Source organism: Sphingobacterium deserti, from assembly GCF_000757725.1.
Classification (GTDB): Bacteria; Bacteroidota; Bacteroidia; order Sphingobacteriales; family Sphingobacteriaceae; genus Sphingobacterium; species Sphingobacterium deserti.
Genome location: NZ_JJMU01000021.1, coordinates 1 through 57,671 on the forward strand (window position 1 = coordinate 1; position 57,671 = coordinate 57,671).

A 57,671-nucleotide genomic window follows, 5' to 3' on the forward strand; every position below is an offset into this window, starting at 1 on the left:
CGAATAGTGCAAAGGCAAATGTCTACAGACGCAACAAAACTGATGCGACATTTCCGTTAATAATGATCCCTGCAATCACTTATCAACCAAAACTTTTCTAAATACCAAGTACTACATACTATCATCTAAAAAAGAAGCGACATTTCGTTTAATAAGGGTAAGTGCAAATCAAAAGTAAAAAGTCAAAAGTAAAAATTCAAAAATCAAAAAAATGTAGCTAGTACCAATTCCACATGCTGAGTACTAAAATCTTATCAATACGTAACACTAAAGATCGCCGCGTCGTCGTACCTCCTCCTCCTCGCGATGACGTCCACCTCTATCACATTTGTTATCTCATTACCCACTACGCACTACTCAATACTGGAAATTGCAGCGCCATCGTTCCTCCGGCTCGCAATTGAAAGTAAAAAGTCAAAATTAAAAAGTAAAAACTCTATTTTACTTCCACAAAGAATTACTCCCTTCTACCTACTAAAATCTATATACTATTATCTATTCGCAATACGCACTACGCATTACCCACTACTACGCTCTACCTACTAAAATCTATATACTATTATCTATTCTCAATTCGCACTACGTATTACCCACTACTCCCTTCTACCTACTAAAATCTATATACTACTATCTATTCGCAATTCGCACTACGTATTACCCACTACTCCCATCTACCTACTAAAATCTATATACTATTATCTATTCGCAATTCGCACTACGCATTACCCACTACTCCCATCTACCTACTAAAATCTATATACTATTATCTATTCGCAATTCGCACTACGCATTACCCACTACTCCCTTCTACCTACTAAAATCTATATACTATTATCTATTCTCAATTCGCACTACGCATTACTCACTACTCTTTAAACGCTGTAATATTGCTCCCAGCCTTTTCGGGGCGGTGGACCTACTAATAACGCTTGTGCAAACTTATCATTCACAATTTCTTTCCTCTGCGGGTCAAACTGCAGCTTACCATTTAATCGTTGTGCTAAAACGCCTAAACAAAAGACCTGGCTCAACGGACCTGCAATAGCAAACGGCGATCGGGTTTCTTCCTGTCCTTTACATGCTTTTAAGAAATTAGCAAAGTGGTTTGAAGGAGACTCTGGCACCTCTGGAAGTTTGTTTGCTAAATCTTTTGCTTTTGCCTCTGGAATGATTTGCAACGTGCTTGCGTGTGAGCCGCCCTTGAACGTAAGATCTTTGCCGTAGATAATTTTTCCGGGATTTAGCTTTGCTGGCTCCAATTTTCCAGTGCTTGGCGGCGGAATATTAGGATCGAGCCCAGATACGCCATAGCCGTCTGGAATAGGCGGAAGATTGTCCAAGCCATCATACCAGTTGATGTCCAAGGCAGGCATCTTTTTGCGTGCTGCAAAACTAAATTTAAGCGTGGACGACATGGGAAAGAAAAAAGAATTATGTCCTTCGAGGGAAACGGCTTCCACCGAGGTAGGCAGTCCTAAATTTAGAAATTGGTGAGCAGTATCTAAAATGTGCGCACCCCAATCCCCCAAGGCACCCATCCCAAAATCAAACCAACATCGCCATTGTCCATTTACAAAATCTTTATTGTAGTTGTGTCCCAGCGTTTGCATCTGCCACAGTTCCCAGTCCATCGTTTCGGGAATTTTCTCTGCTGCAGGGAAGTTGCTGATATTGGTATCCCAGCCATGCCAGCGTCGCGGCATATTCATATGGGCATCAATACGGGTTATATCTTTGATGATGCCGGCATCTTTCCATGCTTTAAACTGGAAGTAATTTGCTTCGGAGTGACCTTGGTTTCCCATTTGTGTTACCACTTTCGGAAATTTTTTGGCTTTTTGCATCATTAGCTCCACTTCCCAAAATGTGCTGGCCATGGGTTTCTCCACATACACATGTTTACCCAGGTCAATGGCCATCATTGTGATAGCAAAGTGTGCAAAGTCTGGCGTTCCAACAGTTACAGCATCTATTTTATTGCCCATTTCGTCAAACATTTTCCGGAAATCCTGGTAACGGGGCACGTCGGGAAACATAGCGATAAGCTCTTGGGTATGCTTAGCGCCCATGTCCACATCGCATAATGCAACGATATTACATAGGCCTGTTTTATACAATTCTTTGATCACTTCGCCACCACGATAACCAATCCCTATGCCCGCGAGGTTAACGCGCTCATTAGGACTGGCCATCTTGACTTGACCAAGGATACTGTTTGACAATAATACGGCGCCCCCTGCCATTGCTGTACGGCTGATAAAGCTACGACGTGATAGATAATGATTCATAGGATTTGCTTGTTTCTGGGGTTCACTATTTTAATTTTCTCACTTTTATACTTCTAAAGGACACGTTATCTCCGTGGTCTTGCAGCAGAATATGACCGGCATTGGCTTCGCCAAAGTTCTCCCAATCTTTGTACTTGCTCATCGCAACAATATCTCTAAAGCTCTTCGACCCTCGTTCGTAGCTCAGCATTTTAACACCGTTCAAATAATGTGTCACCATATTATCCGCAGTTACCACCACGCGGCCACGGTTCCATTCGCCTATAGGCCGGCGAGCGCGGACATCTCTGTTGGAGGTAATCAGATCATACAACGAAGCCAATGTCCGGTTGCCGTCTCTGCCCAATTTAGCGTCCGGATGTTTTTCGTCATCAAGCACCTGATACTCCAATCCGATAGCAGAACCTGAGGTCTTTTCTTTCAGCGTCACGAAATACTTAACACCGCTATTTGCTCCGGGTGTCAATTTAAATTCAAACGATAAATCGAATACGGCATATTGATCATTCGTAATGATATCACCACCGTTTGTGGATTCACCACCGTCAGAACGCAATACTTTGATCTCCCCGTTCTTAACTTCCCAGCCTTTACTCGGAAATGCATCGCCTCGTACGCTGCGCCATCCGTTCGAGCTGTTTCCATCGAATAGCAATTTGTATCCCGCCTTTTTCTCTGCATCACTTAATGCATTGGGTTTTAGATTGACAACGTAAATATCTTTTGGAAAGGCCGTTGGTTTCAGGTTTTCGGTTTGAATACGGATATTTTTGAAATACACTTTTTTGCCATCTTGTGCATCTGGCACGCTATGCACCTGCAAGCCGATAAAGCCTGTTGCATCAAGCGTATCCACAACGTAAGCTACCGGCACGCCATTGATCCAAGTGCGTAGTTCATCGCCTATCGCTTCAATACGGACATGGTTAAACTGATCTTTTTTATAGGCTGTTTTTGCTTTTTCGTTTAAATCCAGCGGATACAACCAGTTCCTGCGGGCTTCGTCATAGATGCCGCCCGTCCATGCGCGCGCTGATGGATCAATCTCTACCTGCCTGCCATAAACACGGCCAAGCCCTTTGTTAGCGGTAGCATCGATATGGCTACGCGTTTGCACCCCAGAATTTGTTTGGTCGCCTTCGAGCTTGATGTCGAGTTCTAGAATAAAATCACCATATTCCTTTTCTGTGATTAAAAAAGAATTTGGTGTTCCTTTGGTCATCGTGCCTACAATGTTGCCATTTTCAATGGTATATGGGGCTTTTCCGCCTACTGCTTTCCAACCCTGCAAACTTTTGCCATCAAAAAGGTCTTTCCAACCTTTCTTGGAAGCTGCTTGCTGTCCCTGACTTATTGTGGGCAAGCAAAACAAGAACAACAACCCACAGGCGGGCAGCAATCTTTTGAACGAGGTAACGTAGTTCATGATCATGAATATTTAGTATGTATGTGTTTATAAATTACTGTTAGCTTCTTCACTCATCGCGTCGCAATTCCCATAAAGAGAAGGATAACAAGGTGATGGTCTATCATGTAGCCGTGGCTATAGATACAAGTATATTAATTATTTGCTAGCATCCCGAGTAAAAATATGGTTATCTACGAAAACGTTTTAGGTGCCTCAATGCGTTGGTTGCCGCTTTGCTATGCATAAAAAAAGCGTATAACCCTATTGGCTACACGCTATACATGATGTTAAAAATCGATGATGACTAGGCTCTATAGTAGCGTAGTTCGATAATATTCGTTGGGATAGGTTGGCTATTCCATTCTTTGTGGATGACCAGTGCAGCTCCAATTGCCGTGGCCTGCGCCATAGATGCCGCGTAGATTTCGACATCCGTAAAAGCCTTTGCCAAGAGGCTCATAAAGATGTTGTTTTTACTGAAACCTCCATCAACAAAGATCCGTTGGATTTTTTTATTGGATAAGGTAAGCTTGGTGGAGGCTACTTGCGCTGCAACTAAATAAACGATCAAAGCATGATAGGCTTCTACATGGTCTGCGAATTGGTTGATGTCGACATTGCGAAATGCTTCGAGCGCCGTGGGCGTCTTATTTCCTCCCGTCAGCTTTTCAACTAGTGACCAGTTGATTTCGATATTCTTAAACTTCGCGGTGGTCACTTGGAAGTGATCGGCAATGCGTTTTGTTTGCGTTTCATGCTCGTAGCCTGCGAACAAGCGTGAGGCTTTTACCGGTGTACCGGCGTAGGTCATGTAGAACAAGCAGTCTTTCTCCAACTGTTCTTCTGTCAAGGCATCTTCATTAAACGGATTTAAAGAAATACACCAAGTTCCTGTGGATATAAGTACAAAAGGCTCGTGAAAATTGAGCAAATAGGGAATCAACGCGGATGAGCTATCGTGCAGGCCTACTCCTACTTTATAGGTACTTCCCGGAAAGGCTGCCGAGAATACTTCATCGCCTTGAACAATGGGTGCAAGTTTTTTCTCAATACCGGTATCCGTTACCCAGTCATGGTATGCTTTCTTTGAATAGTCCCATAACGCCGTGTGACACCCTATGCTTGTCATATCCGAATACATTTGCCCAGACACCAGAAAGCTCAGGTATTGGGGCAGATGCAACGCAAACTTTACCTTCTCAAAAATCTCGGGCTTTTCCTGCTGAACGCGGTAGACCTGCAAGCCTGAATTGAGGCTCCCCAATGCGGGTGACGCTGTTTGTAGCGAGAATGCCCCCACCCCTCCATATTTAGCATGCAAGGCGCTTTCCAACGCCTTCGGATATTCCTTCAGATAGTTATAGAGCGGTGTCAATGGACGACCGCTCTCATTTAGATAGACAAAACTTGCTCCGTACGAAGTAAAATTTATAGCTTTAATATCAAATTCATCACGCCGAAACACCTCGTGCAGGGAGTCGAAAACGGATAGCCGCAGACTCTCCAAATTTTCACAGGCGTCACCATCTTCGTCTTCGGTTTCCAGAAATCTAGCTGAGCGCTCAAACACGATCTGATAGCGCTCGTCAAACAAAAAAAGTTTCTTGTTTGTCTTTCCCACATCAAAGATAGCAACAACTGGTATGCGTGTTTTACCCATAAATATATACTATAAACCCGTAGCTACCGATTGGTTGCCACGCTCTTCTATTAGTTTATTTCTAACGTCCAATTCATTAAACAAGGCAACAGGATTTAACGCAGCTCCTTGACGCAAGCGAGCCTCGGCCACCACAGGACGAAGATCGGTACGGTAAGCATTTTGCAAAATCTCTTGCGCCGCAACTACATCATTACGCTGCTGCGCGGCTTTTAAAGCCTCGCGATCCACCAATAGTGCTTGTGCGTAAGCTAACTTTATAGCGTCTACCGACTGTAGCAAGTCGACTAACGGATCTTTCAAATTGTGTGATGCGTCGATCATCCAGCCCAAGCCAGTCGCGTGATCAATGCCTCTCGCATCCATTCCCTCAACCAATTCGTTAAAAATCAAAAAGAGTTGATAAGGCTTAACGCTGCCCGCAGTCAAATCATCATCTGCATATTTACTATCGTTGAAATGGAATCCGGCTAGTTTTCCTTCCATCAGCAATAGCGATACGATTTGTTCGATATTGGCGTTTGGCAAGTGGTGGCCCAAATCGACAAGCGTGTATGCTTTGTCGCCCAACTTATTGGCCAATAGTAAGGACTGCCCCCAGTCGGCAATTGTCGTGGAGTAAAAATTGGGCTCAAAAGCTTTATATTCCACAAACAGCTTCCAATCTTCAGGAAGATGGGCATAGATTGCCTTTAAACTTTCTAAGGTATTTTGGAAGGCTTCGCGGAAGTTTAATTGACCAGGGAACGAGGAGCCGTCGGCCAACCATACGGTTAATGCTTTTGACCCCAACGCGATGCCGTGGTTAATAACGTCGATATTGTGCTGCACTGCCTGCTTGCGTACGTTGGGATCGACGTGCTGCAATGAACCAAACTTGTAGCTGTATTCTTGATCAGGTTGATCTTGAAAGGTATTGGAATTCACCGCATCAAATGCCAAACCGAATGAAGCTGCTAATGCCTTTATGTTTTCGGCATCTTGCGGAATATCCCAAGGGATGTGCAAGGATATTGCTCCGCTAGACCGGTTTAATGCATGCAATAAACCTACATCTTCAATTTTCTGTTCTAAGGTGCCTGGCTCGCCTTTGCCCGAAAAACGACCAAAACGCGTACCGCCCGTGCCCAACGCCCAGCTCGGAATAGCGATCTGAAATTTTTCCAGCTTCGCAATAATCTCCTCAACATGGGTTATATCTTCAGCGAGGTAGTCGAAAGCACGTTGGTGCTTTGCTTTCAACTGCTCGTTATGGTGTTCTATATGTTTTTTATCTATTTTCATTTTAAAAATTAAAAAGTAAAAATTAAAAAGTTAAAAAATGCGTCATTGCGAGGAAGTATGACGTGGCAATCTGCATTTCTCAAACACAAGATTAGCTTCCCTTCGTGGACTTCGAGTTCCTCCTTTTCGCAATATAAAATGCGTCATTGCGAGGAAGTATGACGTGGCAATCTGCATTTTTTCAAACGCTAGACTGGCTTCTTTCGGCGCTGGCCGTGTTCCTCTTTCTCGCAATGAACTTATCTAACTCACCCTTATCGTACAAACGCCATAGCTACACCGCCGTCGACGTTAAGCACGTTGCCTGTCGATTTGCTCAAATTACCACCTACAAAAGTGAAACATGCGTTCGCAATATCGTCTGGTAGGATGATTTGATTTAACAAGGTACGTTTTGCATAGTAGGCAGGAAGTTCCTCTACTGTAACGCCATAGGCTTTGGCACGACCTTCGGCCCAGCCACCAGCCCAAATATTACTATCGGAGATTACAGCATCTGGGTTAACTACGTTAACGCGAACTCCAGCGGCACCTAGCTCTGCCGCATTCAAGCGACTTAAATGCAGTTGCGCTGCTTTGGCACTTCCATAGCCTGCATTGTTGGGCCCACTGACCAATGCATTTTTACTTACTATATTGACTACATCGCCACCAATAGCCTGTGCTTTTAATACTTTGGTAGCGGCCTGCGTTACCAAAAACTGTCCTTTTACTAAAACATTGTATAGCAAATCCCAATCTTTCTGGGTATGGTCTTCGATGGTTTTCGAAATGGATAGACCGGCGTTGTTCACAATGATGTCCACTCCACCAAAAGCTAACGCTGCTTTTTTAAGCGCTTCTTCAATCTGCTCTTGATTAGTAACATCCAGCTCAGCCGTGGTTACCGCATCTTTGCCAAACAAACCAATAAATTCCTCTTCGGCACCAGCAAGACGCTCTGCATTCATATCATTTAAAACGACGACAGCTCCTTCATTCGCAAATTTCTTTGCAATAGCTTTACCAATACCACCTGCGCTACCTGTTACCAAGGCTATCTTTCCAGATAAAGGCTTAGGCTTTGGCATACGTTGCAGCTTTGCCTCTTCAAGCAACCAGTATTCAATATTGAATGCTTCCTGACGCGGTAACGAGGTATATTCGCTCACCGCCTCCGAGCCTTTCATGACGTTGATGGCATTGATGTAAAATTCAGCAGCCACGCGCGTCGTTTGTTTGTCTTTCGCAAAAGCAAACATACCGACACCCGGATACAAAATGATCACTGGATTACGATCGCGGATTGCCGGGCTGTTTTCATGTTTACAGGTTTCATAGTATTCGGTATACATTGCTCTGTAATCATCAAACAGGGGAGCCAGCTGAGCTTTAACAGCTTCTACGTCGCTGAGGTCAGCATTTTTATCCAAGTTCAAGACCAATGGTTGAATTTTGGTACGTAAGAAGTGATCAGGACAGCTCGTGCCCAGTGGTGCTAAACGTTCAAGATCGTTCGAATTGATATATTCCAATACCTTTTCATCATCGGTGAAATGGCCAATCATGGGACGCTCGCTTGAACAGAAACCGCGGAGTATAGGTGCTAATTGTGCAGCCTGCTCTTTGCGATCTTCAGCAGCAATGCTCTCTACTTTCTGACCACCAAACACAGGTCTTGTTTTGCCGTAATTCTCTTCCAGATAGGTGGCGCAAGCCTCAATTACATCTAGAGAATTTACGTAGCTCTCATACGCCGTGTCTCCCCAAGTAAATAAACCGTGAGAGCCTAACATGATACCGCGTATGCCCGGGTTTTCTTCCAAGCAAGCGCGCAGCTGTAAACCGAGGTCAAAACCTGGCTTCTGCCATTCTACCCAACCTATTTGTCCGTTAAATAGCTCTTGTGTTATTTTCTTTCCGTCTTTAGCAGCAGCGATAGCAATGGCTGCATCCGGATGTAGGTGATCAATATGCTTAAATGGCAAAAAACCATGAAGCGGTGTATCAATAGATGGGGCTTTCGATGCTAAGTCGAAGATGCAATGGTTAAATAATTCCACCATTTCATCTTCATGCTCGATACCGCGGTATACTTTCTCGAGATTGCGCAGACGCTCTACATAAAGTGCGGCTAAACCAGATTTTTTAAGTGTCCCGATATCGCCGCCAGAGCCTTTAATCCACATTACTTCCACTTCTTCACCCGTCAACGGATCCTTATCGATCATTTTGCACGAGGTATTACCACCGCCATAGTTGGTAATTCTTAGGTCTGATCCCAATAAATTGGAACGATACAACAATAAAGCAACTTCATCACCTTCAAGTGATTTTGCTTTCGCGTCATCCCACAAGTAGTTTACGTGTTTATATTCTTTCACGACTCAAATTTTTTATGTTTACTATTCTAATGTTTTTGCAAATCCAACAATACAAATGGAGAGGATAATGGTCACAATACCTGCAATGATCGAGGTGTAGGTAGACTTATTCACTCCCTTCCACTCCTTTAAAATGACGCCCCAAGCATTGGAAATTAAGATGATAAAGGCCATGTGCAAGATCCAAGAGCTTGCGCCATTACCCAACCGGCTTTCGCCCATGCCATAGAAAAAGAACTGCAGGTACCAAGTCGTACCACCCAGTGCGCATAGCAAAAGGTTTTTTCCAAGCGGTGCGGAAGCCTTCCCATAATCGGAAAATGTTTTGTTTTTCGCCAGCAGGTATAAACACCACAAGACATTGGTGGTAAAACCACCCCAAAGGATCACGATGTACGTGACGTTGTTTTGGTAAAGAAATTCTCCCTGGCCGGGATTCGTCGCTTTCCAAAGTTCATTGGCAACATCTGCCATAGGCTTTCCGGCTTCGATGCCAAAATTGAAGCAAGCACTTAACACGCCCGAGACAATCGCAACAGCGATACCTATTCCGAAGTTAAAGTCGGATTTCGTTTCTGCTGACAAGCTGGACAGGCTTCGCTCTTTCAGCATACCCGCCCGTCCGCAGAGGTAAATTCCCACAACGCACACCAGCAAACCGAACATGACACATAACCCGGCATTCGTCGTGAAGAAATAATCAATACCCTGCTTGCCAGGAGCTTGATTGAAATAATAATAGATAGCAGGCATCAAGGAGCCAAACACCATGCTTAAACCCAGGATCACGCTACTGCCCAAGGAGACGCCGAGATAACGAACGCCTAAACCGTAGGTAAGGCCACCGATTCCCCACAGCAGACCGAATAAAAAGGTATACCCTAAAGTGGATGTTCCGGCTTCTTGAATAATCTCTGGAAAGTTAGGAATGGTAATCCATGCAGCAATCGGCGGCACAATAATCCAGGAGAATAATCCACCCAAAATCCACATGGCCTCCCAAGACCATCCTTTCACCTTTTTGTAAGGAACGTAAAAGCTTCCTGACGCAAATCCCCCAATGAAGTGAAATATAACTCCTGCTAATGCATTCATAAATTATGTATTAAAATAAGATAGATTCATAATGATGCTCCAAGATAAAGGGATTCGAGGTAAAAACTGTTATGCACTGTCATGCTAACACCTTTTACCCTGTATAACGTCGTTATCGGGCAATTCATGCGCTATTCCAGCATATTGACTACATCTTGTGATCGATGGGCAGGAAAAACCTGCAAGTTGACCAATTTACCGTTGCGCAATTGCCCGCTTACCGTCGTTTGTTGTGGTGCATGGAGTTTGAAATCCACATCCCAATCTTTAGGCCATGCCGGAAAAAGCATAATCTTTTCGTCGGCCGTTTGCAGCAACATTTCCTGTAAGCCTATCATTCCAGACCCGCCCCAGTTATGGTCCGGCACCCAATCAAATCCAGGACCCCAAAATGTTGGAAAGCGGCGATCCGCATTACCTAGTTTTAACAGCGTTAAACGTTTCGCTTCTTCTGTAAAGCCAAGACGCGCAGCAAATATATTGTCTTGCTTCCAGCCCACATGGCTTCTAAATTTCAACACATCAGGATCATGAAGATAGGTATTGCGAGCGGTGTCAAGACCGGCCTTTCCAACACCATATATTCCCCACGGATATACGGGGTATAGCTGCGGCGCCTCTGTATTATTGACACGTGCCCAAACTTGTGCCGGCGCAAGCATAGCTCGTCCATCTAGCTGGCGAATCGGCAAGGGTGGTATTTTCTTTAAAAACGTTTCGAAGTAGCTGCGACGGCGACTATCAAGCTGGTCATCTGGCAAACGCAAGGTTTGTTTCGTGACCTGTTGGAGTGCTGCTATCGTAGTGGAGGCATTGTAGGCCATTTTGTAGGTCTCTGCCGAAGATCCGGGGTAGAACACCAAATGTCCCTGCTGGTCCAAAGCTTTGCTCCCAAGCTTACGTGCGCGGTATTGATAATGCTCATCAAAAAAAAGAATACAGCTTTCGATAAACGGAAGATAGGGCTTTACGTCTTCACCAGCGTAGCTGCCTGTCTCCAGCATCATCATACAAAATTCTAGAACGGTATCCCATTGGTATTCCAGCCAAGCATTGTATTCCAAACCTGGATCGTAATCGCTCGGGCGTTTCCAGTTATATTCTGCCGGATTTGGTAAGCCAAAGTTTTCAAGCTGCTCCGTAAAACTAGCGCCGCCATGGTTCCAATAGACCTTGCTTCGCCATTCGGCATTACGCTGCAAACCGAGGTAAAACTTAAATTGGGAAGCCATCATATCATGATCGCCACTTTTCAACATGGGCCAGTATACCAATCGCTGATTTTGTGCGGTATGGGTGCCGCCTCCCCAATTGCGGAAATCTGGGGTAAAGGTAAAGCTGCTGTCTACAGCAGATGGATCATAGGTAAAAAGGCCGCCGTTAAATTTCGTCGGATATCCGCCGTAAGCATTGCACCCGAGCATATAGCGAAACAGTTGGTAGTTTCGCCCTACTTGCCATTCCGGACTTTGCTGATGCTGGCCCGACGGCCGAATGGCGATATGGCTGCGCGACCAAAACTCCTTCCACCAGCTTATCGTATTTTGGCGAGCGGTGGTGTAGGTTTGATCTGGTGTTGCTGATTTTTCCAGTTCGGCTTTCCAGCTTGCAAGCTGTGGACTCTGTTTCGCCAAGAGCGTCACTTGCAAGCGATGCCTCCGCGCGGGGCTTTTACTTTTTAGCGACCAACCTTTGTAGTCGGTGTCCATGTAACGACCTTGCTGTTCACCGGCAAACACCATTCCTTTTCCCTTCATCATGCCACCCGAAATCAAATGCTTCAGCGGGTTGAAAAGGGAATCTTTAACAGCGTCTAGCTGCTGCTGTTTAACCACAATATCAAAGGCTGTCGTATCTCGATTTTGGTGGTAGAAGACGATGGCATTGTCTATTGCTTTTACGCTATCACGATGCGTAACAACGGGAGCAGGCGGCGCCCACTTCCAGGAGTTTGCATTATTTTCCTTCTTTTTAGGAAATAGATCCTCGAATCGCCAGTTTTCGTAAATGGCTTCCATCGTCACTTTCTTATCAGCGCTGAGTTCTACGTGGACATTAGGTGCATGCACATCTACCCAAAGGTTCAATTCTGCTTTTACACCATTTCCCTGGCCTGCGATAACTATATGTCCTTCTTCGAGCTTCAACTCTTGCCGAAAGTTGTTGCCCTCGAATGGGTTTGGAGCAAGCTTAAGTCTGACTCGACCTAATTTTAACAGCATATTGTTTTCGTCGAAAGCGCCGCTCTTACCTAAGTAAAAGAATACATCGCCGTTTTCCACCCATACGTTTAAACCAATATCGCCCCCACCGACGGGCATAGATTCAGCCGCATTCTTACTAGGGCTTGTCCACAGGATATTGTAATCTTTCCAAGAGAAAGATTGCGCCATCGACGATGTAGCTTGGCAAAAAACGCAAAGGAGAACGAGGAAAAGATTGTTGAATGTCATAGTTGTATTCCTTTACCAGTCGTCTGTACGGAATGAACTTACCGGAAGTCCGTTTACACCAAACAAATCGCCAATAATAAAATCTTTGAAAGCATAGCGTACCGCGACAGGCTTTGCAACGCGGGGCGAAGAGACCGACAACGTTTTTCCTTGAATCACGGCTGTAGCGAGAACAAACACCTTATTTTCACCCGCTATTTCTAGGGTTTTTATTTCCTTTCCAAAAGCGGTAAGACCCAATGGTGCATCTTTAAAATACACCAGTACGGTGCTTCCCTGTACCGCTATGCTGTCATAGACCGGACTACGATAGGCGATCGCATCAAAACCATAGCTTCCGCCGAGTGCCAGCAACGCTAAACGGTCGCCGCCCTCTTTCTTTTTTGCAGGGTGTATGCAGTTTTCTTCACCTAAGTCCATGGTCACAGCCATTCCGCTGTTGGAAAGCTTATCCAACGACTTTCGTTGCGCATCGCGCAGGTAGGCGGAATTATATTGCTCTTCCACATGAAACGGCGGTAGAGCTGCATAGTTGAATGGGGCAATTTGCGTAAAATAGAATGGCATTTGCGCATCTTTCCAAAGCTCCCGGTATTTTTCGACCATTCTTGGAAAAAGGATGTCATAACTTGCTGCGCGTTCGTAATTGGACTCTCCCTGATACCAGATGATGCCTTTTATCCCATAGCCTACGATAGGATGTATCATCCCGTTGTACAGCATCGTAGGCGCTCTATTTTTATCTTTCAATCCTTCTGTACTGCTCGGGATTATTACATCTTCCTGATCGGCCAACCAAGCCGCATCCATCCAAGCCTCGACATTGGAACCACCATAGCTGCTGTGGATAAGACCAACAGGCACATTCAATTGCTGCCGTAAGCGCTTTCCGAAAAAATAGGCGGTTGCACTGAAATTAGCTACTGTTGCCGGGCTGGCGGCTTTCCAGCTGCTAGGCTTGCTCTCGGAAGCGGGCTTAAGCAATGGGTTTCTTGGCACGGTATAAAAGCGCAGCAACTTGTCTTCACTGTCTAAGATCGCCTCCGTACTTCCCGCGATAGGCTGCGCTGGATATCCTTTCATGGGCATTTCCATATTCGATTGTCCTGAGCAAAGCCACACTTCACCCAGCCAAACATCTTGCAGCGTGATGGTATTGCTTTCCTTCACGCGGATGGTATAAGGGCCGCCGGCCTTCGCCGTCCGTATATCCAAGCGCCAAGCGCCTTCACTATTTGCACGAACGGAATAGGATTTTCCATCCCAAGAGGTGCGAACCTCTACCTGCGCAGCAGGTTTTGCCCAACCCCAAATGGGGACACTTTTCCCTTGCTGCAAAACCATTCCATCTGTAAAGATGGCAGAAAGACGAACCTCGGCCTTGATGGATACCGAGCAGCAGAGAAATAGAATGAAGACTAAATTTTTCACGGATAGCAAATCAATATTTATAAAAGAGTAGCTGGACTAAAATGCCGGAAGCCACACCGACATATCACCAAATTCACGGTTGCCCCATGCAAAATAAGGAATAAGTCTTACGGATACCTCTTTTTTATCATCCTTCGATACTTTCCGATATAGGCTATTCCATTCGCTTCTATCATCGGTATATGCCTTCCCCTCCAAAAAAACTAGATCCTGACCCAGCACGGCATCATGAACGGGTTCGAAACGCTCTGCGGAATTGATTTTCAGTGCGAAAAGATCTTTTTCATTAGCAACATCAGCATGCTCTAAGCAATAAACGACGGGGCCGCGTTTAACGGCAATCTGATTACGTGTTTCTTCCACCAACGGGTTTGCCTCCATAAACTCTACTTCCATGGGAAGATGTACGCGGATGCGATCGCCTTTTTTCCAAGCACCTCTAATGACAGCGTAGCCTTTATCCATCTCAAAATTTACCTTTTTGTTGTTCAGGGTTACTTCGGCATTGGACGACCAACCGGGAATACGGAATTTCAGCTCATAGTCGCGTGGAATATCTTCCAGCGTAAACAGCGCATCGCCATCCCAAGGGTAATTTGATTCTTGTTTGATTTTGATGGATTTTCCGTTAAAGTTTGTATTTAACATATTTCCGCCATAGAGATTCACCCATACTGCCTTGTCGGATAGCCCGTAGGCGTAGTTAGCGACCTCGGCTATCGTACGTACGACATTAGGCGGGCAGCAGTTGGAAAGTGCAATATAAGGCACGCGCTTTTTCGACCAGCGTTGCTGGAAGGGTAAATTTGTAGAATAGCTGAGCGGGTTGGTGTATAAGAACTTGTCACCGTCTAAGCTGATTCCTGATAATACGGAGTTGTAAAGTGCGAGTTCTAAAACATCCATGTATTTTGCATCGCCTGTAAAATTCGTCATCCGCCAATTCCACAACATGTTACCGATGTTGGCACAGGTTTCATTGTGTGCAGTTAGGTTGGGCAGCTGATAATCCCGACCGAAAGCCTGGTGTATCTTTTGCACTTCTGTCGGGTCGTATGAAGTACCATCCGGCGATGTTCCATCGTAAAGCGCACCAAGTCCACCTGTGATATACATCTTGTGTTTCACGACATCTTCCCATATGGCAAACAGGCGGTTACTTAGCGTGGTATCCTGCAGCTCGGCACAAAGATCTGCTACACCTGCATAGAGGTAGCTAGCGCGTACCGCATGTCCCATTGCCTTGTTTTGTTTTCTAAAGGGAATCCGGTCTTGGTTGTCATCGGTACCATCCTCGATCTCGCCTTTGATATCCACCAGATGCTTTGCGAGCTCCAAGTACTTCGGTTCCTTGGTCGTGCGATATAGTTCAACCGTACCCATATAATGCGACGGGCAGATGGCATTGCGCGCTAACGTAGGGTTTGATTTTTTATAGAATCCGTAGAGGTAATCGGCTGCCTTTATTGCGATATCCAACAAATCACGTTGGCCGGTGACACGATAATGAATACAGCCAGCAGTCATCAAGTGGCCGATGTTGTACGATTCAAAACTTAATCTATCCTGAAATTCGATGTTCTCACCGGCATTACGCTGGTCTATCGTTGCTTTAGTATAGATATAGCCATCCGCACGCTGCGCTTTGGCAATAACCGGGATGACTTGATCGATCATCTGCAAAAGCTTTTTATCTTTCGTCTGTGCGTAGAGCGCGCAAACCGCCTCCAGCGTTTTATAAAAGTCGCCGTCATGAAAAGATGGCCCTTTGTGCTCTCCTTGTTCCAGTCCGGCCGCTATCTCAAAATTTCGGTAAGCATGGCTGATGTCCGCGCGGGTATACATATCCCACAGGTTTGGTACCATTTGCTGATAGCAAGTCGCTGTGCGGTCGGCCCAAAAGCCTTTTGTCCAAGACACATCACCCATATCCACCGCTTTTTGCACAGCAAATGGGCTAGCACTTGTATTGGTTATAGCCTTCTCTTGCGCTGACATCCCCGTACATAAACATAGGAATGCCAAGCCTACGCCGTATATTTTTCTATTCATCATCATCGTTTATCCCTCGCCTTTAAGTTTTTATTATTGTGCTCCTGTATCTCTTTGTACCACAGCAACGCCACATTGCCGGACAAGCCAGCAGGTTGCAGCGGCTTCAAGAATTTAGGTGTTGCAGTCGTTTGCATTATTTTTTCTTTGGCCTTACCGCTAGCTTCGTAGCCAAAACGGTTTCCCCAAGTGTGGTAGACACTAATTTCCAATCGATTACTACCGTTTTGGAGAAAATCAGTCACATCAATTTCATAGGGTTTCGCCCAGATGACGCCCACAGGTTTTCCATTCAATACTACCTCCGCCATTCCTTCCACATCATCGAGTTGAAGTGCGACACGTTGCCCTTTCGAGCTGCCGGTCTGCTTAAAATGGAGCGCGTATGTGCCCTTTCCAGCATGATAGCGTACCTCATCCGTTGTGGACTCCGTCCAAAAAGCTGGTGTTTTCTGATTTATTTTGTTGTCTTCCTGCCCTTCCAGCTGTAAGGTCCAGTCCCCTTTTACCGTTTCTGTTCGCTGTATTTTCCAGTTCGGCAAACGCACATCTGCCTCGCTCAATAACACAAAAAGCGCTTGATGAGGTGCGAAATCTACTGTTGCCTCCGTGCGTTGCCCTTTCCGTTGTGCTGGAATTGCATTTAGCTCATCATTCACAGCGTCGTACAGGTAGACATGGGACGCATTGGTTCGGAAAGAAAGCACTGCTTTGCGCGAGACGCTGTCCTGATTGCTTAAAAAATAGCTATCTGTTCCGGCGAAACGACGGTGATTCCATGCGATGCTCGTTGTTTTTTTGTCGTCAATAATTAAGTCTTCCGCTATCCCCAATGGGTTGAAGTCGGCTGCTTTATATGCGCCGAGGTGGATTTTTCCTTTACCAATTGTTTTTGTCAGCATACCGTTTTCGTTCGTCATGCCGTTAAATAATTGGTTTAGGAGCGCTTGAAAGGCCGATGAATCGCTTGATGAAAGATGGCCGATTGATTTTGTTGGTTTTGTTTCGAATAGAATAGTTGCCCCTTCATCGATCAAAGACGCGAATTTAGACAGCACGGCCAGTGAGCTGGCCTCAGGGTTTGGATTTAACAAGTGTTTTCCCGGCACAACCAATATTTTATAGGCGATATGGTCGGCAAACTGCACGGCGCCGTCCCTTACCTTCGCATATGCTAGTAGCGCATGCGGATTGAAAGAGTCGTAGGCATAACCGCGTAGGGGATCAATCCAATCCATCGTGCTATACATATTTGCAGAGGTGCTCACGCTCGCTATCTTTTGTAACGGTTGCCCTTCGTTTGCCAGCTTTTCTGCGGTCCGGCTCACGCGATCAGCGCCAATGATGCCCGGCAATACGCCTACGAGTCTATCTGGAAGGATTGCACGTCGAGGTACTTCCTCGCCAATAAATACCGCAACATCTTTTACGGGTTTCCCTTGCTGAAGCAATTGCTGTGTGCGAATGGCATAATCCACCCAGGCTTTCCCTGGTTTCCACCAGATTTGATCACGTTGGAAATAGGTGCCGATGCCGTCCAGTGTCATGCCCGGCTTGCGGTCCATCCAGGGATTATGCACATAGACATGGTACGCCAAATTGTTTACGCCCAAAGCGTAGTTTAAATCTTGTACAGGTTTTAAAAGGCGCGGATGTTCGTCCCATTCCATACGAATCTGCGTGAATGCTTCTGACATAACGACATTTTTCCCATAGATGTGTGCGCCAGATACGGCATCCAGCACATCATTGGGCTTGTCATGTGATGGGCTTCTGAACCAAAATTCACCCATCGTTCGATCTGTAAGACTAAAGTGTGATAGACCGTCACTAGCCATCACTGGAGCAGTCGTTTCGGCCGTAAATTCTACCTCATATTTGTCACACATCTGCTTTAAGGTTTTAAAACCTTTTTCCAGCAAAAGTTCTGCAATGGTCTCGCGGTAATCGTGTAGGAACGACTCTGAGGCCTCGGCACTATGGAGAACGTAGCCAGCTAGTACCGGCATGTATTTATCGAGCGAATAGCCACGACGCTTTTTAAACTCTTCGGCCATACGCCGCGTCCAGTTTTGGCTGCCAGACTCCCAAGAATCAATATGGAATACGGTAAGTACCTCCTTCGATAAATTAGGTTCGACGGCTTTCTTGGCTTTGCCATACCATTGCTCAAATTGGAAGGCCACCACATCGGCATCGAGTTTATCGCATTCCAGTCCTTTTGCTGCACCCGCCGTCTCATTCTTATGACCGGTACTTGTATGCCCGATACGTAAGATTTTCCATGATCCTTTTGGCAGATCCAGATCAATCATGCCAGATTTTGATGGGGAATTCAATACGCGAATATCTTGCTGATGGATGATGTTTTTATCGGGAATTTCTGTCCCCGCTGTTGGTAATGAAACGCGCCATATTTCAGCGGTTTTACTTTCTATCTGATTTATTTTTGCTTCTTCGGAAAGCGTAATTCCCAGTAATTTCAAAGACGGCTTCCACTTTGCGACATCCAAATCTTCTGCGCCCGGCTCGGATCCTTTCGGATCGTAGACGAAGCGGTAGAATTTCGCTTTCGTATGGGGAAGTGTATGCGTGACGCCGTTATCCCAGTCGAGCCATCCCATACGCGGCGCCTGCAACTGTACTAGTGGTCGAAAGCTTTTACCATCGTCACTGATAAGTATTTTTAAACGATTCGCCTGATAATTGGATGCTTTCCATTCAATTTTCAATGCATTGGCGGCAAAGGGCTCTTTAAATTCATACTGTATCCAGCCAGGTTGAGAAGTAGCAAAATGTTTGTCGTTGCCTTTGCTCACTAAACGCTGCAGATCTTCGTCATAGCTGCTGCTTACCTTTGGTGGGTGTGTGAAACTATTTTTATAGGTTTGAGGCTGCGCAATAGCGTAGAGCTGAATATCTTCATAATAGCCTTCGTTGCGCTCGGGCTGTGGCAGCTGCACGCGGAGTTTTTTCTTCCCGTTGGATGAGACAACGGTATCAGCAGCAACAATTTTCTGCATAGATTTTTCCGGTGTTATCCAAGGCCCACCGGCGGTGGCAAAACCGTCATTAGGAAACATGGCGATCTTGATATTATACTTCTTTGCCTCAGACACGATGTGGCGGAACATTTCCCACCATTCGGGCGTTAAGGTTTCGGAAGCGGGCTCAAACAAAGGCGGGTTTGTCTTCGCTTTGATGGGTGTAAAGTAGGCTCCCGCAATATTGTTAGCCGCCATGGCTTGCAGATCAGCAGTGATCCCTTCCTTGGAATAGCTGGCATGCATAAAATACCAAACCACCCAAGGCTTTGCTTGTTCATAAGATTGCTCATCTAGCGTCAGTAGCGAAGCCGGAATGCCTTTAATCTGTGCGCGAACTGTCAAGACACACAGCATCGCACAACATAGTATATAGCTTTTTATCTTCATCAATATCTCACTTTTTGCTCACTTCAAACGGTTTTAACCGGAATGAATAACGGTATTCTTTCGCCGGAATCTGGTACTGCTCTAAAGGCTGCGACACATCTGTCCAGGTGTCGTTGCCACCTACACCCATTTGTAAAAGATCGATATTGAGGGTGATGCTATCCTCTTTCTTTAACTTATACCAGTGCTTTGTTTGGCTGATTTGTTTTTGTGAGAATGGCCAAGCGCCCATTTGTAGCGGCTGCTTGCCTTCTACGAGCAAACCATATTTTTTGTTCTGCAAACGGAACCAACGCACTTCCATACGGTTGCCATTTTCCTGCGGATATAGGTACGGTTCCATAAAATCGTCGAGGGAACTACTGTACACACCCAAGTCAAAGCCGTAGGCTCTATCTGGATAGTTTTCCATATCGCCCAATCCATAGTATTGGATATGTTCGAACGTTGGGTTGATCCCCAGCTGCATACCCACCTTCGGAATATTAGGTAGGGGATGGTTGGTTTGCAGGTGATAATCAACGGTGATTATCGCGTCGCTGTGTACGGTATAGCGTATGTTTACCTGAGCAGAATCTCCCGGCAAGCTGTAGTTGCTCTCTACGGTAATGCTATCGGCATGCTTTGCCGCCATCGTATGTTTCAATGCCACATCCTTGTACCAATATTTAAGTTTCACGTGGGGCTTCCATCCGCGGCGTTCATTATCGGTTGCTGGTCTGGTAAAGTTAGGCAACAACGCTTTATTAACCATGTGTTCGTTCTTATATAACATCTGCGTCAGTGCTCCTGATTTTTTGTTGAACGTAGCCGTAAAATCTTTCCCGACGACCTGATAAACGCTATCTTGTTCCTGCAGCTCGATGGTCTTTGGCTTCTCTACTTTTGTAAGATGCCAACCATCCACTTGTTGCCAATTAAGCTGAGACGATGATACCACAAAACCTTTAGGTGCCCAAGCTTCCTCTTGCTTCAGCCGAAATTGCAGATCAAGCTGGTAGTCTTTTCCACTGTTTCTTTTTATGGAGATATGGGGCGATAGAGATAGCTCTACCGAATCGCTGGCGGCCAAGTTGATAGCGGGCAAACTAACTTCCCGGATTACCTGTCCATTTTCACGAATTAGAAGTATAGCTTGGTAATGGTCGAGGTTTAGCAAACTGGATCGGTTTTTTATGCGGACACGTGCGTCTGACGCATTGAGTAACATTACTTCGGCAGCTTGGTAGATACGCTTGTTTTCCCACATGGCGGCCTTGGGTCTGTTCCATGCATCCACGATACCATTTAAGCTAAAAGAGCCGTTGTGAATTTTTTCTCCGAAATCGCCACCATAGGCGAGGACTTCTCCATACACACTATCTTTCCGAATAAGTGCTTGGTCTTTGTAGTCCCAAATAAAGCCTCCGATTAAACGAGGATGTGCGCGGAAGATGTCCCAAAAATCTTTAATGTTGCCAGTCGAGTTTCCCATGGAATGTGAATACTCAACAAACAAGATAGGCCTGTTATCGCCATTCTGTTGGTTTAGGAGCAGTTCAGGCGTGAATACACCAGGATAGAAACGCGATACCATATCTACATAGTATTGGTCTTTTATGTTTTGTATCCGGTGGGAATGATCGTTGGATTTCGGATAGCGCGGATCAGAAGGGTCAATGTAACCAGGCAATTGGTGGCTACCCATTGCCGGCTCGTAGTGCACCGGACGGGTGATATCGAAATCGTGGATCCAAGCCGCCATGGCTGCCGTCGTCGGGCCGCGGCCCGATTCATTGCCCAACGACCAGATGACGATGGACGGATGATTTTTATCGCGCTCTAGCATGCGTGTTACACGCTCCATATGTGCGGCCAACCATACCGGATCATTCATTAATTTACCACCGAGGCCATGCGTTTCCAGATTTGCTTCGTCCATCACCATTAGCCCATAGCGATCGCATAGTTCATAGATGTATGGATCATTCGGGTAATGTGAGGTACGGAGGGCGTTGAAATTGAATTGCTTGATCTGCCGGATATCGGCTTCCATATCTTCGCGTGTCAATGCTTTTCCACGCTTGGGATGGTGATCATGCCTATTCACGCCGTAGAGGTAGGTTTGTTTGCCATTGATCAGCAATTTTCCATTGGTTGGTGAAAAGACAATATCGCGAAATCCAACCTGACAACTTTTGGCTTCTAAAAGGTTCTTTTCTTTATCGTATAAGCTAATCACCAGTGTGTAAAGATTCGGATCTTCAGTTGACCATTTTTTAGGGTTCGAAATCGCTGTTTCCAAGAGACCAAATTTTACATTGTCTAGTCTTGGATAGATTTCATTGAAGATCTGATCGGCATCTTTCTGGAAGTCGTCTTTCAGGGTCGGCTTACCAGCGGCGTCATAAAGCTGCGCCTTCACGACATAGCCACCTATACTATCGCCAGAGAAGTTATCTATTTTAGGACGCAACGAGAATGTCGCATCATGGTGATTTTCATCGAGCTTCGCTTGCCAATGAAAATCAGCAATCCGCACTTTCGGTTCAGCCATCAGAAACACTTCACGATGTATCCCGCTCATACGCCAATGATCTTGATCTTCGAGGTATGAGGCATCGCTCCAGCGGATAACCTGCAAAGAGATTCGGTTTTTACCCGACTGGAGGTACGGCGTAACATTGAATTCGGAAGGCAAGCAGGAATCTTCCGCATAGCCTACATAGGTATCGTTCACCCACAGGTGATAAGCGGAAATAACCCCACCGAAATGTAATGTGACATTCATACCATCCCAAGCTTTGGGCAGGTCAAAACTGCGTTGATAAGAACCTACAGCGTTGTAATCTGTTGGAATACGCGGCGGATCAATAGGCTGGAACGGATAAACGGCCGATCGATAGATCGGAATATCGTAGCCTTTCATCTCCCAATTGGAGGGTACCTGTATTTTATCCCAGCCTTTCACATCAGCAAGATGGAAATCCTTGGGCGCGTCGGCCGGCTTGTAAACAAATTTAAAATCCCATTCGCCATTTAAAAAAAGTAACCTGTCGTTTTTTTCGCGGTCATTTTTTAAGGCCGCTTCTACGCTGGCATAGGAATAGGCGGTAGCACGAGCAGGATCGCGGTTGATGGAAGTAATCATGGGGTTTTCCCAAGCTGAAGCGATTTTCCCATCCGGAACCGGCGGGATAACCGCGGGCTTTCCATCCACTGTTTGCGCTTGTACAAAGGAGTTGGCGCAAAATAGGCTGAGCGCTATCGTCAAACAATTGTATACCTTACGCCTCATAATGCACTTCATAAGTAGTATCTTTTTTCAACTCAATGCTGTACTGATCTTTCCCGGTCTTTACCACTTTCCCTTGCTTGCAACGCGGGGTAACTTTGCTCTTCAGCTGTAGCGTGCCCGTTCCGATAGGTGATTTCACCGTTATCTTTTTCTTGGACACGGCCAGTTCTATTTCCCCGGCCGGTGTCGGTACTTTTCCTTCCATCCACTGTAGTGACGCGAGGTAGGGATTAATGGTATACCGCTCGTAACCGGCGGCGGTAGGCTCTACGCCCAGATAGTATTTTCCTAAGAGGTAGATCGGACTGGCTCCCCAAGAGTGGCAGAGGCTTTTTCCAAACTCGCGTCCATACATGGCGTAATGCTCGGCTCCCTTCTTGTCGGGATTATATTCTTCCCAAAAAGTTGTTGCACCGAGCTTCAACATCCCTCCCCAGTAACTTTTCATTTCGCTCATCACGTAATCTTTCTCACCGAGCGCACACAGTGCTTCCAACTCGTAGTAGCGCATGTAAGGTGTCATGATTTTTTGGATAGCATCGTTTAATAAAACTTTGTCTTTCACCGCCTTTTGCTGATTGGCAGAAAGGTAGTCAAAGAAAATCGCGAACATATTGGTGTAGCGTGTTACCTGATCTGTCTGCTTACCTGCAACCCTACTGTGCGCGAAGGCACCTTTTTGTTCGTTCCAATAATAGTCAAAGATTTTTCCTTTCAGCTGTGCCGCTTCTTTCGCGTACTGCGCTTTATCAGCTGACTCATCCAGCAGTTCTGCGCAGAGTGCCATGGTCTCTAGGCTACGGCACAGTAGCAACTGCTCAAAACTTACTTCGCCTTGTTTGCTCAGGCCATCCGCCCAATCGATAAACACCCAGTCGCCTGATAACCCTTCCATCAATCCGTCGGCATTACGGCGATCTAAACAAAATTGCATCAGCGATTGCATGCGCGGGTATACGTTTGCAATAAACTCCTTATCCCCGGTATATTGGTAGTAATCGTAAATACTTAAAAACCAATAAAAGGTGTAATCCATGATGGTATTGATATGGCTCATGGTAGGTTCTTTTCCTCGCAGCGCCAAAATAGTACGCTTTACCGTTTCCGAATCAAAACCCAGATAGTAGTTCATGGCATATGATTGGTAGGCGTCGCCACTCCAAATCCAACGGTCACGCTTAATGCCATCGATATAAAATTCTCTGGAGGTAAGCTCCATCGTATACTTTGCTACTTCCCAGATCTTGTTCAGCTCCTCATCTGAGCTTTTGAATGTGCCGCGGTCTTCTACCGGAAGGTATTCGTACTCCATCGAAACCTTATCAAATGATACATTGCCTTTGGGTTCGATGTATACGTAACGGAATGCTTTCGACAAATCGAGGGTGCTATCTTGTGCAGATTGTTGGTTGATGCTGAGCAGATCCAGCGTTTCGCAGGTCGTGGTAGCGAGTGCTTCCTCCTTGGATTCGCCATAGTAAATATTCAGCTCTCCGTTTCCCTTTAATTGATGTAGTGTTAGAAAACCAAAGGTATTTTTGCCAAAGTCTATGAGCGATCCTTTGCCTTGCTTCGTGCTGGCTACGGATTCCTCGTAGCGCGTGGGCAGCTTAAACGTCGATGGTCGCTGTGCCGAATTTTGGAAATTCCAATAGCCTGCTTTGACATAGGTGGTGCCGGATTGATCAGAAGCTTTCCCTGTTTCATCGATCCACTCTTTATCTTCAAACGTTACTAACCAGTCCTTATCTGTATTTACCTGCTTCCCTTCCACGAACAAAGCAGGCACCTTTGCCTGATTATATACTTTAACATTGATTTTTTGCTTTCCTTTCTCCAGCTTTAGGCTGCCTGGCATGCCGGGGAGCATCTTGCCGTTTACCTTTACATTGTATTTGCCCTCGGCATGGATTTTAATCTCTTCGGCTTGCTGTAGATCAAATTCTTTATGAAATTCCACCAGCACATAATGGCTATCCATCTTCCAAAAAGGAGGAAAAAATGTGCCCCGTTCTGTTCGCCTGTTTTGCATATCATTGCCCAGCCATACCTCAAAATCTCCCGGATACCAGATCCAAGTAGCTTTATTTTGAGCAAACAATAAGACGGTGGTCAATACACAGCCGATGGTTAAGATTAGTTTTTTCATTCCTCTATTTTATTTGCATGCGTAAACGGATGAGCATGGTTCCTTTTGAGCACCCTTTCATACCGCTTAATTTTTCATTTTATGGAAAGCACAAATTGGATTCAATGTTCACTTTGACGATAGCAATGCCTGCATGAAGTATCCTTGCAGTATCTTCCCTTTGACATAGGTTATCAGCTACATTAGCGTCGCACACGACTCATCGATTTATGCATGGCACCAACTACAAACATACTTGAAATGCTTATTTTGTATCTATGATATTTTCTCTAGGTATTATAAGATATTGACATGCTTCATGCGAAAGGAAGATATAGAGAGGGATAGGACAGCAAACATTTACGACAAATGACAGTATCGCTGGACGTTAAATTCAAGTCGGAATAGACCAAGATAAAAACTTTTCTTAGTTGTCTATAGACTTGTCTAGCCAAGTTTTTATATTATCAATGATTGTTGAAGTTTGAGGGCGGATATTTCCACGCTCGACGTGGCTATCTATCCACTCATAGATATGGGGATTGTCCATGAGTGCTGAGAATTCAGCGACCAGATATGCTTTTACTCCATCATCACAAGTTTCCAGGTCCTCCCAAAGTTTTTCCCTGTTTTCCAATACAAAGACAATGTCTTCAAAATCATGGCTCAATCGGCCATCTCCTCCGCCGCGTCCTTTGAAAGCTTCCAGCTTTGTTGCGAGAAAATAGGGGGCTGTCAAAATTCGTATTGTCTGATCGTTATCAAGCGTATAATTTTCGGCATGCTCATAACCCTTTGGGTACCATTTATTGTGGAACCCTATAGATGGATCATCTGTGGGCATAATGTCTACGGTGATACCTCTGATTTTGAATCGACAGATTACACCCGATTCGACATCATTTGAAAAACCGATCGCTCTCAGCCGTTCTTCCAATTTTTGACGCTGTTTGTAGTCAAGTATCTCAACAATCACATCAATATCATCAGTGGGTCTCACCTCAAGGACAGGCCGGTCGGCATATAAAGATATTGTTGCTCCTCCTACGAAGACCACATGGTCACGTAACTCTCGTAGCGCATTGTTTACGGCTTTGATCCTTACGATATTAGTATGATTTGACATGGGCTAATAGTTCTTTCAACTCTTTTTCTGCCACGGCTTTTTCACGAATTTTGCCCACCCTGATCACGTCCACTAGGGCGAGCAATCGGTATAGTTCTTCATCTTCTGCAATGGCTTTGACCTGATTGGCGTAGAAAGGTTCTATGGCCTGCCCCAACACCGAGCCGAAAGAAGACGGCCAGACATAAGCCTGTTCGCTACTAATAAAAGATTGCATAAAGGGATGTGAATGCGCTGTAGGCACCCCTCTTGTCAATATTCCTGCTTGTGCCGGAAACACATATTTTATTCCGTGAATAAGAAAATCCAGCAAGTTCCGCCGATGGACGTTGCGCTTCTCGAAATCAATCAAATTGGCATATACACTTCTTTCCAATGATTCAGAAACCTCGGAATTGCTGATATATAGCGAATTGGCTAAATCTTTTAAAAGCCAATCATCGCTATACATTGTTGTGATCTTGAGCAGGATAACGATATCCTGTGGCCTCATGCCATTATGTTTGCGCCTCATAGAATAAAGTTAGTATTTTATTTTGCGATTTGCAAATCGCGAATTGCAAACAATGTGTTGGGACATTTTGTTGATGCGATATTTTCGATAGTCTTTTGCGCAGAGGCATTGGTGTTCAAAAGAGGAAGATATTTGGAGTTAGTATTTTATTTTGCGATTTGCAAATCGCGAATTGCAAACAATGTGTTGGGACATTTTGTTGATGCGATATTTTCGATAGTCTTTTGCGCAGAGGCATTGGTGTTCAAAAGAGGAAGATATTTGGAAATGCTGTGATTGATACTTTGGTGGCCTTATCTTCAAAGTTACCGGATTTATTTCTGGGCACTGCCAATTTGGATATCCTCTTTCCGCGGGTGTTTCCTTTGCAATTTAGAATTATCAACTCATCACTAAAACAAAAATTGGTACAGATTGTACCAATTCTGATTTTTATTTCGTATCTTTATTTCTATAAAAAGTTAATCTGCTATATGCATATAACACAAAATGACAATTCAAATTATTGTCCTAGCGACAAATGAAAAGGCGGATGCGGTAATCAAACAGGGAAGCCTCGCGCAGATGCCAAGTCTGCAGGATGGCTGGAGGTTTGATTTTAGAAAACAGCTGAAAGCCCTTAAACATGCTACGGCCTATATTTTGGTCAGGGAAGATTCGCCCGAGGTGATAGAGGGTTGTCTGATCTTTCAGTTAGTCGACAAGATGGTGCCATATATGGCATTTGTAGAAGTTGCTCCGCACAATAAAGGAGATGAAAAGAAGCATGACCATGTTGCCGGATGTTTGATTGCTTATGCTTTTAAGCAGAGCCTGATCAGGGGGAGTGGGAGATTATAAGGGAATGCTACATTTCGTAGTTGCTGAGCAACATGAGGAAGATGAGGTCAGACTGATGGCTCTCTATTCCTCCAAATATAATGCTAAGCGCATGGGTGACTCGAATGTTATGGTCATCTATGACGAATTTGGGGAGTTACTGATTGAACGCTATCTGACCGATAAAGGTCAACAATAGATTATTACTATGAGTATCGTCAAAGATAAAACGAAAGATTTCAGTATGACCATCCCACCGAGCGATGGTCACAAGCTGGACAAGGAACAAAAGGACTTGATCCGCTCACATGCAAATGAGCTGGCAGGCCAGCGTTCTACTGAACGAAGGGTCCGCAATGAGATGCTGTCCGTGCTTTACCGTTTGGAGGAATATCTGCAACGGGAGGAGGCGGCTTCTGGTGAGGTCTTTACCATTGAATACTTTGTATCTGAATTCTGTAAGGTGCTGGGATTGAATAGAAGCCAGTTCGCAGGTTTACTTGATACAGATACCTCTAACCTAAACAAGTATCTGCGCGGACAGCGTGCCTTTAATATCGAACTTGCGATGAAGTTTTCGCGGTTCTTCCATACCCCGGTGGATATTTGGCTGAAAGTTCAGCTGAAGAATGACCTGATTGCCCTTCACAAGGAAGAGAAGGTAAGCAAGTATGATAAGTACGATTATAAAAAAGCATTGCGTCTTGCTTAGATGAGGGTAGTTTGATATGGAGGTGAATCCCCAGATCTGCCAAACAGCGCTTCGATAGACTTTCAGACCATATTCAAAATCGATTTCCTTACAACACAAAAGCCTGCAAACATTTCGTTTGCAGGCTTTTGTAAGTCTCAACTTCAAGTCTAGTAGCCGAGCTAATTAAAGCGACTGCACTATTGCAGCCGGCTTTGACCCTTTAAGAGCATACCATAATATCACCGCATAACAAACCAGGGGCACAACATAGCCAACCTGCGTATCATCATGCGCAAAATCAATGATTCCTCCCGTTAAAAAAGGAAAGATTGCTCCGCCTACGATAGACATAATCAGCCAAGAAGATCCCTGCTTGGTGTCTCTCCCAAGTCCGACAATGCCTAACGAGAATATCGTCGGAAACATAATGGACATAAAGAATCCCAAACCGCCGAGCGCATACAGCACGACCATTCCCGATCCGAAAATTGCTACAGCGGCTAAAAGGATAGCGATAAACGCATAAAGCGATAGCAACCTACTAGCGGTGGTATAGCGCAGCAAAAATGTGCCCACGAAGCGACCTGCCATAAACAAAAGACCATAGACGCCAAGATAATAACCAGCAGTCTTTTCATCCACGCCCGCCCCTTGCTGGGCCATGCGTATAAAGAAGCTGGTGACGCACACCTGCGCGCCCACATAGAAAAACTGGGCAACCACGGCATAAGCCAAGTGCCGGTGCCGTAACGCGGCAAACAGTCCAGTTTTTTGCCTTGTTTCAGATTCCTCGGCATCTTTTATTTCGGGCAGCTTGACGAACACAAAGATGATGGCGATGATGAGCAATACCAGGCCTAAAATAAGGTAGGGCAACTTTACGGAAGCGGCCTCCTCGGCAAGGTAGTTTAAGCGCGCGGCTTCGCCCATGGCCTCCATCTGCTCGGGTGAATAACTTTTACCGGATAAAATAAACATGGTGCCGATGATGGGTGCTATCATAGCCGCTAAGCCGTTAAATGAGGCGGCCAAATTTAGCCGATGTGTGGCCGAATTCGCTGGCCCTAGCACGGCTGCATAAGGATTAGCGGCGGTTTCTAACACCGCTAGTCCACATCCTATGATAAACAGCGCCAGTAAGAATAGTTCATACATGCGTAGATTCGCGGCTGGAATAAACAGGAAAGCGCCTAGCGAGAAAGCGAGAAGCCCGACAATGATAGAGGCTTTATAGCCCCACTTTCGCAATAAAAACCCGGCGGGTAGTGCCATCACGAAATAGGCGAAGAACACCGAGGTATCGACCAACGCGGATTGACTATTATCTAACTGACATGCCTTTTTTAGATGGGGAATAAGAACACCGTTAAGGTTGTGTGCCATACCCCATAAAAAGAATAGGCATACCACCAATATAAACGGAAAGAGATAGCCTCTCGAGGAGTGATGGTCGATGGGCGCGGGCTCGTGGGTATTGACGTGCATAAGTCTAGGTTTTTCGTGGATTACAAATGGTGTTAAGAACCTGCCTCTTTTCGTTTAGCAAGCAAAATATGATCGGCGACAAGCACCACTTCTCCATGTTGGTTGCGTATTTCTACATGCTCCGTGACGGTACCAAATGCGGGATTTTTGGCGTCGGCCTTTTCCGAGATCGTGACCTCGGCATGGATCGTGTCGCCAATGAACACGGGCTTCACAAAGCGCAAGCGATCATAGCCCTTGGAAAAAGCTTCCGGATTGATGACCGAAGATGTTAACCCGATACCAATAGCGAAGATCATGGTGCCGTGTGCTATCCGCTGGCCGAAGGGTTGTGTTTTACACCACTCGGCATCCATATGATGCGGAAAAAAATCGCCGGTATGGCCTGCGTGTACGACGAAATCGGTCTCGGTGATGGTGCGTCCTAAGGTGACGCGTTTATCTGTTAAGGTATAGTCCTCAAAAAATATAGATTCGAAATGCATTTTTTAAAGTAAAAAGTTAAAATTATCTTCGATGAGCTCGCTACGCTCGGTTAAAAAGTAAAAAAAATCGAAAAGTTAGAAGTCAAAACAAGTGAAAAGTCAAAATTAAAAAGTAAAAAAAGTAAAAATTAAAAAGTGACAAGTTAAAACAAATGGAAAGTCAAAATTGATAAGTTTGAAAGTGTCGATATAGATTTTGCAAAGTTGTATCTCTTCGTGACTTATTGTATAAACAATATTATGCTATACTCCACTTAATTACGCTATATCTCTAATTTTTCGCCTCCGTTGGCGCTACTTTTGTAAGCGGCATCAACGACAGCCATCGTGTAAATAACATCTTCTACGGCGGCTGGCAAGGTATCGATCTCCCCGAGTTTGAAGCGCATCAGGCTGCCCATACTGCCGATGAAAGCATCGGGAAACCATGACCCTTCTATCGGATAGTCTACCCATTCATACTGACCATCTGCGGACTTGATGCAATAGGAAAACTGATCGGGAACGCCATGCGGGTAATCCATTAACAGTCCCATTTTTGCTTTGATCGCGCCTTTTGTACCTTCCCATTTGATAAAGCTTTCTTGATGGTCGGGGCCGAAGTCGTGATCGTGATTCGTGTTTACCACGGCGTGAAGTGTATTGCCGTAATCAAATAACAACGTAGTACGACTTGATGATAACGCTTTGGCGGGATGCTTTAAAGTTTTTGCATAGACGCTTTGAGGGTTCCCTAAGAATGACCGGATCAAATCAATATAATGCACACTATGGTATAATATTTCCAAACGCGGGTGCACCATAACATGGGGAAATAAATTCCAAGGTGTATGCAGCGTGACGCGCACTTCCATATCGTAGACCTCCCCGATATGCCCCTGCTCGATAAGCCAACGGGCTGCATTGACAAAGGGCGCCTGCCGCAGTTGGCAGTTAATAGCTGCAACTAAGTTTTTACGTTGACAAAGCTCTAAGATTGCCTTGCTTTCCGGAAAATAATCGCCCATGGGCTTCTGGATCAATACCGCAGCGCCATCTGGCAGTGCTTCTAGGGTTTCGAGAAATTGGCTTGGCATGATGGTGATGTCGTATACGGCATTTGCCGGCGCCTGTGCAACTGCCTCTGCTACGGAATCAAAGACATGGGGTATAGCAAATTCATCTGCAAGCGCCTCGGCTTTGGATTTCGTGCGGTTGACGATGCCATACACCTGAAACCCGGCTTTTTTATAGGCAGGTAAATGGGCATCTTTGACAATGCCGCCAGCGCCAATGATAACGATCGGCAACATGGTTTTCGGTAAAACTGCTTTGTAAGGAATATCTATCATGTCAATAAATTTATCTTCGTTTGTGCTTCTTGTAAAAGTTCTTCGCTCGGACGTGCTGTTTGAACAGCGAGATTAACCATTTCATCAATAATATGGGCTATGACAGGCCAATTTGCCAGACGGGGAAGGGTTTTCGCGGACGCATGTAACGATTCTAACTTTCCGTAGAAATGGATCTGCTGATTAATTTCTGCATCGGCCCAAGTACTGCGGCGACAGCCCACACCTCCCGCCAATGTTAAGTTTTTATCCTGCACTGCAGAAACGGCGAAATTTAAGAAATCGTAGGCTAGTGCTTTGTGCGCACTTCCGGTGGGCAACGCATACACCCAATAAACGTTTAATGATGCTGGTTCTAATCCTTCTTGCGCAGGAATAGCCGCTACATCGACCTTGCCGCGGACGGCGGATTCTTTATCTATTTGCGCCCATGAGGCGAAGCCAAACCAGTTTACCATCATCGCCACTTCGCCGCGGGCAAATGCTGCGCCCGCCTGTACGGATTCGTAGGTTAATGATTTTGGATGCAAGGCATCAGCCGTCTGAAAAAGATTTCGATAAAAATCGAGCGCTTCAATCGCGGCATGTTGGACTAACGCTAATTTTCCGTCGGCGTCTTGCAGTTCGCCACCGCGTGACCACAGCTGCAAGCAAAAATCAAACACGGCATTGTGCCCGTCGGGATAGCCCGCAAAAACACTTCCGTAGAGATTTTCCTTTGGCCTATTGAAAAATTGGGCGATCCGTAGAAACTCCTCCCAATTCCTCGGTACAGCAAGCGCACGACCGTACTTTTCGCTGAAATGTTGCTTTTCTATTTCTGCTTCAAAAAGATCTTTCCGATAGACAAGGCATTCTGGTCCGTCGTGGAATGGCAAGCCATACAATGCACCGTTAAAGGTTTGCATGCCCATCAAACTTGGTGCCCATGCCGTTAGGCCGCCTTCCGGCAATTTTTCATCTACGAAGCGATCTAAGGCATGGATGCTGTTATGTTGATGGGCTTCCGCAAGCCAATCTGTATTAAGGTGAACGAGGTCCCAGTCGCCATTTTGCAGTCCTTTATTTTCGAATAGGCTGCTGTAAAGCTCTTCGAGATCCATCGGAACAAACTCCATCTCTACTGCCGTACCGGTCGATTGCTGATAGGCTTCCCAACAGGCTTCCAAATGCCGCTCAAACGGATCAAACTTGCGTACCGCAAAACGTAGCTTAACCATACAGCTCTTGTTTTATTTTTTCTGTATGCTCGCCTAATGCGGGCGAACCCTTTGTTGCTGCCAGTCGCGCGCCATCAATGCGGATCGGGCATCGTGTGGTATCATAGGAAAATCCATCCCCCATGCTGACGCGCTGTATCATTGCTAACACCTTAAATCCATCGTGTGCGGTCAACCGATCCCAATTCAGCACATCGGCACACCAAATATCAGCAGCCTCGAGGATGGCTAACCAAAACGCGGTAGGCTGTGTAGCCAGATGTTTTGCTAAGATCTCCTTGATTGCTCTTCGCTCTTGAAATGCTTGCTCGCCATCGGCAAAGCCAGCTAATTCCGGACAATCCAATAGTTGCGATAAAAACGGAATAGAACCCATTGCCAGTGCTAGGAAGCCATCTGCCGTTTTATAGATGCCATACGGAGCGGCTAAGTAGGCGTGCGCATTGCTTACTTCGGTACGCTGCGGGAGCTGCTTGCCGTCACGGAAATAGGTAGTCACTGCTTCAAATTGAATATCTACGGCCGAGTCTAACATACTCACCTGCACATGCGCACCTATATTTTGCACCGCGCGGCGGTACAAACAGGCCAATATAGCGCTGGCCAAGTTCATCCCGGCAAACATGTCGACGATAGAAAGCCCCATTGGCACAGGACCATGTGGTGCATCGCCACTAAGCCAGGTCATCCCGGTCAACGATTGCAGCAAAAGATCTTGGCCTGGCTTTTTAGCCCAAGGTCCTTGTTTTCCATAGCCTGAAATTTCTGCATACACCACATTGGGATTGATTTCGCGCACCTGACTATAGTCAAAGCCCAGCCTTTCCATCACGCCGGGGCGGAAATTGTGCATAACCACATCGGCTTTCGCTATTAAATCGCGGATAATCGCCCGATCGGCATCATCTTTTATATCCAAGGCTATGCTTTCCTTATTTCTGTTAATGGCATGGAATACGGTAGATGTGCCGTTTAAAATAGTATCCGAAGTGTACATCTGCCGACAGATATCGCCGGTAATAGGTTTTTCTATTTTGATGACCCGCGCACCTAAATCGGCCAAGCGCAAACTGGCCAAGGGACCCGAAAGAAATTGGCTAAAGTCTACGACAATAAAATCTGCTAGTGGTAACATATTACGGTGTTAGGTAGTCTGCTTGAATTTGTTCATTATGCTGCCCCACTCGTGGTGCTGGTTTGTTGGAGAACAGGTATTTTCCATCGATATTGTAGACGCTGCGTGTGGTTTTCAGGCTGCTGCCATCCTGCAACGCAATATCTTGCAACATTTGCGCGTCGGTAAAACCTTGCGCAGCAAAAAACTCGTGGTAATTGTTTACTTCTGCACACCATACCCCCCTCTCTTCCAGTTTGTCTAGCCAGCTTTTCGTAGGTTGTGCAGCGAGTACTTGCCCTAGGCTTTGCATAATAGTATCGCGTTCTTTAAACCAGGTTGCCCTGTCAAGATATGCTTCTCCTGGCATTCCTAATGCATCCGCAATTTTTGGTAAGTCGCCCATTGCCAAAGCCAAGAATCCATCTGCCGTTTTATACACGCCATAGGGCGCGCTTAGATAAGCATGGCCGCCGCCGCGGGTTGCCGATCGTTGAGGCAATTTACCACCATCGTTAAAATAGGTGGTTAATACTTCAAACTGCATATCTAACGCAGACTCCAACAAGCTTACCTCAACAAGTACACTTTTTTTCGTGCGCGAGCGCTTCAGTAGTGCTGCCAAGATTCCTTGCGTAAGGTGCGTTGCGCAATACATATCGATTACGGCCAAGCCGAATGGAACGGGATTATCTGCTGCACTGCCCGATAGCGAAGTCAGTCCCGATACTGACTGAACAAGCAGATCCTGACCTGGTTTTTTAGCCCAAGGGCCTTCCTGTCCGTACCCCGTTACGGTAGCGTAGATAATGGACGGGTTGATTTTTTGAACGGCTTCATAGTCGAGGCCAATCTTCTCCATCACGCCCGGTCGGAAGTTATGCGTTATAATATCTGCCTTTTTTATGAGGGCATGAATCGTTGCCAGATCGGACTCACTTTTCAGATCCGCAGCATAAGATTCTTTATTCCGATTAATCGTATGGAAGACCAAACTACTCTGGTCTACAAAAATATTTTTGATCGCTATTTGTCGACCGGCTTCACCGCTGATGGGACGTTCAATCTTGATGACGCGCGCACCTAGATCGGCCAAGCGCAAGCCTGCGGTGGGAGCTGCCATAAACTGGGCAAATTCCAATACCAATAAGCCTTCCAGTGGTCTATTATCCATGCTGGTCTTCCATTAATCGTGATTGCTTATACATCTCATTAAGCGTATTCAGGACGCTTTGCTCATCTCCCCCATTTTTCAAGTATTCGACGACAACATCGCCTGCATGATCCTGAAAATGCATATGGCCAAAATAGCGTGGGCGTAAGAAAGCGCGTTGTAATGTAGGGAGGGTATCCTGAAAGAAATTCGACGTGCGTCGGTTTACTTCGCTACTTTCCCAAGCTTTCAAATGTCCGGGTTGGCCGCCATTTTCCACATATAACGTAGCTTGCACGTCTGGACTGCCTACAAACTGTGCGTAGTCCATCGCAATATCTAAGTGCTTGCAGCCCGCAGAAATGGCTAAGCCGGCACCACCCAAGGTGCTCGTCATCGGCTCGGATCCTTGCAGGATTACTAAGTCGTGAAAATGCAATAGCTTACGCCCATATCCTTCCCGTGCATAGTTTGAATAACCGTAGGCAAATGGGCAGTAGGCTATTTCATCATTATTCACCATATCTTCAAACACCATGAAAGGGTTTTTCTGATAAAACCTTGCATCTACACGGTCGGCTAACGATTTAAAATGCTGTAAAGCTTTGATACCGACAGCGGAGCTAATGACTTCATCTTCCTGTTGGCAGGGATCCTCGCCCAAAGAGCAGCAAAACATATAGAAGCTCATTAAAACATCGATAGGTAGCAAAGAAAAAGCTACTCGGCCTTGGTCTGCTAGCGCTAATACATCGGCAAATGTTTTAGGAAGTGGTGTTCCAAGCGAAGCTAAAAGATCTGGCCGACTGGCCGCAACAGGGGTCGCTGCATCGATAGGAAGTGCCCACTGCTTTCCTTCGAAATTGTAACTGGGGTAAGACTGGCCTACACTATTTATTTTTTGATCAACCAAGTATGCTGCGTCTAAATGATCGTCAAATGGAGCGATAATCTTTTTGGCGGCAGCATGTCCTGTCCAAGGGTGGTCGATCACCAAAAGATCGTACTCTGTAGCGAGCTGTTCAATAGATTTATCAGCAAATTCCTGGAGGGTACGCTTTTTCCAAAGAATCTCCACATTTGGGTGTAGCTCTTCGTAGCGTTGCGCAGTGGCCAACATAGGTAGTAAGCCGCGGCTATGCCCCCATGTAATGCCCTTTAGTTGAATTTTATTTGCCATATGCGTAGTAGATATCAAATTTGATTGTTGTGTGTTATTTAAAGAATAAATATAGACAAACCATTACGACGAACAGAATTCCCCATGCCCATTTAACAGCGGGAGCGGGTCTTTCTATGGTAATACGGTAGGCCATTTGGTTTTGCTTTTCAAACTCCGACTTGCCCACAAGCAGGGAGATAACGATCCCTAAGATTAGTAGTGCGACGAAGAGGTAAAAGGAAAGCATAAGGTAATGCGGCCAGAAGCTGTACACATCCTTCGGGAATACCCAAAGGTAGAGCACGCCTGTTCCGAGGCTTAGCACAGCACCAAACGTTAAGAGTGTATTTACCGCAGCTTTATTGGTGCGCTTCCAGAGCACGGCCAACAGAAAAATTACCGCCAAAGGGGGCGCAATAAAGCCTAAGATAGATTGAAATACGTCAAAGAGATTGAGGCCTTTGATCTGATCGATGGCGATAGCCACGAGCACAGATGCCAGACAGCCTACGATAATGGTGTAGCGCCCTATTTGCGTTACGGTGCGGTTATCGGCCTCGGGGTTGATATGTTTCAGGTAGATATCCATCGTAAACACGGTGCTCAATGAATTGAGCGATGAACCGATGGTTCCGACAAGGACTGCAATCAAAACCACGATGACCAATCCGTTCAAGCCTGTAGGAAATAGGTTGGTGACCATGGTCATGTAGGCTAGTGACGGATCTTCCAACCCTGGAAACAAAATATAACAGATAACACCAGTTAGTATAAACAGTGGTAGGGACAAGATCTTCAGCCAGGCAATAAAGTTCACACCCAATTGGCCTTGCTTAAGGTTTTTCGCTCCTAATACCGACTGTACCATCGCTTGGTCGGTACAGAAAAATGCGATAGCGGCTACAGGGTAGCCCAATGCGATAGCATACCAAGGGTAGTCTGGATCGCTGGCCGGGCGGATCAACGACCAGTACCCATCCGGTGTATTCGCGATCAACCCATCGATGCCGCCAATCTTTGATAGTCCGAGGAAGGTGAGCAGGGCAGAAACAACGATAAGCAGAATCATCTGGAAGATATTGATTTTAGCCACGGTACGCAGTCCGCCCGTGTAGGCGAAAACTCCGGCCAGGGCGACGAGCACCGTCACCGATTGCCACATCGGGATTCCCAAAATTTGGCGAACCAAGAAGCCACCGGCGAATAGACCAAGCGAAAGCCAAGAGATCAGCATTTTTACGAGGGAGTACCAGGCTAGGATGGTCTGGGTATCGGGGCCAAAGCGCTTGCCCATAAACTCAGGCAGCGTTCGCACGCCCGATGCGATGTAGCGGGGCGCAAAGACGACCGCCAGCAAGAACAAAAAGACGAAAGCGTACCAATCAAAATTCACCGCTACAATGCCGGATGTGTAGCCCACTGTAGCAAAGGCGAGCAACATGGAAGGCCCTACATTGGTCGCCCACATATTGAATCCTATACTGTACCAGCTCAATGATTTTCCAGCCAGAAAGTGCTCCGCACCTTCCGCGCGGTTGCGCGATGAAAAAAGTCCAATTGCCAATAGCGCAACCAGGTAGACGATCACAATGCCGTAGTCGACTATCGTAAGTTTATCAAGGATATTATTCATAATAGCTTACAGGTTGACACCAAATTTTTCAAGCAGGTCTTTCGGGCGCACGGGCTTTCCTGTCCGTAGCGACTCATCCATGGCCTGCAAGAGCGCAATCGTTCCGATTCCTTCTTTCATATCCGGGAAGGCGGGCGTATTGTTTCGGATGGCATCTCCGAAATATTCCAGGTAGTTTTGGTATTCACCTGCGTGATGGCTTTTGCCTTCAAAGCGGAAATAATGCTTTAGTTTATGCTCCCAAGTCAACATACGCTCTTCGCCTGATTTGTCGGTGATCGCATAGCGCAGATCCATGTAATCCGCCTGGCTACAGCCTTCCGTTCCGCGAAGGATACAGCTCATTTCGCTATCGCGCGTGACGGGTTGCACTGGGCCAGTGTAGGCGCCACTAACACGTGCTATACGGCCATCCTCAGCTTTAAAGATAAAGTGCATGGTATCGGCATTTTGCAGTCCGCCCTTCTGCCCGTTGGCACTTAGCATACCGTAGCCCATGACCTCCTCGATATTCGGCAGGTACCAGCGGATAAAATCGACCGGATGGCTAAGGCCTCCATACAACCATTTGAAAGAGGACTGCAAGGACCAAGGTTTATCCAAAAACCAGCGGTGATCCGCATGGTAGTAGCCTTCAATAGTAATCAACTCACCAATCAATCCCGCTTCAAAGTCTTGGCGTTGCTTTTTTACCGGCTCGAAAAAACGTGAGCTCTGTCCCACAAAAACGCGCTTGCCTTTTTCTTTCGCCAGCGTAAGGAGTTCGTTTGCATCGGCCAGATTATCAATAAAAGGTTTGGTGCAGACTACATGCTTGCCATGCTCCAAAGCCAAACGGATGTGCGTGGCATGGAGATGATCAGGCGTATAAATCGCGATGGCTTCGATTTCTTGATTTTGCAAAAGATCTTCATACCGTGAGGTATAGTTGTGGAAGTCAAACTCTTTCATACGTTTACGCCCGAGCTCTTCATTCAAATCACAAATCTGCACTAAATCGATGTGCTCGCTTTGCAAAGCGGCTGACATCGTGCTCCGTCCTTCACCAAGACCCAAAATTCCTAATCTTAATTTTTCTGTTGATTGCATGCTTATTTCTTATAAAAAATCCAAGTTTCATTTGCAGCTGTACCTTCGATACCTTGCTGATAGCTGCCCATCAGCTTATTCCATTCATTAACGCGCGGGTTGTCTTTCAGCGTCAAGGGATCGATATCCTCAAAGCGCTGTCCTTTCGGGAAGGAAATATACAGCATGAGCTGCCTATCGTTGCGGTACAACAATACTTCTTCAAATCCGGCCTGACAAAAGCCTTTGGCTACTTCCGGCCATTTTTCATATTGCTGTTCGTGAGCTTGTAAATATGCTTCCTGCTTTGCTTTATCATCCACTAGCTCTGCGGTTAACAATACGTAGTCGGTTTCTGTATTCACTGATGTTTCTGCACAACGCGTTCTATCGAAACTGTAAAACAGGTTATTGAAAACTTTGTAGGCCACCTCCGGATAGTTGGCAAGCCAAGCGCCGGCCAGTTTTTTTCCGAGCTCATCCGTCGTTTGCAATATTGTATAGTCTTTCCAACGAAACAGCTGAGACACATCAGCACCCTGTCGCGTAAAAAAGGCTTCCACATCCGCAGGCTTCACGCGCTGTTGCGGATCATAGATCTGGAAAAACACCGGCTTGGTAAATGGCACATAAGCGTTGAACATTGCCGAATCGCTTAAGGGTGCCTTTACTCTTGCCAAATGCTGATACTCCTCTTCGAAACCTGCTTTTGCAATGAGTTGCGCTGCTACGCCCGGCCCATTATTTTTCCATTCGACACTAGGTCCATTGGCATTCTGTAAGATCTTGTTTGAAGGAAACCAGTTGTCAGAAACCGTCATGTATGCTGATCCCTCATCGGTATACAAATAAAACCAATGATCGGGAATATGGGCGTAAGGCGATACATAGATACTATCGATGACATTGTACTGGATCTTCGTTCCCGGCTGCGCGGAAAGCGTGTATATTCCGGCAACATCATACATGTATTGCCCATATCGTGTGATTTTGTTATGCTGTACGCGATTATTCTTCATGCTGTTCACAGTCGGCGTCCAACCCCAGCCTAGGCTTATGCCCGTATAAGGCAAATCCAGCAGTTCGTTGTGGACGATATGTACGTTGCGCACAAAGCCGGCGCCAATACCAACGGTTCCCCAATCTTCGTTACCTACCTGCTGTATCAAATTGTTTGCAATGTAGGTGCCATCCGTCATTCGACGCTCGTCGCTGGCAAAATAGGGAAGGTGCGCTTCCATCTCTTGATCGGAGAATGTCCCTAACAGCAGTCCCGATCCGGCGATATCTTGAAATACGTTGCCCTGTAAAGTGTCTTGGAAATTCGCTTCCTGATAGTCTAGTCCTGTGGCGGCTAAATGGGCGAAGTTACAATTCAGGATGCTGGTATGTTTTGTGTTCTTTAGCTGAACGGCCGCGCCGGGGCGCCCCACCCAGGCTTGGTTCTCGAGCCCCGCTTTATCCGTTGTGCCGGGTTTTTGCAGCTTGTAGGCATCCACGAAGTACATACCTGCTTGTAGAGCTACATGGCCATGGGTGTGTGGGCGTAGCCAAGTGCTGTGTTTAAATTTCAACCCTTCTATTTGCACGTTGGATACTGGATTTTCCATTGTGCCTTGCAGTTGAAGGATAGTCTCTAGATACGGCGCCGTCACTGTTGCCGCTTTCATATCTTCCCCTTCACGTGGATAGTAGTATACTTTATGGGTGTCCTCGTCGAGAAACCATTCTCCTGGCTGATCAAGAAACTGAAGCGCGTTCACTAACCGAAAAGCAGAATTACCATGTTCTTTGGAGAGCCAAGGTTTTGGCCAAGGGTGCTCATTCTGCAGCTGGCGCTCGGGTTCATGGAAGCTAAGGACAATACTATCCCGCGAGACGGTTGCATCCTGAATGCGCAACTGTGCAATAGCCCACCATTGGTGAATAAAGAACTCCATCCCGGCTTCCAGCTTAAAGCCCGGAAATACATTTGGAATCGTGGCTGTGCCCTTATCAAAATCCCAATTCAGGATGCGGGGCAGATGCTGGTCATCGTGGCTTTCTGCGCGGACAGCCTTTTTGTTATTAACCCACAATTGCCGAAAGGCAAAATGCTTCCCGGCAGCACGCGGCGCATCGGCAACAAACAATTTGTTGCTAACGCGGCTCGGCAAACCGTTTACTTTACCTGCGGGTTTCCAACCGCCGATGGTAAGACCTCCCGAGAAAATAGCGCCATCGCCTACAGCTTTGACGCGCGTAGGACTCTCTGGTCTACCGCTGTCTTCCGGCCGGATAAGGATGGTTTGCGATGGTCTATACAGGCCATCGTTCACCCAGATCGTAATACCGTCCACTACGCGTGGATCGTTTAAACGACGCCATTCTCGCGCCTCGCGGAGCGCGGCTTCCAAATTACTGAACGGTTTTTCTTTACTGCCGTCACCCTTAGTCTGGCTACGCGCAGCGACATAAATATCACCTGCTGTTACTGCTTTAGAAAAAGCAAATAGCAGGGTAAATATGGCTACGAAGAGCCTTGTTTTAATATCCTTCATTCTGACCAAATTCTGCTGGATTTGTTATTGCATCTAAAAATTGTTGTGGTATAGGCCTTCTGACGTGGTGTGGTTGTACGAACGTGATGTCTGGGTTATACTGCTGCACATAGTTGTACAGCTTACCCGTACGTTTCAGATCAAACCAGCGGATATGTTCCCCACAGAGCTCGCGACCTCTTTCCTCTAAAATAAAATCAAGGTTAAGGTTGTCCTGCGCGATCAACATATCGGCTTCCCGTCCCGGTTGTGCTGCGCGCCTACGCAACACATTAATGAGTTCCGTCGCTTTCGCTTTATCACCTCCCGCCCGCAACGCTTCGGCCTCGGCAGCGATGAGGTACATCTCTGCTAAACGCATCACGATGACGTCTTTTGAACCTACCTGTGAACCGGCCTCGGGCAAATTCGGATCGTCGTATTTCTTCAGTGCCGGGAAATGAACGTTAAAGCGCGCATTGCTGCTCACACGTGCACCGGTATACGTATCATCAATATCTACCAACGCATAAGGAAGATTGCGCTTTTCAGTCGTCACCTTCTTTTTGGTAAACCAAAGTGCCAGGTCGCCACGCGCTAGGGATGATCCTACTAAACCGCTAGGCTTTTCGAAAGCAGCCAAGTCATCGGCCGTCCAATTATATTGATTGACATTCAAATAATACTTCTCGCGAAACCAGTCTTCATAGCGGCGATCAATATCTTCGTTATACAATTCCAATAGGTGACGGGTTGGCATAAAACACATTCCTCCTGAATTGGAATTACGATCTGCGCCATATTCCAGGTCGCGAACCATTCCAGCCTTGGCTGAATATTTAGCCTTGAACCAGATATGTAATCTATTGGGGTTATTGGGCTGTGGATTTAGCGAGTTTACGGTAGAGTGCGTAATGGTGAACAGCGCTTCGCGGTTATTTTTGTTATTTGCTGGTCGGAATACCTCTTCTGGTGTTCCATAGAGCGACGTTTGTAAAGCGGCCTGATTGTCAATTACATATTGTGCGGCTTCGGCTGCCACACCGTAATACCTGTCTTTTTCCGATTGCGATTCTTCGTAGGCAACACGCGTCAGTGCTACACGGGCCTTCAATCCGTAAGCCGCTTTGAGGGTTGCCCGGCCGATATCCGCCGCGGGAATAGGCGCCACAGGTAGATTGGCAATAGCTACCTCTAGATCGCTGAGCATTAAATCATAGAAAGCCAATTCTGGAGACCGTTGAGCAGTCAATACGGCTGTTTTGGTTTCTTCGGTTCGCAGATCTACAGCACCATATTGCTCCACCAAATGCCAGTAGGCATAAGCCCGTAAGAAGGACATTTCGCCCAATCTTGATTTTTTCTCTTCTTCATTGCTGAACGGAATCTCTGCAATCCGTTCCAAACCTGCATTGCAATAGTTTACAATTTCGTATAATCGATTCCAAGTATTACGGATCTGACCGACTGTAGAATTAAGACCATCATACTTGGTCATCTGCCGGCCATATCCGGAGTTTGCGATATTAATCCAAAGGTCTGTTCCGCCCTCGGTCAACATCAAAATATCTTCGCGACCATAAAATTGCGCACCGTAATACACATAAGCGGAATTGACCAGTGCATTAATTCCGGCTTCGTTAGAAAAGACCACATCAGATGTGGTTCCGCCGGGATTGTATTCATCCAAACTACAAGCGTTTAATGTACAAACCAGGCCCATTCCCATTACATATCTTAACATTCTTTTCATGACTAAAAATCTAAGTTAACACCAAATACAAATTGACGCAAAAGCGGGCTTTTGGCCGAGCCACCACGTTCCGCATCATAGTTTTGCACGAGATCACTCTTGGCCCAAGAGAACAGGTTGTTTCCGCTAAAATAAAAGCGTACGTTATTCATCTTAAACTTTTCCAAGGTGGCCTTTGGCAAACGGTAGCCTAATGTTACGGTCTTAAGTTTGATATACGATCCGTCCACGTAGCTGTATGTTTGGTATCCCAGATAATTATAAAAATTCGTCATACTAGGCTGTGGAAAATCATTGCTTGGGTTTTCCGGCGTCCAATAGTTCAGGTAAGCAGGTTGGTTTCCGCGGCCTTGTGGATCAAAGGCTCCTGTCAACTCGTAGTCCATCATTTGTCCCCATCGCGCGATTGCATACGCGTTTAGATCGAAGTTTTTGTAGGAGAATGTGTTATTAAAGCCTAAGGTCCAGCGGGGTGATGTGGTGCCAATGTACGTCACGTCGTTAACATCGTCAATCACGAAATCTCCATTTAAATCGGCCAACTTGATATCGCCGGGTTTGAATGGCTGTGTTTTTTCGGCATCTCTAAAATAGCGCGCGGCTTCTTCTGCTTCGCTTGCTTGCCAGATACCTAGACGCTTAAAGGTGTAAAACGATTCCAACGGGCGCCCGATCAGCAAGCTTTCTGTTTCACGGGTGGTGGCTCCTATGATATCGCGTCCGTCGATAAGGTCGACGATTTTCTCCCGGTTTGTCCCGAAAGTGAAGTCTGTGCTCCACTGGAATGCGCCGGTCAGGTTTTTGGTATTCAAGATAATCTCTAGACCGCGGTTATTGCTGCTCCCTATATTCTGATAGATTTGGAATGGTGTGTTGTTTCCCGAACCCATGGATGTGGGCAGGGTACGCGGGAGGAGAATATCGGTGGTTTTGGTGTCATAGAAATCCGCCGTCAGGTTAATCCGGCTATCGAAAAACTGCGCATCCAAGCCGAGGTTCCACGATGCTGACCGCTCCCAGCCAAGATCTTCATTGCCGATCAACGTGTTGTACACATAGTACACAAAACCTTGATCTTGGAACGCCGCATTTGTATAGCCGGTTACGCCAGATTGTGTTCCATATTCATTGATCCCGGAGTTTCCTGTCTGCCCATAACTGGCCCGTATTTTTAACTCATTTACCGGTTTCCAGTTGAACCAGTTTTCGTCGCTTATGCGCCAACCGGCAGCCAAAGATGGGAACGATGCCCACTTATTCTCTTTGGACAGGCGTGATGCGCCATCCCAACGGTTCGAAACGGTAAGCAAGTAGCGTCCTTGGTAAGAATAATTAGCGCGAAGGGCATAGGAAAGGGTTTGGCTCTGTATATACCCAGACCGAATGACGTAAGAATCTTTATCGTTTGCGCCAATATTGTGCCACAGCTGCTGAGGAACCAATTGCCCGGTCCCTTCCATATACGAGGTGTTCAATTTCGACTGCGTCCAAGATGTCAAGGCGGTTAAACCCAGACTATGTTTGCCGAAATCGGCGTTGTAATTGATAATATTATCCCAGTTGATAAAACTTCTGTTCTCGCTGTCTATACTGGCGATGGAATTTGGAAATTCGCCTGCACGATCAATCGAGCTTTCACTTTCGAAGTCGTTATTTTTATGATACTGCAGGTTTACACCTAAATTAGAGCGAAATGATAAGCCGGCGAAAGGCTTTATTTCGAAAAAACCGTTGGTAATGATATTGGTGTTTGCCGTGCGGTGTTGTGCTGTAAATTCACTGGCTTCATCCGCCAGCGGACTTACTTTTCCTTCTCGACCAAGCGGCCAAAGGACGACAGCGCCCTGCTCATCATAAGGAACGCCTAGCGGCACATTGGTTGCGGCCCGCCACAGCACATTATCTGCACGTTCGTTTCCATCGTAGTGCGTAATCTGCGAAGATGTACCTACTTTTACGATAGAACCAAGGTTTTGATCTACGTTAAGGCGCAAATTGAACTTATCCAACGCATCATTTTTGAAAGATCCCAATTCGCGGTAGTAGCCGCCGGAAAGCAATCCTTTTGTATTAGTATTACCTCCGCTGATCGATAGTTGGTGATTTTGTACGATACCTGTATGGAATACCTCATCTTTCCAGTTGACCCATTGGTTTTGCTGTAACGCAGCCCATTCGCCTACTGTAAATAATGTTTGATCATCGGCAGGGCTGTTCCATTGACCCGCGGTTTTGGCGGCTTCTCTACGCAGGGCAATGTAATCATCTCCCGTTCGCATGTCGGGATATTGTGCCCAGCCGTTAGCGCCTACATAAGCATTATAGTTAACGACAGGTCGGCCTTCCCGGCCTCTTTTCGTGGTGACAATGATTACTCCGTTCGCTCCTTGTGAGCCATAAATAGCCGTGGATGAAGCATCTTTTAATACTTCCATCGAGGCAATATCCTGCGGATGTATATCGCTGATATTACCACCCTGCATGCCGTCGATAATGACCAAGGGGCTGTTAGCTCCTGCTGCTGTCGATAAAGATCGCTTTCCACGAATGTTGAGGTTAACGCCTGATGTTGCACTTCCTGAAGAGCGGGTGATGTCCAATCCGGGAACTTGCCCTTGAATGGACTCCAAGGCATTTGAAGCGGGAGATCGCACGATATCTTCGGGTTTTACGGAAGTGACGGAGCCAGTTAAATCTCTTTTTTTCACGGTTCCAAATCCGATGACCACGACCTCATCCAGCGCTTGGTCATCTCGTTGCAAGACAATTTCTAAGGCTTGCCCTGCCCGCACATCTACGGTTTGTTCCTTGTAACCCACGGCCGAAAACAAGAGCTGACTTTGCGCATTGTTTAAGCGCAAAGTAAAGGCCCCTTCCTCGTCTGTGGCCGCAGATAGCACCGCATCCACAACGGCAACCGTTACCCCGGCAACAGGCTGTCCACTTTCGTCCGTCACTTTGCCCGTCACTTCCTGTTGGTAAATACTTGCCAGGCCTGGTGCCTCGTTACCTGCCGTTGCAGCTAGAGCAAAAGGCTGTAACCCAAGCAGCAACACCCAAGCCCCCCATCTGCCGGCGTGGCGCCTGGTTAGCTGAGGCAGGCCGAAGGACCTCTGTTTAACTTTTCTTTGCATCATACATTAAGATTTATACTCGTTAGCTTTTTTGGTTTATTTCGTTGTCTCCAACGGGACGGAGATTTCGCCCAGGCTGGATTTGATACGCACTGCTTTTGTCGTTGCCGCATCCCCCATGCGAACAATAGCAAGCGCTTTACCTTTGAATGTTTTCCGTTTTGGATTGTTTAGTCCGCGCAGGTCTGCCTGAAATCCGTTATCTGTACCCAGCACTTCCACGCCTACACTCCCTTCGAAAGAGATTTCTATATCTTCGTGTGCTACCGCTTCGCCCTTGTCGTCTAGCAGTTGCACCTCGACGAAGTAAAGATCCCGATCGTCATCTGTTTTAAAATCATCATGCGTTACACGTGCCTTTATCTTTTTTGCAACACCTGCTGTACGTTTTACTTGCTCCTGAACGGCCTTTCCTTTGTGATATTTCACGACTTTGATTTCACCAGCCTCAAAAGGAACTTTCCAAGCGGCGTGCAAGCGATCAGCGTTTTTAGACGACTTGCCTAAACTCTTACCATTTAGAAACAGCTCTGCCTCATCTGCATTGTTGTAGTAGGCCCACACATCGACCATGTCGCCCTTTTTCCAATTCCAATGCGGAAGGATGTGCAGTACATCTTTATCGGTCCATTCGGCTTGATACATGTAGTACACGTCTTTTGGAAAACCTGCCAAATCTACAATCCCATAGTAGGAACTACGCGCAGGATACGGATAGGGTACTGGTTCTCCCAAATAATCGAAACCTGTCCACACAAAAATACCTGCGAGGAAATCACGTTTCTTCACTTCCAACCAAGCCCGTTCGTGGGATGTGCCCCAATAGGCAGCAACATTATCATAGGCTGATACGGTGAAGTCTGGATTCCCATTGGTCACAAATTTATCCTTGCTGGATGCCGGCCAAAATTGAATGGTATCGTGCAGGGCGTCATACACCCCTCTAGTCTGCAGACCAGATGTTGTTTCAGACGCAATAAGCGGCACGTTTTTAAATTCCTTAGGCAATTTATCGTAGTCGGCATATTTGTAATTAAAGCCCAAAACGTCTAATGCCTGTGCCTGCGCTATAAAGTTTTTTACGTAATTCGTTTCGGTTAGCGCAGCGGTTACTGGACGCGTGCTGTCAAGCGCCTTGACCACGGCTGTCATCTCTTTGGTGAGCACGGTGCCCGTGCTATCAAACTGTTCACGAATTTCATTGCCTATGCTCCACATAATAACGGACGGGTGGTTGCGGTCGCGTTTGATAAGCGCCTGCAAGTCGGCCACGTGATGCTCTTTAAAATCTTGGTGGTAGTCAAACTTGTTTTTCCGTTTCTGCCACATATCATAAGCCTCGTCATACACCAAAAGCCCCATCTCATCACAGAGATCAAGCACTTCTTTTGCAGGCGGGTTATGCGCCGTGCGGATAGCATTGACCCCCATTTCTTTCATCATCACTAACTGACGCTTAGCGGCTGATTTATTAAAGGCTGCACCAAGCGCACCAAGGTCGTGATGCAGACAGACGCCCAGTATTTTGAATGGTTGCCCGTTTAAAAAGAACCCTTTCTTTACATCAAAGGCTATGCTACGAAAGCCTACACGTTGTGTAAGGGAATTTAACTCTTTTCCCTCCGCATCTTGCAACAGCAATTGTATGGTGTAGAGATTTGGCGATTCCACGTCCCATAGCTGCGGCTTGTCTAAAGATAGGGTTTGATCGATTTTATTGGATTTTACTGCTGCCGTACTGGAAGCCACGCGTCTTCCGTTTTGATCCAATAGGTGCAGCGCGACCTGCAAATTTCTTTTTTCTGGATTGTGGATCTGCGATTGTACACGTAAGGTGCCCTTATCCGTGGATACCTCCGGTGTAGTAATAAAGGTTTCTTCCGGTAGGATATGTGTGTGCTGTTGATATTTCAGGTGTACATCCCGGTAGATACCGGAACCTGTGTACCAACGCGAATTTGGTTGCTGGCTATTGTCTACGCGAACGGCAATGACGTTTGGCGTATTCCCATAACGCAGATAAGGTGATAAATCATGCGAAAAGGATAGGTAACCATTGCTGTGCTTGCCCAAGTATTTCCCATTAATCCATATTTCGGTGTAACGATAAGCGCCGCCGAAGTGAATGCTTATATGTTGGCCCTTATCTTTTGCCGCCACCTGAAAGATTTTTCTATACCAACCGATGCCGCCCGGCAGTGCACCGCCAGCATTGCCCGCAGGAAACTCAGCACCGAAGTCTGATAAGATACTCCAATCGTGCGGCAGCGTTACCCTCTCCCATTGACGGTCGTTGTAATTTTCTTGGCGAAACTGCAAGTCATCCGCTAGGGAAAAGTGCCAATCGTCGTTAAATTTTAGCGCTCTTTGGGATTGTCCAAATGTTGCTGTCGCTGCGAGTAAGGAAAGAAAAACATATAAAATCCGAGTCATATCCATTATCTATTTATCTACAAACTATTTTTTCTTGAAATGTAAGCTGCTCTTGCCCAAATCCTTCGATGTGGCCACCGCTATTCCGCGATTGCCATCTTTGTCTACCGCACAATAGTAGTGGTAGACTATGCCTTTATGCTTAAGCACAAAAGACTTATGCGCATATTGCTGGTCAAAATCTTCGGATGATTCAATCAAATTGTCTCCTTGCCAATCTGTCCAGTGAATCAGGTCTTTTGATGCTGCAAAACGGTTGAAGCCCCCGTTTCTATCTTTCCAGAAAGCGCCAAAGTAAAACATAACCCAAGTATTATTGATTTTTTGGATCATCGGGTCGCCAGTGATTCCCACAGGATGATGCACTACCGGATCTTTGCCATAGCGCTTCCATGTTGTCATATCATCGGAAACAGCCATCCCTATACGTTCGTACCAACGGGTGGGTTTGTTGTTTTCCAGGGAATCGCCAACAGCATTGTAATACATAATAAAGCGGTTTCCAGTGTGGCGTTGTGGATCTTCAATCACATAACTTTTAAATAATTTATGGCGGTTTTCCCACCAACGCACATCCGGATCGGTATCACCCAAAACAGGTTTGTCCAATCGTTGCCATTCCATGGGCTCTACTGGTTTTTTCGTGGTAAATGCGATACCTATAGAAAGGGGTTCAGGTTCATAACCCGCTGTAGATCCGCCGAAGTAGGACATCCAATATTTTCCTTGAAAGCTGTGTAGCTTATAACTTCCGCCCCATTTGGTATCAATCAGGGCATTGTAGCCGGCGCGCTGCTTGGCATCCCATTTTCCATCATCCTTTTTAGACATTTGCTTGCCCAATGTTTTCCAAGAAAGCAGATCCGTACTTTCCGCAAGCCAGGTTTCATACCCCACACCGTCAAAAACAATATAAGTCATATACCATTTCTTGCCGCTTCTATAGATACTTGGGCAATCCATCAAGTCCGTAAGCTTATTTGGCGTCAAAACCAAACCATATTTATAAGGCGTTTTTACTTCCTGATAGAGCGTTTGCATCTCTGCTTCTGAAACGCCAGCAGTTTGTCCGTTCGATAGTCGAACGACAAACAGCAAGCATAGTAGTACGATCGTGTTTTTCATTTTTATTATTGTCTTTTAGGCCTGTTGCCAATAGGCGTCTTATTTTTTTACTGGTACAATTTCCCAAATGCCAGAACCCAATTCCAGCTCTACTGCATCGGCCGTACGTACTGTCTTAAACGTGTTAAGTGCCCTGTTATTTACCACAAATTCCGTATTAGTAGGCAGCGCAATGGTGCACAGACTATTTACTGGAATTTCCAACGTATAATTTTTATCCTCGCGCTGAAATAGCACCTTTCCATATGGGCTTTCAAAGGCCAAATTACACTGGCTGAGGGTATCAACCAGCCGTGGTGCTATACGCAAATGCTTGTAGGCAATAGAGTTTTTTTCTTGTCCTAAACCGCTCAAACCGGCATGAAACCATTCCATAAGATGGCCTAGCATAAAGTGGTTATTGGATACATTGGGGAGTGCCGCCCAGGATTCGGTGAGTGCGGTAGCGCCTTTGCGAATCTGATAGCCGTAGCCAGGCCGTGTATCATCATGGTGCATCGCGAAAATCAGGTCATCCCTATTTTCCTGTTGGAGTACCTGCAAGAGATAACGATGGCCGATGTCGCCAGCTGTGAACGATGTATCTTGCGTCACGATGTCCGCAACGAGATTTTTAAACACCACATCCCGATTGCTGCTGTCAACTAAGCCCATATAGAGCGGCATGGCTAACGACGTTTGACTTCCGGAACCGTAGCTTGCCGCCTCTGCTTTGTAAAACGTCTTTTGGAATGCGCTATACACTTCGGTTTTTAACGAATCATACCGTGCCTTTCCTTCCTCATCGCCCAGCAATGCTGCTATTTTTACCAAGACCTTTAAATCGTCGTAGTAGATCGCTGTTGCGGTAAGACCTTTCGGCGTCAATTGCGACACGCCGGGCCGTTCTGGCCCCAGATCGTACCAGTCGCTGAGCCCTTGATATAGGATATTATCTTTAGCCTTTGCCTGTAGGTAATCCGCATATTTCTGCATCATGGGATAGTTCTCCGTGAGAAACGTAATATCACCGTACCACTGGTAGGCATACCAAGCTAAGAGTATCGCGCTTGATCCCCATTCTGGTGAGTCGCGAAACATATCACCTCCCCAATCAAACTGCACATATTCCGGCGCAATTTCGGGAACTAAGCCATCTGCCGTTTGTGAAAAGCGCATGTCGCGCAATGACTTCTTAAATAAGCGAGCAACGTCATAGTTGTAATGGACCGATGGCCCCATGAGGTGGAGCTGCTCTAACCATCCCAGTTTTTCACGATGTGGGCAGTCGGTAAAGACGCTTACCATATTGCTTTTGATAGCCCAATCGATGAGCCCGTGAATTTGGTTGAATAAGCTATCCGAACTGTGAAACGCACCGATCTGCCGTGCTCCGTTACGGATATGCTGCGCCTTTATGTCGAGAATCTCAATATTTCCGTTGCGAGCTGGCCGCCGCTGCACCTGCGCATAGCGAAAACCGTAGTAGGTGAAACGTGGCCGCCACTCCACTTCGCTTTCTTTACCGAAAATATATTGGAAATAGTATGGGCTACCGGAATGCTTTTGGTTGGGAAGCCCCGCCTCGTTAAGTAGTTCGGCAGGATAAACCCGTACCGTATCGCCCGGCTTTCCTTTCATTTTTAGGGAAACGATGCCGGATGCATTCTGCCCGAAGTCGTATACATCACTTCGTCCGTTTGCATCCTTTTGCATATTTTTCCCGGGAAATTCCTGCATGACACGAACCGGCTCTATTTCTTGCGCTGTAAGGGCTGGTCCATCAACAAGCAGTGCGTTGCTCCATTGACGATCATCATAATGTGGCATAGTCCACGATGCGGGTAACACGGAAGCGTCGTAATCTTCACCACCATACATACTGGAGAAGGTGATGGGCGAGCGTGCTACTTTCCAACTTTCATCGCTCACAATAATCTCCTGCTTGCCGTCTTCGTACGTATTAACTACTTTCATTTTAAGCTTCGGTAAACCGAAGGCTACTTTATGCTTTTGAAAGCGACCTTTAATAGGAGGAATGTAATAAAATCCGTTACCTAATAATATTGCCAAGCTGTTTTTGCCCTTTTTCCATGCGTTGGTTAAGTCATAAACAACGTAGTATGCTTCTTTATCGTACTTTGTCCAGCCTGGTTGCAGAACGGCATCGTCTACGGTTTTGCCATTCAAAAGCAGCTCATAATGTCCCAAGCCGGAAACATAAGCGATAGATGATTTCAATTTTCGTGCGACCTGAACTGTTTTTCTGAATACAGGCAAATCGTAGCTTTTATCTATACGCAGCTTACTGGAACTCAGCGGCAATGGATTGATCAGCGAATCGGGTAGTATGTCCTTCGCTATCCATTTTGCCCCGCCCCAGTCTTCAGGCTTTAGTAAGCCTATGTGGAAAGACTGAACGGCACTAACCGCGGTATTTCCTTGATTATCCTGCACATGCAAGCGCACATAATAGGTACGTCCCGCGGTCAATGCAGCTCCCGCATACACGATGTGTAGCGACTGCGCTTTGGAAACCCAATCGGTATTCCATAGCAGATTTCTCCCCCCGGAAAAGTGACGATCTGTGCTTACTTCTATCTTATACGCTTTTTGCAACACATTGTGCGCATCGCTAGTTAATTGCCAACTGAAACTTGGCGAAAGTGTGTTGACGCCCAACGGATTCTCTCGGCCGGAAATTAATAGCTGTTGTATACCCAGCTTTGCATATACTGGCGAAATCTGTCCCGAAAGAAGCACTACATTAAATAGTGTCATTAAGACAATAATATTTTTTTTGCGCAGGATTCTATCTATCACCACCTTCATATTCGTACAATTAAAGCTGCTTCTTTTGGGTTAATACCACATTCTCTTGTTCCAAGCCGGATACATTCACGCTGTCTACAGCGATCACATCACAAACAAACGTACTGTTTTTGATCTGTATATCTTTCGCATCTTTCAAAGAAAGATAATTCTTACCGCGGCCATATACCCGATCAAAAGTCACCTGTTCCAGAACGGACTCGGGAATTCCTTCTACTTTTATGCAATCGCTGGATGTCCCGATGTATATATTCTTCAAGTTGATTTGAGAGAAACGTGGCGTAAGTGCGTTTTTTTCGACCTTATAATCACGACTTGCCTGATTGCCCACGTGCAGTGCCTGCCCAAGCATGTCCCAACGTAGCGCGGAGTGTACCACATCCATCCGGATATTTTCAAAACGAATTTTCTCGCCGCCGCCACCGCGTGGTCTTCTTGTTTTGAAACGAATGCCTACATCCGTTCCTGTAAACACACAGTCGTGTACGTATACCTGACGCACCATCCCGGCCGTCTCGCTACCAATAGTAAACCCGCCATGCCCCTGGGCAGATAGGCAGTACCGCACGACGATATTCTCCGAAGGACGATTGACGCGCAAGCCATCATAGCCGCGACCCGCTTTTATGGCGATACAATCATCGCCGGTATTCAACGTACAGTATTCAACCAATACGTTTTTTGAGGATTCTATATCAATTCCATCACCACGCTGTATGCCCACCGAATGAATACGAAGCCCGCGAATAACCACATTTTCACAATAGGTAGGAACGACATTCCAGAATGCTGAGCGCTCCAAACTTAACCCTTCAATCCAAACCTGTTGGCAATTGATCGGTGCAATTAGTGCCGGTGGAAATATATAATCGGCCGTTTTGCCATCGTATACTCTATCGGCAACCGGTGTATTGCTATCCACGATGTTTTCGATAACATCGTGCGTCATTGTCCTTTCGCGCACACTCCCTTTTCCAGGCCCAACTAATTTCCCTTTTCCCGTTAGCGCGATATTTTTTGCGCCATTTGCATATATACATGCGCCGAGACTATAGAGTTCGACGCCTTCATTGCGCGTAAACACCACCGGAAGAAAATCTGCCATATCTGCCTTAAATTCGAGAACAGCACCTTCTACCAAATGCAAGTTGATGTTGCTCTTTAATTCGATTCGCCCCGAAAGATAATGCCCGCTGTCGAGAACAACAGTTCCGCCACCTGCGGCGGCTAGTTGATCTATACGGCGCTGTATATCTCGCTCACCGGCGCGTACGGTATCTTGTCGCTGCGGGAACGTAGGTCGAGTAAAGGTTGCCTCGAAAAAAGGCGACTCTACCGGCTCAACATCTGCAGGAAGATGATCGGCGCCAACCTGATCCGCTTTTAGCAATGCGCGTTCCAACTGCTTTTCCAATGGAATGGATTTACAACCAAACAACAGCCCAAAGAGCAACAATATACCTATGCCTCGGACGTTTCTCATTGAAATATTTGCTTCATGTAGCGCGTGTTCGCACCAAAATTTTCCTTAACCATGCGTGGTGATAAGCTGGCATCTCGCGAACGTTCAATCACTAACCAACCTTTCCAGCCCATCTTATCTAGTGCCGACCTTACTTGTGGCATATTTAAACGGGTGTTATTTTCCAACCAAACCCCGTCTTCATCTGTACAATGGATTTGGCAGATGCGTTTCTTACCCAAAATTTTCAGTTCGCTAATTAGGTCACGTCCTTCTTTCAATGGATTGGAAAAATTGAAATAGATCTGGATATTCTTGGATCCTATCTCTTTCAATAGCTCCACCTCCCCTTTCGCATCCAAAGCTGTTTCTATACCGATGACGACACCTGCTTTCTTTGCCATTTCCCCTACTACTTTCAACCGCTCAACAATTGCTGGACGTAGCTCTGGATGTTGACGTAAATCTCCCTGAATACCCAAAGGAAGAAAAGCGACTTTAACACCCATTTGCTGGCAAGTGGTTAAGCAGTCGCCCACCATTTGTTTGTATGTGGGCCGTGTAGCAAAAGACTGTGCATAAAAGCCTGTCATAGCCAACGAGCAAATTTCCACGCCTGTTTCTTTGGATTTTGCCAAATACTCTTCGCGAGTCGCTGGATCGGCGAGCTTACTTTCGAAGGTATCTCGATTGCCGAGACCGCCCATATCGACTTCAAGACCATCGGCTCCGATTTCTTTCGAAAGTTCAAAAGCGCTTAGTTTCTGGCGTTTCAAGATCATCAAATCAATAACGGCAATCTTATAGCGATGCTTCGCTGCAGGCATCGCCCATAGGTCGTTCGCGAGCAATAAGCCAGCGCCTATCATTGCACTGTGCCGTATAAAATTTCTTCTCCCTCTATCCATATCGTTTTAGTTTTGAAATAGTTTTTCTAGGTTTTCGTATCCATGTAAAGCATTTGCAGGCAGGTTTTCCCCGTTTGCACCGAAGGTGTATAATGCTTCCTTTTTTTCAATAGTACATCCCGATTCGTCATATTCGCCCGCTTGGTTTTTCAATGTTTTATTGTTGAGATTGAAATAGCGCGCTACGAAATCGTAAACAGGCTTGCGTTTGCTGTATCCAAAATCATGGCCATCATTCGGTAGATGCACATTGGCTACATCCATTGATTTTCCGTAGTAACCGTATATTTTTTGCAAGTAGCCAAAATCGTGTTCGGGCATATGCGCTGTCCAGTCTTTTCCATCCGAGATAACCAGCTGCGGACGTGGCGCTGCAAAAGCTGCCAATTCCACATTGTTAGTACCTCCGCCACTTGCGTGAATCGGCAGCCCGCTTTCGCAAGGACAGCCACCATAAAAATAAGACGATAGTGAAACGACAGGAATGCTTAATGTGATGCGGTCATCCAATGCTGTCATTAAAACGGCATGGCTTCCGCCGCCAGACCCACCGCAGATGGCTACACGAGCAGCGTCTATCGCTTGCTCCGCGAGCATATAATCCAATAAACGGATAGCTCCTAATGTTTGCACAGTCATGGCCAAGCTTTTTCTGTGATCTTCAGATTTAAATTGCAGGAGGGATTCGCCCCAAGCAAAAAGATCATAACTAACAGCTACCGCGCCCATCTTAGCCAGCATAGCACAGCGAATTTGCGCGTCCTTGCGGTAACGATGATCGCCCCAATGTCCATCCGGACTTAATACCAGGGCACTTTTACCTTTTGCTTTCGCCGGCTTGTACATCGATCCGTTAAGGTAAACACCGGGTAGTATTTCTAGTGCAAAATTTTGGACGCTGTAACCGTCGAAGTTTCGCTTTTCCGTAAAAATTGGTTTTGACGCTGGCTTGGCGGGAAGCGGCGAGAGTTTCAGCGCTGTAAACAGCTCTGGCCGAATAGCCGCTTTTCTTTTTTCCCAACTCGCTATATCCTGATATTGCGTAGCGAGCTGATCCAGGTAATCCCATCCGTCCTTCACCTCCCAACGGTAATATTCGTACGGCTTCAGTTTATACTTTTTATCCCCCTCTTTATTGACCTTTAGGTCAAGCGGTGCCAATACATTTCGCAACGTTTCATCGACATCGCTGCGGAATCGCCACATGGCATAATTCAAATATTTATCACGCACCTGTGCTTCATCATATTTGATGGTGATGCCGTAACGCTGCTCTAGGTCGCGAAGTACTTCTACTAAAGGCTTACGGTATTGTTCATCTGAGTTTTGTTGAGCAAAGCTAAACGTAATGAACAGGCTGAACAGGGCGAAAGTGAATAGCTTTTTAAACATGGTCTATCCCTCCCTTTTGTTCTAACTTGCGGTTTGCGCGCCAACCATAAAAGTATAGGTTGGGATCGAGGTTTGGTTTTGGGTAAAACAAGCTTGCGAAATAACCGACTATGATCACAATCAAATGGCTGTAGACCCCAAGCATGAGCTTATTGTGCGTAAAGTTGAGTGTGCCAAGGTCAAGCAAAATGCGCGTCTCGCCTCCTATCTCCATTTCGGTGCTGCTTAGGAAAGCATATGCTGTGAAAAGAATACATACGATAATAGCAATGTTGACGCCTTGCTTATTGGCACGCCTGGAGAAGACTCCCAAAAGAAAGATCCCGACAATGCCGCCGGAGAATATTGCATATAATGTAAAAATAATGCCAAGGATGCTCTCGCTCCCCAACTCGATATAAATGAAGCCGATCCCCATCGAGATAAGTCCGGCAACGGCCACCATCGTGCGGCTTGCTTTGAGGTATTCGTTATCCACACGATTTGGTCGCAGCTTTTTATAGTAGTCTTCAATACCTACAGCAGCTAATGAATTTAAATCGGCACTTAAGCTGCAGATAGCGGCAGACACCATAGCTGCCAATATAAACCCGACAACGCCTACAGGCAGCTGGCTCATAATGAAATAAGGAAATACGCTATTCGGGCCAATTCCATCTGGCAAAGGCTGTTGTTGGTAATAAACGAACAATGCCGTTCCAATAAACATAAACAACGACCACACAGGAACAGTCAATAAAATCCCCATCAACGACGCACGAATGGCAGATTTATCTGATCTCGCGGTGAGATAACGCTGGATCACCGTTTGATCAGTACCATATTTTTGAATGGCGTAGAACATACCATTGATGGCCATCACCACGAAGGTCAGTCTTGTAAAATCTAGGTCGTAAGGTCCAAAGCCGGTGCGCCCATTCTCGGAGGCAATGCGCCATACTTCGGGCAAACCGCCTTGCACTGAAAAAATGATCACCAATAAACAAAGAATGCCACTGGCAAATAACATAAAACCTTGAAAAACATCCAGCCATATCACAGCCTCTATTCCACCCAGTAAGTTTACGGTAACAATAATTAAGCCTACAACGATAATAATCCAATAGGTATGGATATCGGTCATGCTTGACAAGGCTACGGCAAGTAAATACAACACGGTGCCCATACCGGAGAATTGTCTTAGCACAAAAGCGATTGAACTGTAATAGCGTGCGAAGTTACCGAAGCGTTTTTCAAAATACTCGTAAGTACTTAAGCCGATCACTTTACGATACAGTGGCACAATAAACCAAACCGTCCCTAAAAGTACGAGCGGCACCATTAATCCCTGCACCAAAAGGATCCAGTTGTGCGCATAACCTTCTGCAGGATAGCCTAAGAAGGTGACGCTACTGATCAGTGTAGCCAAAAGAGACATACCAATTGCCCAGGATGGCACTCTCCCTTTCGCCGAAAAA

At 46.1% G+C, this 57,671-nt stretch carries 36 protein-coding genes (1 of these 36 running past the window's edge); 3 read left to right on the forward strand and 33 right to left on the reverse strand.

Features of this window, described 5'->3' with window-relative positions:
* Window positions 1-872: 872 nt before the first annotated feature.
* The 14 genes from DI53_RS05695 to DI53_RS05760 form a co-directional block, all read right to left on the reverse strand.
* Entirely contained in the window at window positions 873-2,288 is a 1,416-nt protein-coding gene (locus tag DI53_RS05695; protein WP_037496534.1) for a Gfo/Idh/MocA family oxidoreductase, read from the reverse strand.
* Between the two features lie 25 nt (window positions 2,289-2,313).
* Window positions 2,314-3,714, reverse strand: a complete 1,401-nt coding sequence (locus DI53_RS05700) for a 3-keto-disaccharide hydrolase (RefSeq protein ID WP_117624855.1) — start codon at window positions 3,712-3,714, stop codon at window positions 2,314-2,316.
* Window positions 3,715-4,000: 286 nt separating this feature from the next.
* Entirely contained in the window at window positions 4,001-5,356 is a 1,356-nt protein-coding gene (locus DI53_RS05705) for an FGGY-family carbohydrate kinase (protein ID WP_037496538.1), read from the reverse strand.
* Window positions 5,357-5,365: 9 nt separating this feature from the next.
* The gene (locus tag DI53_RS05710) at window positions 5,366-6,640 is read right to left on the reverse strand and encodes a sugar isomerase (RefSeq protein WP_037496541.1); all 1,275 of its coding nucleotides are present in this window, start codon (window positions 6,638-6,640) and stop codon (window positions 5,366-5,368) included.
* Between the two features lie 254 nt (window positions 6,641-6,894).
* Window positions 6,895-9,003: a bifunctional rhamnulose-1-phosphate aldolase/short-chain dehydrogenase gene (locus tag DI53_RS05715; RefSeq protein ID WP_037496543.1), complete on the reverse strand. Its 2,109-nt coding sequence runs from the start codon at window positions 9,001-9,003 to the stop codon at window positions 6,895-6,897.
* A gap of 21 nt (window positions 9,004-9,024) precedes the next feature.
* Complete coding sequence (gene rhaT, locus DI53_RS05720; RefSeq protein WP_037496545.1) at window positions 9,025-10,098, reverse strand: L-rhamnose/proton symporter RhaT; 1,074 nt, start codon at window positions 10,096-10,098, stop codon at window positions 9,025-9,027.
* Window positions 10,099-10,229: 131 nt separating this feature from the next.
* Window positions 10,230-12,551 (reverse strand): DUF5703 domain-containing protein, encoded by a 2,322-nt coding sequence (locus DI53_RS05725; protein WP_037496547.1) that lies wholly within the window; start codon window positions 12,549-12,551, stop codon window positions 10,230-10,232.
* Between the two features lie 12 nt (window positions 12,552-12,563).
* Entirely contained in the window at window positions 12,564-13,982 is a 1,419-nt protein-coding gene (locus DI53_RS05730; RefSeq protein WP_037496553.1) for a sialate O-acetylesterase, read from the reverse strand.
* Window positions 13,983-14,018: 36 nt separating this feature from the next.
* Window positions 14,019-16,040 (reverse strand): aceric acid hydrolase, encoded by a 2,022-nt coding sequence (locus DI53_RS05735; protein WP_241462379.1) that lies wholly within the window; start codon window positions 16,038-16,040, stop codon window positions 14,019-14,021.
* Window positions 16,037-19,468 carry a glycosyl hydrolase gene (locus DI53_RS05740; RefSeq protein ID WP_052072102.1) on the reverse strand — a complete coding sequence of 1,144 codons (3,432 nt, stop codon included), beginning with the start codon at window positions 19,466-19,468 and terminating at the stop codon, window positions 16,037-16,039. Before DI53_RS05740 ends, DI53_RS05735 begins: the two co-directional genes overlap by 4 nt.
* Before the next feature lie 7 nt (window positions 19,469-19,475).
* On the reverse strand, window positions 19,476-22,745 hold the full coding sequence (locus DI53_RS05745) for a glycoside hydrolase family 2 TIM barrel-domain containing protein (protein WP_037496556.1): 3,270 nt from the start codon (window positions 22,743-22,745) through the stop codon (window positions 19,476-19,478).
* Window positions 22,735-24,894: an alpha-L-rhamnosidase-related protein gene (locus DI53_RS05750; protein WP_037496561.1), complete on the reverse strand. Its 2,160-nt coding sequence runs from the start codon at window positions 24,892-24,894 to the stop codon at window positions 22,735-22,737. The genes DI53_RS05745 and DI53_RS05750 overlap by 11 nt, the downstream gene beginning before the upstream one ends.
* A gap of 406 nt (window positions 24,895-25,300) precedes the next feature.
* Window positions 25,301-25,999 carry a nucleotidyl transferase AbiEii/AbiGii toxin family protein gene (locus tag DI53_RS05755; protein ID WP_052072103.1) on the reverse strand — a complete coding sequence of 233 codons (699 nt, stop codon included), beginning with the start codon at window positions 25,997-25,999 and terminating at the stop codon, window positions 25,301-25,303.
* Window positions 25,983-26,513 (reverse strand): hypothetical protein, encoded by a 531-nt coding sequence (locus DI53_RS05760; RefSeq protein ID WP_052072105.1) that lies wholly within the window; start codon window positions 26,511-26,513, stop codon window positions 25,983-25,985. The genes DI53_RS05755 and DI53_RS05760 overlap by 17 nt, the downstream gene beginning before the upstream one ends.
* Window positions 26,514-27,002: 489 nt before the next feature.
* Here DI53_RS05760 and DI53_RS05770 point away from each other — a divergent pair, with 489 nt between their 5' ends.
* From DI53_RS05770 to DI53_RS05775, 3 genes are read left to right on the forward strand one after another with little or no spacing between them, the layout of a single operon-like run.
* The gene (locus tag DI53_RS05770) at window positions 27,003-27,353 is read left to right on the forward strand and encodes a hypothetical protein (protein WP_052072108.1); all 351 of its coding nucleotides are present in this window, start codon (window positions 27,003-27,005) and stop codon (window positions 27,351-27,353) included.
* Window positions 27,354-27,357: 4 nt separating this feature from the next.
* On the forward strand, window positions 27,358-27,531 hold the full coding sequence (locus DI53_RS20255) for a hypothetical protein (protein ID WP_157836749.1): 174 nt from the start codon (window positions 27,358-27,360) through the stop codon (window positions 27,529-27,531).
* Between the two features lie 9 nt (window positions 27,532-27,540).
* Window positions 27,541-28,044 (forward strand): helix-turn-helix transcriptional regulator, encoded by a 504-nt coding sequence (locus tag DI53_RS05775; RefSeq protein ID WP_052072112.1) that lies wholly within the window; start codon window positions 27,541-27,543, stop codon window positions 28,042-28,044.
* Between the two features lie 165 nt (window positions 28,045-28,209).
* Here DI53_RS05775 and fucP read toward each other — a convergent pair whose 3' ends face one another.
* The 19 genes from fucP to DI53_RS05870 all read right to left on the reverse strand — a co-directional run.
* Window positions 28,210-29,511: an L-fucose:H+ symporter permease gene (gene fucP, locus DI53_RS05780; RefSeq protein WP_037496565.1), complete on the reverse strand. Its 1,302-nt coding sequence runs from the start codon at window positions 29,509-29,511 to the stop codon at window positions 28,210-28,212.
* 32 nt (window positions 29,512-29,543) lie between these two features.
* A complete protein-coding gene (locus tag DI53_RS05785; protein ID WP_037496566.1) occupies window positions 29,544-29,996 on the reverse strand; it encodes a MaoC family dehydratase in 453 nt (150 codons plus the stop codon).
* A gap of 263 nt (window positions 29,997-30,259) precedes the next feature.
* Entirely contained in the window at window positions 30,260-31,327 is a 1,068-nt protein-coding gene (locus tag DI53_RS05790) for a Gfo/Idh/MocA family protein (protein ID WP_241462380.1), read from the reverse strand.
* Window positions 31,324-32,547 (reverse strand): extracellular solute-binding protein, encoded by a 1,224-nt coding sequence (locus tag DI53_RS05795; RefSeq protein ID WP_037496567.1) that lies wholly within the window; start codon window positions 32,545-32,547, stop codon window positions 31,324-31,326. Before DI53_RS05795 ends, DI53_RS05790 begins: the two co-directional genes overlap by 4 nt.
* Window positions 32,540-33,682 (reverse strand): CaiB/BaiF CoA transferase family protein, encoded by a 1,143-nt coding sequence (locus DI53_RS05800; RefSeq protein ID WP_037496569.1) that lies wholly within the window; start codon window positions 33,680-33,682, stop codon window positions 32,540-32,542. Before DI53_RS05800 ends, DI53_RS05795 begins: the two co-directional genes overlap by 8 nt.
* A 1-nt stretch (window position 33,683) precedes the next feature.
* Window positions 33,684-34,835: a CaiB/BaiF CoA transferase family protein gene (locus DI53_RS05805; protein ID WP_037496570.1), complete on the reverse strand. Its 1,152-nt coding sequence runs from the start codon at window positions 34,833-34,835 to the stop codon at window positions 33,684-33,686.
* A complete protein-coding gene (locus DI53_RS05810; RefSeq protein WP_037496571.1) occupies window positions 34,828-35,994 on the reverse strand; it encodes an ABC transporter substrate-binding protein in 1,167 nt (388 codons plus the stop codon). The genes DI53_RS05805 and DI53_RS05810 overlap by 8 nt, the downstream gene beginning before the upstream one ends.
* A 34-nt stretch (window positions 35,995-36,028) precedes the next feature.
* Window positions 36,029-37,609 carry a sodium:solute symporter family transporter gene (locus DI53_RS05815; protein ID WP_037496572.1) on the reverse strand — a complete coding sequence of 527 codons (1,581 nt, stop codon included), beginning with the start codon at window positions 37,607-37,609 and terminating at the stop codon, window positions 36,029-36,031.
* Between the two features lie 6 nt (window positions 37,610-37,615).
* A complete protein-coding gene (locus DI53_RS05820; protein ID WP_037496574.1) occupies window positions 37,616-38,698 on the reverse strand; it encodes a Gfo/Idh/MocA family protein in 1,083 nt (360 codons plus the stop codon).
* 2 nt (window positions 38,699-38,700) lie between these two features.
* Window positions 38,701-41,217: an L-rhamnose mutarotase gene (locus tag DI53_RS05825; RefSeq protein WP_037496576.1), complete on the reverse strand. Its 2,517-nt coding sequence runs from the start codon at window positions 41,215-41,217 to the stop codon at window positions 38,701-38,703.
* The gene (locus DI53_RS05830; RefSeq protein WP_037496577.1) at window positions 41,204-42,949 is read right to left on the reverse strand and encodes a RagB/SusD family nutrient uptake outer membrane protein; all 1,746 of its coding nucleotides are present in this window, start codon (window positions 42,947-42,949) and stop codon (window positions 41,204-41,206) included. Before DI53_RS05830 ends, DI53_RS05825 begins: the two co-directional genes overlap by 14 nt.
* Before the next feature lie 2 nt (window positions 42,950-42,951).
* Complete coding sequence (locus DI53_RS05835; protein WP_117624851.1) at window positions 42,952-46,086, reverse strand: SusC/RagA family TonB-linked outer membrane protein; 3,135 nt, start codon at window positions 46,084-46,086, stop codon at window positions 42,952-42,954.
* Between the two features lie 33 nt (window positions 46,087-46,119).
* Complete coding sequence (locus DI53_RS05840) at window positions 46,120-48,516, reverse strand: glycoside hydrolase family 2 TIM barrel-domain containing protein (RefSeq protein ID WP_081939401.1); 2,397 nt, start codon at window positions 48,514-48,516, stop codon at window positions 46,120-46,122.
* A 24-nt stretch (window positions 48,517-48,540) separates the two neighbouring features.
* Entirely contained in the window at window positions 48,541-49,641 is a 1,101-nt protein-coding gene (locus tag DI53_RS05845) for a glycoside hydrolase family protein (RefSeq protein WP_037496578.1), read from the reverse strand.
* Window positions 49,642-49,680: 39 nt separating this feature from the next.
* Window positions 49,681-52,401: a family 78 glycoside hydrolase catalytic domain gene (locus DI53_RS05850; protein ID WP_037496812.1), complete on the reverse strand. Its 2,721-nt coding sequence runs from the start codon at window positions 52,399-52,401 to the stop codon at window positions 49,681-49,683.
* Window positions 52,402-52,462: 61 nt separating this feature from the next.
* Window positions 52,463-53,935: a glycoside hydrolase family 28 protein gene (locus DI53_RS05855; RefSeq protein ID WP_052072119.1), complete on the reverse strand. Its 1,473-nt coding sequence runs from the start codon at window positions 53,933-53,935 to the stop codon at window positions 52,463-52,465.
* The gene (locus DI53_RS05860) at window positions 53,932-54,822 is read right to left on the reverse strand and encodes a sugar phosphate isomerase/epimerase family protein (protein WP_037496579.1); all 891 of its coding nucleotides are present in this window, start codon (window positions 54,820-54,822) and stop codon (window positions 53,932-53,934) included. Before DI53_RS05860 ends, DI53_RS05855 begins: the two co-directional genes overlap by 4 nt.
* 6 nt (window positions 54,823-54,828) lie before the next feature.
* Window positions 54,829-56,214, reverse strand: a complete 1,386-nt coding sequence (locus DI53_RS05865) for a DUF4974 domain-containing protein (RefSeq protein ID WP_037496580.1) — start codon at window positions 56,212-56,214, stop codon at window positions 54,829-54,831.
* Window positions 56,207-57,671, reverse strand: partial view of a sodium:solute symporter family protein gene (locus DI53_RS05870; protein ID WP_037496581.1) — the 3' portion only. 113 nt of this gene lie beyond the right edge of the window; 1,465 of the gene's 1,578 nt are visible here — the last part of the coding sequence; the start codon falls outside the window, past its right edge; the stop codon is at window positions 56,207-56,209. Before DI53_RS05870 ends, DI53_RS05865 begins: the two co-directional genes overlap by 8 nt.

What these genes read in the sequence shown, in the direction of transcription:
- DI53_RS05695 (WP_037496534.1), bottom strand. Translation starts at nt 2,288, where the DNA reads ATGAATCATTATCTATCACGTCGTAGCTTTATCAGCCGTACAGCAATG.
- DI53_RS05700 (WP_117624855.1), bottom strand. Translation starts at nt 3,714, where the DNA reads ATGAACTACGTTACCTCGTTCAAAAGATTGCTGCCCGCCTGTGGGTTG.
- DI53_RS05705 (WP_037496538.1), bottom strand. Translation starts at nt 5,356, where the DNA reads ATGGGTAAAACACGCATACCAGTTGTTGCTATCTTTGATGTGGGAAAG.
- DI53_RS05710 (WP_037496541.1), bottom strand. Translation starts at nt 6,640, where the DNA reads ATGAAAATAGATAAAAAACATATAGAACACCATAACGAGCAGTTGAAA.
- rhaT (WP_037496545.1), bottom strand. Translation starts at nt 10,098, where the DNA reads ATGAATGCATTAGCAGGAGTTATATTTCACTTCATTGGGGGATTTGCG.
- DI53_RS05725 (WP_037496547.1), bottom strand. Translation starts at nt 12,551, where the DNA reads ATGACATTCAACAATCTTTTCCTCGTTCTCCTTTGCGTTTTTTGCCAA.
- DI53_RS05735 (WP_241462379.1), bottom strand. Translation starts at nt 16,040, where the DNA reads ATGATGATGAATAGAAAAATATACGGCGTAGGCTTGGCATTCCTATGT.
- DI53_RS05740 (WP_052072102.1), bottom strand. Translation starts at nt 19,468, where the DNA reads ATGAAGATAAAAAGCTATATACTATGTTGTGCGATGCTGTGTGTCTTG.
- DI53_RS05745 (WP_037496556.1), bottom strand. Translation starts at nt 22,745, where the DNA reads ATGAGGCGTAAGGTATACAATTGTTTGACGATAGCGCTCAGCCTATTT.
- DI53_RS05750 (WP_037496561.1), bottom strand. Translation starts at nt 24,894, where the DNA reads ATGAAAAAACTAATCTTAACCATCGGCTGTGTATTGACCACCGTCTTA.
- DI53_RS05755 (WP_052072103.1), bottom strand. Translation starts at nt 25,999, where the DNA reads ATGTCAAATCATACTAATATCGTAAGGATCAAAGCCGTAAACAATGCG.
- DI53_RS05760 (WP_052072105.1), bottom strand. Translation starts at nt 26,513, where the DNA reads ATGAGGCGCAAACATAATGGCATGAGGCCACAGGATATCGTTATCCTG.
- DI53_RS05770 (WP_052072108.1), top strand. Translation starts at nt 27,003, where the DNA reads ATGACAATTCAAATTATTGTCCTAGCGACAAATGAAAAGGCGGATGCG.
- DI53_RS20255 (WP_157836749.1), top strand. Translation starts at nt 27,358, where the DNA reads ATGCTACATTTCGTAGTTGCTGAGCAACATGAGGAAGATGAGGTCAGA.
- DI53_RS05775 (WP_052072112.1), top strand. Translation starts at nt 27,541, where the DNA reads ATGAGTATCGTCAAAGATAAAACGAAAGATTTCAGTATGACCATCCCA.
- fucP (WP_037496565.1), bottom strand. Translation starts at nt 29,511, where the DNA reads ATGCACGTCAATACCCACGAGCCCGCGCCCATCGACCATCACTCCTCG.
- DI53_RS05785 (WP_037496566.1), bottom strand. Translation starts at nt 29,996, where the DNA reads ATGCATTTCGAATCTATATTTTTTGAGGACTATACCTTAACAGATAAA.
- DI53_RS05790 (WP_241462380.1), bottom strand. Translation starts at nt 31,327, where the DNA reads ATGATAGATATTCCTTACAAAGCAGTTTTACCGAAAACCATGTTGCCG.
- DI53_RS05795 (WP_037496567.1), bottom strand. Translation starts at nt 32,547, where the DNA reads ATGGTTAAGCTACGTTTTGCGGTACGCAAGTTTGATCCGTTTGAGCGG.
- DI53_RS05800 (WP_037496569.1), bottom strand. Translation starts at nt 33,682, where the DNA reads ATGTTACCACTAGCAGATTTTATTGTCGTAGACTTTAGCCAATTTCTT.
- DI53_RS05805 (WP_037496570.1), bottom strand. Translation starts at nt 34,835, where the DNA reads ATGGATAATAGACCACTGGAAGGCTTATTGGTATTGGAATTTGCCCAG.
- DI53_RS05810 (WP_037496571.1), bottom strand. Translation starts at nt 35,994, where the DNA reads ATGGCAAATAAAATTCAACTAAAGGGCATTACATGGGGGCATAGCCGC.
- DI53_RS05815 (WP_037496572.1), bottom strand. Translation starts at nt 37,609, where the DNA reads ATGAATAATATCCTTGATAAACTTACGATAGTCGACTACGGCATTGTG.
- DI53_RS05820 (WP_037496574.1), bottom strand. Translation starts at nt 38,698, where the DNA reads ATGCAATCAACAGAAAAATTAAGATTAGGAATTTTGGGTCTTGGTGAA.
- DI53_RS05825 (WP_037496576.1), bottom strand. Translation starts at nt 41,217, where the DNA reads ATGAAGGATATTAAAACAAGGCTCTTCGTAGCCATATTTACCCTGCTA.
- DI53_RS05830 (WP_037496577.1), bottom strand. Translation starts at nt 42,949, where the DNA reads ATGAAAAGAATGTTAAGATATGTAATGGGAATGGGCCTGGTTTGTACA.
- DI53_RS05835 (WP_117624851.1), bottom strand. Translation starts at nt 46,086, where the DNA reads ATGATGCAAAGAAAAGTTAAACAGAGGTCCTTCGGCCTGCCTCAGCTA.
- DI53_RS05840 (WP_081939401.1), bottom strand. Translation starts at nt 48,516, where the DNA reads ATGACTCGGATTTTATATGTTTTTCTTTCCTTACTCGCAGCGACAGCA.
- DI53_RS05845 (WP_037496578.1), bottom strand. Translation starts at nt 49,641, where the DNA reads ATGAAAAACACGATCGTACTACTATGCTTGCTGTTTGTCGTTCGACTA.
- DI53_RS05850 (WP_037496812.1), bottom strand. Translation starts at nt 52,401, where the DNA reads ATGACACTATTTAATGTAGTGCTTCTTTCGGGACAGATTTCGCCAGTA.
- DI53_RS05855 (WP_052072119.1), bottom strand. Translation starts at nt 53,935, where the DNA reads ATGAGAAACGTCCGAGGCATAGGTATATTGTTGCTCTTTGGGCTGTTG.
- DI53_RS05860 (WP_037496579.1), bottom strand. Translation starts at nt 54,822, where the DNA reads ATGGATAGAGGGAGAAGAAATTTTATACGGCACAGTGCAATGATAGGC.
- DI53_RS05865 (WP_037496580.1), bottom strand. Translation starts at nt 56,214, where the DNA reads ATGTTTAAAAAGCTATTCACTTTCGCCCTGTTCAGCCTGTTCATTACG.